Here is a 56,142-nt window from a genome sequence, read left to right as displayed (position 1 = left end):
TGTTTGAACCGCATTCTTTAAGGTCTATAGACCAGCCTATGGGGCTGACATAGCGCAGATAGCGCTCGCCAGCCGTTTTCGCTATGGTCCAGCGACCTGTCGCCAAGTGGAGTGAACCGATGACTGCAAGCCGCATTTCCGCCGATGGCGGCATGGAAACCTCCTATGGTTTCCGCCAGGTCGACGAGCAGGAAAAGCAGGGCCTCGTCAACGATGTCTTCCACAAGGTTGCCAAGCGCTACGACATCATGAACGACGTGATGTCAGCCGGGCTGCACCGGGTGTGGAAAGACGCGATGATCGCAGCACTCAATCCACGCAAGAACCCCGACTACAAGGTACTCGATGTTGCAGGCGGCACGGGCGATATCGCATTTCGCATCGTCGAAGCGTCCAAGCGACTGGCACAGGCCACCGTGCTCGACATCAATGGCTCGATGCTCGGCGTCGGCGCGGAACGGGCGCAGAAAAAGGGATTGACCGACAATCTCACCTTTGTCGAGGCCAATGCCGAAAGCCTGCCTTTCGAGGACAACACATTCGACGCCTATACGATCGCCTTCGGCATTCGCAACGTGCCGCGCATCGATGTGGCGCTGTCGGAAGCGTTTCGCGTGCTGAAACGCGGCGGACGGTTGCTGGTTTTGGAGTTTTCCGAGGTCGATCTGCCGCTGCTCGACCGCGTCTATGATGCCTGGTCGTTCAACGCCATTCCAAAATTCGGCAAGATGATCACCGGCGACGCGGAACCCTATCAATATCTCGTCGAATCCATCCGCAAGTTCCCGAACCAGGCCGATTTCGCCCGGATGGTCAGCACCGCCGGCTTCTCGAACGTCAAGTTCACCAACTATACCGGCGGTATCGCCGCTCTGCATTCCGGCTGGAAAATCTGACATTCATGAGCACGATCGGCGCATATTTCCGCCTTGCGCGGGTTGGCTGGGTGCTTGTGCGAGAGGGCGTCGTTGCTGCCCTTCCGTCTGATGGCCTCCCGCCCCTCGTTGGTTTCGGCAAGGCGGTCGTCGGGCCGCTAGCACGGCGTCGCGCAAAGCAGGCGGAACGCTCCGACCGGCTCGCCCAGGCCGTCGCACGGCTCGGCCCATCCTATGTGAAGATCGGACAGTTCCTGGCGACCCGACCGGACGTGGTGGGCGCCGACTTCGCAGACGATCTTGCCGGTCTTCAGGACAGGATGGATTTCTTCCCGACCGAGGACGCAAAATCAACCATCCGGGATTCGCTCGGCCGCACGATCGAAGACCTCTACCTAAGCTTCGACGCGCCGATCGCGGCCGCCTCGATCGCACAGGTGCATCCGGCTGAGGTCATGACCTCGGATGGTCCGCGCAAGGTCGCCGTCAAGGTCATACGGCCTGGCGTGCGCAAGCGGTTCGCCGCCGATCTCGAGGCGATGTATCTCGTGTCGCACCTGCAGGAACGGTTCCTGCCGCATACGCGGCGCCTGCGCCCCGTCGAAGTCACCCGCACGCTCGAGCAGACCACCAAGGTGGAAATGGACCTTAGGCTTGAAGCGGCAGCACTGTCGGAGATTGCCGACAATACTAAAAAAGACCCCGGCTTCCGGGTGCCCAAGGTCGACTGGGAGCGCACCGGCCGCGACGTGGTCACCATGGAGTGGATCGACGGCATCAAGATGTCGGACGTGGCGGCATTGCAGGCGTCGGGGCTCGATCTCAACCTGCTGGCCGATACGCTGATCCAGTCCTTCCTGCGCCATACGCTGCGCGACGGTTTCTTCCACGCCGACATGCATCCCGGCAATTTGTTCATCGATGAAAGCGGCATGATCGTCGCCGTCGACATGGGCATCGCCGGACGCCTCGGCAAGAAGGAACGTCGGTTCCTTGCCGAGATCCTCTACGGCTTCATCACCCGCGACTATCTGCGCGTTGCAGAAGTCCATTTCGAGGCGGGCTACGTGCCCTCCCATCACAATGTCGCAAGCTTCGCTCAGGCGATCCGAGCGATCGGCGAGCCGATCCACGGGCAGCCGGCCGAAACCATTTCGATGGGCAAGCTATTGACCCTGCTGTTCGAGATCACCGAGATCTTCGACATGGAAACCCGCCCGGAACTGGTGATGCTGCAGAAGACCATGGTGGTGGTCGAAGGCGTGGCGCGCATCCTCAACCCGCAGTTCAACATGTGGAAGGCGGCCGACCCGGTCGTCTCGCAATGGATCCGCGACAATCTCGGCCCCAAGCGCATTGCCACCGATCTCAAGGACGGCGCCAAGGCTGCCATGCGGCTTGCCGAGGCATTGCCGGAGATTGCCGCGAAGACCGAAAAATTCCATACCGACATCATGCGCATGAGCGAGCAGGGCCTGCGCTTTGATCCCGAGACTGCCGAGGCAATCGGCAAATCGGAGGCAAGGCATACGCGCCATGGACGCCTGGCCTTGTGGGTGATTGCTGTGTCGCTCGTTGCGATTGCAGTGCAGCTTGCCTGAACATTTATAAATCCATCACGGTTTTTCGTTTAGTCGATGGAACAAGCGGCGTGCCGGCGCGTTACAACCATACTTAAGCATAGTTGTTCCCTCAGGAGTTTCATGTCCGCCACCCAATCCAGCTTCGTCCGGTCAACCATTCTCTTCATGTTGATCGGAACCGGTATCCTGCTTGGCATCGTCGTTGCAACGTTTGGACTGGTTGAGAAAACCAGTGCGACTTTCGACTACATTATCGTGGAGCGGGACATCCGTCGAACTGCAGCGGATCTGATTCAGAACCTGACCGATGCGGAAACCGGTCAGCGCGGCTATATCCTGACGCAAGACGAGAGTTTTCTCGCGCCCTACGACAAAGCCTTAAGCTCGATGAACAGCAATCTCGAATTGTTGTCGCAACGGGTTCGCGGGCGCCCAATCAAACAAGAGCGAATGCCGGAACTGCAAAGTCTGGTCCAGAGCAAGCTCAGCGAAATGGCTCGGACTATCGACCTCGTCAAGTCGGGCCAGCGCGATGAAGCCGTCAGGCTGGTGCAGACCGAAGTCGGACGCGAGGTGATGGACCAGATCCGGGCGGTCATGGACGACTTCAAGCAGAGGTCCGACAGCAATGTCGACCGAGGCGTGAGCGAACAGGTCGAGGCGACACAACATCTGCAGTGGATTACCGTGGGTAGTGGCATCGCCATCCTGGTGGTCATGAGTGGCGCGATGCTGATCGTCTACCAGCATGTGCGCGAACTCCTGAAAGCCCGCACGGAAGTGGAGCATCTGAATGCCGGGCTGGAGGCTCGGGTTGCCGAACGCACCGAAGATCTGATGCAGGCAAACCAGGAAATCCAGCGTTTTGCCTATATCGTCACGCATGATCTCAGGGCGCCGCTGGTCAACATCATGGGTTTTACGGCCGAACTCGATACATCGCTTAAATCGCTGCAGGCCTATGTGCTTGCCGATGGCACGTCGGTGTCGGAAGAGATGATCCGGGAGGCGCGGCTTGCGGCATCGGAGGACCTGCCGGAAGCCATCGGCTTCATTCGCTCATCGACGAAGAAAATGGACGGTTTGATCAACGCGATCCTGAAGATCTCGCGCGATGGCCGGAGGCAGCTGAAGCCGGAACCGGTCGAGCTCACACCCCTGCTGGAAAACATCGCGGCCAGCCTTCACCATCAGATCAGCGAGAGCGACGGGCAGACGTCGCTCGACACCAAAGCGACCAGGCTGGTCACCGACCGGCTTTCGCTCGAACAGATTCTCGGTAACCTTTTCGACAACGCCATCAAGTATAAGCATCCGGATAGGCCGCTTGAACTGGCGGTCCGCACCGCGCCGGAAGGCCGGCACATGGTGCGGATCGAAGTTCAGGACAACGGCCGTGGTATCGCGGAGCAGGATCAGGAACGCGTTTTCGAACTTTTTCGTCGCGCGGGCCAGCAAGACAAGACCGGCGAAGGCATCGGTCTTGCGCATGTGCGATCTCTGGCACGGAACCTTGGCGGGGAAATCAGTGTTTCCTCCCGTTTGGGTGAAGGCTCGACATTTGTTCTGCGGCTGCCATCCGATCTGTCACGCTTAGTACGGAGTTAATGATGAAAGCTGTCGGCAAAGAAGTCACCATTGTGATGGTTGAAGACGATGAGGGGCACGCCCGTCTGATCGAAAAGAATGTGCGCCGTGCCGGCGTCAACAACGAAATCGTGCCATTTACGAACGGCACGGATGCGCTCGACTTCATTCTCGGAAAGGACCGCAGCGGCCAAGTTTCGCAAGACCGCTACCTGCTGATCCTGCTCGATCTGAACCTGCCTGACATGTCGGGCACCGACATCTTGGAAAAAGTGAAATCCAACCCGCATACGCGACGGTTGCCGGTCGTCATCCTGACCACGACGGATGACGAACGCGAAATACAGCGGTGCTACGACCTTGGGGCCAATGTCTATATCACCAAACCTGTCGACTACGACAACTTCGCCAACGCTATCCGCCAACTCGGACTGTTCTTCTCCGTCATGCAGATCCCCTGAAAGCGGATTGGTGACGATGAGCTTCCGCGTCCTCTATATCGACGACGACGCCGCCATCGTCCGGCTGGTGCAGAAATCGCTTGGCCGCATGGGACACGAGGTCGCGCATGCGGAAACCACGCATGACGCCTTGTCATTACTGCAGGGCGGCAATTTCGACGTCGTCGTCCTCGATCACTACCTGCGCCAAACCACCGGTCACGAAGTGATGGCGAACCTGCGCGAGCAGGGTTTCCATATGCCGGTCGTCTATGTCACCGGCTCCAACGAGGCCCAGATCGCCATCGAGGCCATCAAGGCAGGCGCCGCCGACTATGTGATCAAATCGGTCAGCGACGATTTTCTTCCGCTTCTTGCCAGCGCCATCGAGCAGTCAGTGTCGAATGCCCAGTTACGTGCCGCCAAGGAGCGGGCGGACGAGGAAATCCGTCTGGGCAAGGAGCGCGCGGAAGCGCTGCTTGCCGAAGTCAACCATCGGGTAGCAAACTCCCTGGCCCTTGTCGCGAGCCTGCTCAGGCTGCAGATCTCCAGCGCAAAGAGCGACGAGGTCAAGGCGGAACTGGCCGAGACCCAGGCGCGCATCTCGGCGATCGCCGGCATGCACCGCAGTCTCTACACATCCGAGGATGTCAGCCGGGTGGAACTGGACCGGTATCTCGGCCGCCTAACGGCCGAACTGTTCAATTCGTTGCACAGCGCCGAAAGACCGGTTCGGCTTCTGCTTGATGCCGACCCCATCTCGCTGACGGCCGACAAGGCCGTTTCGGTCGGGATGATCGTCACGGAACTCGTGACCAATGCCTTCAAATACGCCTATCCCAATCTCGGCGGCGGCGGTGATATTCGGGTGAAGCTGAAACGACTGTCCGATACAGAGGCTCTGCTGCGGGTCGAGGATGACGGCATCGGCATTGACACCGGCAAGGCTCCGACGGGCACGGGCCTCGGCAGCCGGATCGTCAAATCCATGGCATCGACGCTTGGAGCCGGGCTGCACTATCTGGAAGATGTCAGCGGTACCGTTGCCGAGGTTCCGCTTCAACTGACCCCAGCAAACTGAGCCCTTTCCGCACGTTTACCACAACAACCTCCCGACATTGCCTCTTGCCCGAATTGCGATAGGGTCGCGCTGACAGAAAGGGCCTTATCCATGACCTTGGGCGGCAAGCGCATTCTCCTGATCGTTGCAGGCGGCATTGCCGCCTACAAGAGCCTCGACCTGATCCGTCGGCTGCGCGAACGCGGCGCAGTGGTGCGGCCGATCATGACGAGGGCGGCACAGGAATTCATCACACCGCTGGCTGTCGGTGCGCTTTCTGCCGGCCATGTCTATACCGACCTGTTTTCCCGCGAGGACGAGCAGGATGTCGGCCATATCCGGCTGGCGCGGGAATGCGATCTTGTTGTCGTTGCTCCGGCCACCGCAGACCTGATGGCCAAGATGGCGCATGGCCTGGCCGATGATCTTGCGTCCGCCGTGCTGCTTGCCAGCGATCGCCCGATAATGGTTGCGCCGGCGATGAACCCGAAAATGTGGGCTGCATCAGCGACACAGCGCAATCTGGCGACCCTCAAAAAGGACGGCGTGCATGTCGTTGGGCCGTTGGAGGGCGAGATGGCGGAAAGCGGCGAGCGAGGCCTTGGCCGCATGGTCGAACCGCTCGATATCGTCGCCGCCGTCGAAAACCTTCTGTCGGGACCAAAGCCGCTGGCGGGCCTGAAAGCCATTGTGACATCCGGTCCGACTCATGAGCCGATCGACCCGGTGCGCTACATTGCCAACCGCTCTTCCGGAAAACAGGGGCACGCGATCGCGGCCGCCCTTGCGCGGCTCGGTGCGCAAGTGACGCTGGTCTCCGGGCCTGTGACGATCGCCGATCCCGCCGGCGTCAACACACAGCATGTCGAGCGGGCGGAAGAGATGCGCGACGCGGTGCTTGCAGCACTGCCTGCCGATATCGCCGTCATGGTCGCCGCCGTCGCCGACTGGCGTGTTGCGAGTTCCTCGGGCCAGAAAATCAAGAAACAGCCGGGAGAGGCGCCCCCTCCCCTGCAGCTTGCCGAAAACCCGGATATCCTAAAGACGATCGGCCATCATTCGCAAAGACCGCAACTGGTGGTCGGCTTTGCCGCCGAGACCCAGAACATAGAGGAAAACGGTCGCGCCAAGCTGGAGCGCAAGGGTGCCGATCTGATTGTCGCCAACGATGTCTCGCCGGAAACCGGTATCATGGGTGGAGATCGTAACCGCGTGCGGATGATCTCGAAGACCGGCGTCGAGGCCTGGCCGGACCTGTCGAAGGACGAGGTCGCGGAGCGGCTTGCACTGTGGATCGCGACGCAGGTCGGAGGAGCAAAGCCATGAGCCTTTTCAGCCGCACAGGGTTCCAACAATTTGTCGAGGCGCTGCCTGGCACCTCCATGGCTGATCAATGGGAATCATCGGTCGCCAAGGTTGGAGACAAGGTGTTCGGCCTGATCACCGATGCGGAAAACCGGCTGACGTTCAAGGTGAGCGAGGAGAGCTTCGAGATCCTGACCGCGCTGGAAGGAATCGAGCAGGCCCCCTACTTCGCCAAGCGCAAATGGGTCTCTGTTTCACCCGTATCAGCTTTGACCGCAGAGGAGGCCGCAGAATATCTGCGTCGGTCCTATGGTCTGGTCAGTGCGGGCCTGACACGCAAGCTGCGCATCGAGCTGGGTATTCCCCTTTAAACGGCGATCAACTGGCGATCTGGTTGCCGAGGCGCGATCAGAGCGCCATTGCCGGCACCCGTGCCGGTTCAGGCAAACGCGCGTCGTCGGCGGACGGGCGGAACTCGACCGCATCGAGACCTTTCTCGCTGAGGATCACCGCGCTGCTGGCGGGGATCTCGACCCATTTGTCGGTCTCATCAGTGAGCGGCTCGGAGACCAGACAGTAACCGCCCTTGTCGCCCATCGGGGCCGCGTAGAGCGTCGGCGCGAAAGCATCGGTCGAATAGCGCACGGCATAGAGCGTGCGACCGTCGGAGAAGGCCGCCGTAAAGCGTACGCGCGCTTCGCCGGTCATGTGCATGCTCATGCGCTCGACAAAGCCCACGGCCTCGCTCATCGCGGCAATGGGCCTTTCTTTCAGGCCGAACTGCAGGGCAAGCAGAAAAAGCAGTTCGGAATCGGTGGTGCCGACGCGCGCATGAAAATGATCGTCGTCGAGCATCGTCTCCATCGGCCGACGGATGCGGTCGAAATGATCGATCTGGCCGTTATGCATGAAGGACCAGTTGCCGTTGACGAAAGGATGACAGTTGTCGCGGCGGGTCGTGCCGTGGGTAGCTGCGCGCACATGCGCAAGAAACAGCGGCGAGCGGATCTGACTGGCAAGACTTTTCAGATTGCAATCGGACCAGGCGGGAAGCACATCGCGGAAACGGCCAGGTTCCGGGCGGTCGCCGTACCAGGCGATGCCGAAGCCATCCGCATTGGTGGCTGTCTTTGCACGGGTGGCGCAGTGGGATTGCTCTATCAGCGAATGCGCCGGCGAGGTGACCAGTTCTTCAAGATAGATCGCTTCGCCGCGATAGGCTGCCCAACGACACATGCGTTTTCACAACTCCTGCAAGCTGCCGATCCGGTGTCGGCGCGCTTTCCGTCAGTGTTCAACCGATTGGCTAATGATTTGTAAACGTCACGTCATTGATGACAGAATTTTGACGATTGTCGCAATCACTTTCTGCACTGCACAATCGAGTTTTGTGACTGGCAGCCTGTTCTTTTCGAACCTCGGCGAATTTTGTGAACACTGCGTTCCCGGTGCCCGCCTTCGGCTTTGGCGAAGTTCGGCTATATTGGCGCCAACCGCGTACGCGCTCAAAGGAGCAACCGATGTCGATCCGACCCGTCAAGCATGAAAGCCGCGCCACGCCCACCATGGAAGGTGCCGGCGTGAAATTGCACCGTGTCTTCGGCTTTGGCGATCCGTCGATGACCGATCCCTTTTTGATGATGGACGATTTCCGCAACGATAGCCCGTCCGACTACATTCGCGGCTTCCCCTGGCACCCGCATCGCGGCATCGAGACCATTACCTATGTGCTGGCCGGCACGGTCGAACATGGTGATAGCCTCGGCAATCGCGGCCTGCTCGGTGCGGGCGATCTGCAGTGGATGACCGCCGGTAGCGGCATCATGCACCAGGAAATGCCCAAGGGCGATTTCGCCGGCCGCATGCACGGCTTCCAGCTCTGGGCCAACCTGCCCTCGTCGCTGAAGATGACCGCGCCACGCTATCAGGACATCAAGTCCGGCGACATTCCCGTCGTGGTCGATGATGACGGCACAGCGGTTAGGGTGATTTCCGGCGAATTCTGGGGGAAAGCCGGCCCCGTCGACGGGATTGCAGCCGAGCCGGTCTATCTCGACATTTCCGTGCCGCCCGGCAAACGCAAGACCATTCCGGTCGATACCTATCGCTCCGCTTTTGCCTATATTTTTGCAGGCTCCGGCAGCTTCCGCGACGCATCCACTCCGTTCGGCGTAAAGGTCGAGAAGGAATACAGGGGCGAGGAGCTGAATATCCGCGACCTCTCCGGCAACAGGACACTGGTCGTCTTCGATACCGGCGACGAGATCACCGTACAGGCCGGCGAGCAGGGTATCCGTTTCCTGCTGGTCACCGGCAAGCCGATCAAGGAACCAGTCGCCTGGCACGGCCCGATCGTGATGAACACACGCGAGGAACTGATGCAGGCGATGAATGAATTGCAGAATGGAACTTTTATCAAGGTCGATCATTAATCCCACAGCCGCAAGGCTTTGACAGTCAAGTTCCCTCTTGCCCGGCGGCCCCCTCCGCCGGGTTTTCTTTTCTTGGGAGACTGAGCATGCATATCTCCGGCAGCTGCCATTGCGGCGCTATCCGCTTCGAAGCCGAGGTCGACCCGCAGGAGGTCGGCATTTGCCATTGCACCGATTGCCAGCGGCTGACCGGTTGTGCGTACCGGGTCAGCGTCGGTGTGGAACCAGGCGATTTCCGCATCCTGGCCGGCACGGCGCGTCGATACCGCAAGATCGGCAACAGCGGCAGGCCAAGCGACCAGTTCTTCTGCGACACCTGCGGCTCCCCTCTCTGGCGGGTCGATGCCACCGGCGCCAGCATCGCCATCCGCCTTGGAACGATCGATCAGCGACAGGCATTCGTGCCACGTCATCAGAGCTGGACCGGTTCGGCGCTCAGATGGGTGAACGACATCCGGGACATTCCCGCATCGGTCGGCGAATAGACCAGGGGCTTTATTTCCAAAGGCCGTGGAAATGATGCACGGGCCCATGTCCCGAGCCCACCGTCAACGTCCCAGACGTCGCGACTGCACCGGCCAGCCAGTCCTTGGCGGTCGCAACGGCGTCAACGATAGCCAGCCCCTTTGCAAGTTCGGCGGCAATCGCGCTCGACAGCGCGCAACCCGTACCGTGCGTATTTTTCGTGACGATCCGCGGCGCCTCGAACCAGTGAAAGCGCTCGCCAGACACCAGTATGTCCGGGCTCTCGGTGGCGGTCAGATGCCCGCCCTTCAACAACACAGCCCCTGGGCCTTGCATTATCAGACGGGCGGCCTGTGATTCCATAATTTCGCGGCTGAGCGCCTCGGGCTCGTCGAGCAAGGCGGCGGCCTCGGGCAGATTGGGGGTGAGAACGGTTGCCAGAGGCAGGAGTTGATCGCGGAGCACGGCAACCGCTTCAGGCTCCAGCAGTGCCGCGCCGCCCTTGGCGATCATCACCGGATCGAGCACGATCGGGATGGTGGAATGCGGCCTGAGCGCGCCGGCGACTGCGCGGGCAATGCCGGCATTGGCAATCATCCCGATCTTCACGGCATCGACGCGCACATCGGCAAAAATCATCCGGATCTGCTCTGCGACGAATTCAGGGTCGACGGCCTGCACGGCGGAGACCCCTTGGGTATTCTGTGCCGTCAGCGCAGTGATTGCCGCCATGCCGTAGCAGCCGCGCGCGGAGAACGTCTTCAGATCGGCCTGGATACCGGCACCGCCGGACGGATCGGATCCGGCGATCGACAGGACATTGGCAACGATAGTGGAGGTGGATTTCACGGGCGCCCCTTTTCGGGCGGGGCAGTCAACGGGAAGACCCACGAGACGTGTGCGGAAGCTTCCCGAGCGACTCCCTCCGCCAGCATTATCTGGTTCAGGTTCGAAGGGTGCTTCTCAGTCCATCTTCCGATGAACGCCCCTGTCTCTCAATGGAACTGTTTTAGACCAGAGTAGCGCGACTGTCATGCAAAATGCCGTAGGTCCCGCACCGAAGCATTTGCGACAAAAGTCAAAAATGGCTAGGTCCGTAGTCACCCTGTTTTCGTAGCTCAAGGATTTAGCGATTGCCCTTTGCCCCGAACCCCGTCTTCGACAAGCGTTACAATGGCTTTCTGTTCGACATGGACGGCACACTTCTCAACTCCATCGCCGCCGCCGAACGGGTCTGGGGGAAATGGGCCGCGCGCCACGGGCTCGATGTCGCGGCCTTCCTGCCGACAATGCATGGCAAGCGTGGCATCGACACGATCAGCGGGCTCGGGCTACCGGGTGTGGACGTGCAAGCGGAAGCCCTGGAAATCGAGCGCGGTGAAATCGAAGACGTAGACGGTGTCGTCGCCATTCCCGGTGCGATTGACTTTCTCAACGGTCTGCCGTCGGCGCGTTGGGCCATCGTCACATCGGCCCCCGCACTCCTGGCAAGGGCACGCATCGAGGCCGCCGGCCTGCCGCAGCCGCCGAAGATCATCACGGCCGAGGATGTAAAGATCGGAAAGCCCAACCCGGCAGGCTATCTGCTCGGCGCACGCCATCTCGGTGCCGATCCGGCCCGCTGCCTGGTGTTCGAAGACGTCATGGCCGGCGTCTTGGCCGGCGAAGCTGCGGGATCGGATGTCATGGTGGTCACGGCCACCCACAGCCATGCGCTGGACACGCGGCATCCGAAGATTGCAAGCTACGAGGGGCTGCAGGTGCATGTCGATGGTGACGGCGGCATGCAGATCGTCCGGACGGGCTGATCTTTTCCGAGGTCACGGATACGGATATGGCAGCCCGTGCCTCAGGTGCGCGGACTTGCCGATGCCTCGCAGAGAACGATCACGCCGCCTTGGCGACGTGATATTCCTTGATCGCCACCATCTTGATCGCGGGAAAACGCTCCGACTCGTAGCGCAGCGAAAACGCGTCCTGCGCCATGAACACCGGATCTCCGTCCAGATCCCGGCAGATATCGCCACGGCGCTGGGTCATGAACTTGTCGAGTTCGGCGGGCTGATCGGAGGAAATCCAGCGGCAGACCGAAAAACGCGACATTTCGAACGAGACCGGCAGTGTATATTCGCCCGCCAAACGCTCCTTCAGAACGTCGAGCTGCAGAGCGCCAACCACGCCGACGATCGCCGGAGATCCGTCTTCCGGAGAAAATAGCTGCACGACGCCTTCTTCAGCCATCTGCTGCAGGGCTTCCTTGAGCTTCTTCGCCTTCATCGCATCTTCAAGACGCACGCGACGCAGGATTTCCGGCGAGAAGTTCGGCACGCCCTGGAAGACAAGGTTTTCACCCTCGGTCAGCGTGTCGCCGATGCGCAAGGTCCCATGGTTCGGGATGCCAACCACGTCACCGGCATAAGCGGTATCGGCGAGCTGGCGCTGCGAGGCGAAGAAGAACTGCGGTGCCGTCAGGCCCATCTGCTTGCCGGTGCGGGCCAGACGCGCCTTCATGCCACGCTCGAGCTTGCCGGAGCAGATGCGGGCAAAAGCGATGCGGTCGCGGTGGTTGGGGTCCATGTTGGCCTGGATCTTGAAGACGAAGGCCGTCATCTTGTCTTCCGCGGCGTGGACCTTGCGGATATCGGCCACCTGGTCGCGCGGCGGAGGGGCAAAATCTCCCAGAGCATTGATCAGGTCGCGCACGCCGAAGTTCTTCAGCGCCGAGCCGAAGAAAACCGGTGTCATGTGGCCCTCGAGGAAAGCCTGCTTGTCGAACGGGCGGCACGCTTCGCGCGCCAGTTCCAGCTCTTCGATGAAGGCCGCGCGCTCGTTTTCCGGAAGCTGCTCTGCAACATTTGCCGGGCTGTTGACCGGCAGGCCGTCAACCTGCTTGTCGGATCCACGAAATGTGTTTTCCGCGAGATTGTAGGATCCGCTGAATGTCTTCGAGCGGCCGACCGGCCAGGTGATCGGCGCGGTGTCGAGCGCCAGCTTTTCCTCGACTTCATCGAGGATTTCGAAGGGATCGCGGCTTTCGCGGTCCATCTTGTTGATGAATGTGATGATCGGAATGTCGCGCATGCGGCAGACTTCGAACAGCTTCAGCGTTCGCGGCTCGATGCCCTTTGCTGCATCGATGACCATGACCGCGGCGTCGACGGCCGTCAGCGTGCGGTAGGTATCGTCGGCAAAGTCTTCGTGACCCGGCGTGTCGAGGATGTTGAAAACCTTGTCATTGTATTCGAAGGTCATCACCGAGGTCACGACCGAAATGCCGCGCTCGCGCTCGATCTTCATCCAGTCCGAACGGGTCTGGATACGATCCTTCTTCGCCTTGACCTCGCCGGCGAGCTGGATCGCGCCGCCGAACAGCAGCAGCTTTTCGGTGAGCGTCGTCTTGCCGGCGTCCGGGTGAGCGATAATAGCGAAGGTGCGGCGGCGGGAGACTGCCTCTGCGAGCGTTTCGGCCATGTCGTGAATCCTGTGGAATTGCGGGCTATCTAGCGATTAAAGGCCGGCATTGCAATTGACCTTGGCCAAGTGAGGGCAAAGTAATGGCTGATGACCATCCACACAGACATCACACCGACCCTGAACCTGGTCCGGCTGCCGCATGGGCGCGGCCTTGATCTGCCCGCGTACGAGACATCCGGTGCGGCCGGCATGGATCTGCGCGCCGCCGTCGATGCCGGGCAGCCGCTGGTGCTTGCCCCCGGCAAACGGGCTCTCGTGCCGACAGGCTTCATCTTCGAGATCCCGCAAGGGTTCGAAGCACAGATTCGTCCGCGTTCCGGGCTCGCATTCAAGAACGGCATCACCTGCCTCAACACACCAGGCACGATCGACAGCGACTATCGCGGCGAGGTGAAGGTCCTGCTGGTCAATCTTGGCGACGAAGACTTTGTCATCACCCGTGACATGCGCATTGCCCAGATGGTGATTGCTCCGGTCACGCAGGCGCGGGTTGCCGAAGTCACCGAGACATCCCAAACAGCGCGCGGTTCCGGCGGCTTCGGTTCGACGGGCGTCTGAAGACTGCCCGAATCGGGTGGCCTGACGCTTATCCGACGATCGGCGGCAGACGGCGCTTCAGCGGTGTCGACTTGACCATGGACGTATTGGTCTGGGCCTTTTCGATGATGCGGTCATGAACGCGGTCGAGATCGGCCATGCTGCGCACCGCGACCCGACAGATGAAGCAGTCGTCGCCCGTGACCTTGTCACATTCGATGATTTCCGGCGTCTCCAGAATGATCTTCTCGACGATATGCAGCATACCCGGCAGCGGACGGACGCGCACGATCGCCTGCAACGGATAGCCCAGCGCCTCCAGCGCAACCTCGGCCGCATAGCCCTGTAGAACCCCACGATCCTCGAGACGGCGCAACCGCTCCGAACATGCCGGCGATGAAAGGCCGGCCCTGGCGGCAAGTTCCTTCAACGACAGGCGCGCATCGGCGGCCAAAGCCTCGACAATGCTGCGGTCGACGTTATCGAGCACCTGAACAAGATGCATGTTCATCGCCATTTTTCCTCATATTATTTTGACCATCCGATCATACGCCTAATTTCCAGAAAGCAAATCGCCAAACAAGACGGATAGAATCCGCGCATCACCGGAGGCGACCATGAACCCCACCATCAAGCGCGGCATCATCGACATGACCATTGCCATGGTCACATCCGGCACAATCGGCTGGTTCGTCATGCAATCAGGCCAGACACCCTATAACGTCGTGTTCTTCCGCTGCCTGATCGGCGCTCCCGTGCTGGCCCTTCTCTGCCTCCGGTTCGGCACCTTTTCGGATCCCGCCTTCAATCTGAAGCGGTTTGCCATGGCGGTCGCGGGCGGCATTGCGCTGGTCCTGAACTGGCTCGCCTTGTTTTCTGCCTATCCGCTCGCTTCGATCTCGGTCACGACCATTGTCTACAATGTCCAGCCTTTCATGCTGGTTGGCCTTGGCATGATTTTCCTCGGAGAGCGCGTCAGCGGCGCCAAACTCGGCTGGATGGGACTGGCGTTTGCCGGCATGCTGGCCATGACGCTGGCAGGAGAGCCCGTCGGCGGCAGCACGCCGGATGGCTATCTGGCCGGCATCCTGCTCTCGCTTCTTGCCGCGTTCTGCTATGCAATCGCGGCCTTCGTCACCAAACACCTGAAGGGGACGTCGCCTTATCTGATCGCCCTTGTCCAGGTCGTCACGGGTATCGTCATGCTGTTGCCGCTCGCCGATTTCGACCGGCTACCGGCCTCACCGCAGAGCCTTGCCATGGTCGCGATCATCGGTGTCGTGCATACGGGCGCCATGTATGCCTTTCTCTACTCCGCGATCCAGAAGCTGCCGGTGGTCCTGACGGGGACCCTGTCCTTTCTCTATCCCGTCGTCGCGATCGCAGTGGACATGCTGGCCTATGGCCACGTGCTGACGCCCGGACAGGCCGCAGGTGGTGCGGCAATCCTGCTTGCCGCCGTCGCAACGACGCTGAACCTGTCACCCACGACATTCGTCCCGTTCAAAAGAAAGGCCTGAACTCCATGATAACCTGCACGCTGCGCTACGTGATCGATCCCTACAAGCTGGCCGAGTTCGAACACTATGCCGCGCTCTGGATCCCGCTGGTTAACCGGCTGGGAGGCACCCATCACGGCTATTTCCTGCCGCATGAAGGGGCGAACAACATCGCGCTCGCGCTGTTCAGCTTCCCGTCGCTCGCCGACTACGAGGTATACCGCCAGCAGATGGCGGCAGATGCCGAGTGCCAGACGGCATTTGCCTATGCGGAGGACGCGCGCTGCATCATAAGCTATGAACGCAGCTTCATGCGGCCGATGTTCTGAGCGTCAACGCTGCGCTTCAGTCGCCATCCTGATCGCAAGTCCGGCCAGCACCGTGCCCATCAGCCAGCGCTGGACGACCATCCAGAACGGCCGGCCAGCGAGGAAAAGCGCAATAGAGCCGGCCATCAACGCGATCATCGCATTGACCGAAACGCTGATGACGATCTGGGTCGCGCCCAAGGCGACCGACTGGAAAAAGACGCTGCCACGAGCCGGATCGAGAAATTGCGGCAGCAGGGACAAATACAGCACCGCGACCTTCGGATTGAGCAGGCTGGTGACGAGACCCATGGCAAACAGTTTGCGTGGTCCATCCTTCGGCAGGTCGCGCACCTGGAAGGGCGAGCGGCCACCTGGACGCACGGCCTGCCAGGCCATCCAGACCAGATAGGCGGCGCCTGCGAGTTTCAGCGCGTCATAGGCAAAGGGAATGGCCATCAGCAGGACGGTGATACCGAGCGCCGACATCAGCATGTAGAACAGGAAGCCGAGGGCCACGCCGCCGAGGGAGACAAGGCCGGCTGCCGGCCCCTGGCAGATCGAGCGCGAGACCAGATAGATCATGTTCGGGCCTGGGGTCAGCACCATGCCGAGGCAAATCAGTGCGAAGGCAAGAAGTGTCGGAAATGTAGGCATCAAGCGGCTCCGAAATGGTCTCTCATTGCCATAGGCTCAGTCGCCGACTGACGGCAACGGCGCATCGTGTCACCGTTGCAAGTCCGGCATTGCGGGTCTACAGCATTGCCTGCTCATCCTTGCGTTCAAATATCGAATGCGTTCGCATGGGACGCACCGAAATCCGGAGGACTGCCAATGACTCTGACGACAGTGCTTGCCTATTGCGGCGCACTTTTCATTGCTGCGGCCATTCCGGGGCCCGGCATGACGGCGATTGTCGCACGTGCGCTCGGCTCGGGCTTCCGCCCGACATTTTTCATGGGACTTGGCCTGATCCTCGGCGATCTCGTCTATCTGACCGCCGTGATCCTCGGCCTCGCCTTGGTCGCTAAGACCTTTGCCACGGCGTTTCTGGTGATCAAATTCGTCGGCGCAATGTATCTGATCTATATCGCGTGGAAGCTCTGGACTGCCGGGCTCTTGCCACAGTCGATCGAGGCGCAACGCTCGACACATGCCGGTCTTTCCTTCCTCTCCGGGCTTCTGGTGACGCTCGGCAACCCAAAAACCATGCTGTTCTACATTGCTCTTGTGCCGACGCTGCTGCCGCTCGAAGCAATCGACATGGCGGACTATGCGCTGCTGGTCGGGCTGACGTTCATCGTTCTGATGGCAGTTCTCATTCCGTACATCCTTCTGGCGTCACAGGCCCGCACGCTGCTGAAGCGACCATCGGCGCTGAAAGCGCTCAATCGCTCGGCGGCAGGCATCCTTGCCGGGACGGCGGCCTATATCGCCACACGCAGCGCCTGACACAGAGATGTCGCGAAGACCGCGAATGCGCATGCTTTTTGCTCTGGACGGACCGTGACTTAGACTGGAGGTTCTGGCGGTGCGCAACGTTTGGGCCTATCCTTCCTGTCAACAAAAACCTACCGCAGGGAGAGATAGATGACGAATGACAGGAAACCGGGCCGCGGCCGCGTCTACAACTCGATTACCGACACGATCGGCGACACACCGATCGTTCGCCTCGACAAGCTGGCCCGGGAAAAGGGCGTGAAGGCCAATCTTCTGGCCAAGCTCGAATTCTTCAACCCGATCGCCTCGGTCAAGGACCGCATCGGCGTCGCGATGATCGAAAGCCTGGAAGCGCAGGGCAAGATTGTCCCCGGCAAGACAACCCTGATCGAACCGACCTCCGGCAATACCGGCATTGCGCTGGCCTTTGCCGCCGCTGCCAAGGGCTACCGGCTGATCCTGACCATGCCCGAGACCATGTCGATCGAACGCCGCAAGATGCTGGCGCTGCTCGGCGCCGAACTCGTACTGACCGAAGGCCCGAAGGGCATGAAGGGCGCCATCGCCAAGGCGCAGGAACTGGCGGAAGCCACACCCGATTCGGTCATTCCGCAGCAGTTTGAAAATCCGGCCAATCCGGAGATCCACCGCAAGACCACAGCCGAGGAGATCTGGAACGACACCGATGGCGCCGTCGACATCCTCGTGTCCGGCATCGGTACCGGCGGCACGATTACCGGCGCCGGCCAAGTGCTGAAGGCAAAGAAGCCCGGCGTGAAGGTCGTCGCGGTCGAACCGGCCGACAGCCCGGTGCTGTCCGGCGGCGCGCCCGGCCCGCACAAGATCCAGGGCATCGGGGCCGGTTTTGCACCCGCCATCCTCGATACCACGATCTATGATGAAATCATCACCGTCAGCAATGAAGAAGCCTTCGAAACTGCCCGTCTTGTCGCCCGCCTGGAAGGCGTACCGGTCGGCATCTCGTCAGGCGCCGCATTGGCCGCTGCGATCAAGGTCGGCAGCCGCGATGAAAATGCCGGCAAGACGATCGTGGTGATCATTCCCTCCTTTGCCGAACGTTATCTCTCCACCGCGCTATTTGCCGGCCTCGGCGAGTGATGGCGATCTGATGTCCCGGCGCCTCCGGCAGGCGCCGGGACGAACCCCCGCGGACCGCAGCCGCCCGTCTACGCCGCCGCCGACGACGCCAGTCTCTCAGACGCGATGCGATAGGAAATCGCCTCGGCGAGATGAATGCGGCCGAGCATCGTTGCGCCATCGAGGTCGGCCAGTGTGCGCGCCACTTTCAAAACCCGGTGATAGCCGCGGGCCGAAAAGCGAAACTTGTCGGCGGCATCCCGCAGCAATTGCAGGCCAGCCGCATCCGGTTCGGCCAGCATTTCGATCAGGGCTGTCGAGCAACGGGCATTGGTGCAGGTCGGCAGGCCGAGATCACCGAAGCGCTGCCGCTGGCGATCCCTTGCCGCGGCCACGCGTTTTGCGACATCGGCGCTGTTTTCGGCCGGACGCGGGCGGATGAGATCGGCGGCAACCACGGCCGGCACATCGATGCGGATATCGATGCGATCCATCAGCGGACCGGAGATCCGCCCCTGATAATCACTCTGGCAGCGAGGACCTCGGGCGCAACTGTGTCCGGGTTCGCCCGCCATGCCACAGCGGCATGGGTTCATCGCCGCAACCAGCTGGAAATCCGACGGGTAGGTCACCCGGTGATTGGCGCGCGCGATGATGCATTCGCCGGTTTCAAGCGGCTGGCGCAGGGCATCGAGGACCGGCGGGGTAAACTCCGGCAACTCGTCCAGAAAGAGCACGCCATGATGGGCAAGCGAGGCTTCGCCCGGACGGGCACGCATCCCGCCGCCGACCAGTGCCGCCATGGTGGCGGAATGATGCGGTGTGCGGAACGGACGGCGATCCGACAGCTTGCCACCCGAAAGCTGGCCGGCAATCGAATGGATCATCGAGACCTCAAGCAGTTCTGCAGCCGACAGCGGTGGTAGGATTGAGGGAAGACGCGCCGCCAGCATCGACTTTCCCGACCCTGGCGGACCAACCATCAGAAGGTTGTGGCCTCCGGCAGCTGCCACTTCCAGCGCTCGCTTGGCGCTTTCCTGGCCCTTGATATCGGCGAGGTCCGGCAGATTGGCGGGCAGGCTGCGGATCGCAGGTTCCGGCCGGGTCAGGATCTGGTTGCCGCGAAAATGATTGGCAAGCGCGATCAAGCTGCGCGGCGCCAGGATATCGATTTCGCTGCCGGCCCAGGCGGCCTCTCCGCCGCTTTCGGACGGGCAGATCAATCCCTTTCCAAGTGCATTGGCGCTGATCGCCGCCGGCAAGGCGCCGGCAATCGGGGCAATCGTGCCGTCGAGGTTGAGTTCACCGATGACGAGATAACCCGAAAGAGCATCGCCCGGGATCGCCCCCAGCGCCGCCATCAGGCCGAGCGCAATGGGCAGGTCGAAATGCGAGCCCTCCTTGGGCAGATCGGCGGGCGCCAGATTGACCGTCACCTTCTTCGGCGGCAGCGCGAGGCCGGAGGCATGCAGTGCCGCCTGAACCCGCTCGCGGCTTTCGGCAACAGCCTTGTCTGGCAGGCCGACAATCTGCATGCCCATCTTTCCAGGCGCCACCATCACCTGAACATCGACGGGCACACCTTCTATGCCATGAAATGCAACCGTACTGACACGCGCCACCATTGCCCGCCCTCGCCGTTCCGATTTATCCCGGCCCGCACAACCACAACTTCATATTGCGTGTACCGACGGGAACAATCTCGCATAAGGGGTAGCAAAACACAAGAACATTTGCAGAACATTGGCGCGCATAGGTAGGCGCCCGGTTGCAGCCGGTTGAGTGACGAGAACGAATTGTGAACTACTGGCGCGATTCCAGAGGCTTAGGTGCGCTTCTTCTCGATCGCATCCCATAGCAACGCTGCGATATCGGCACCGCCGAAACGCTTGACCTCGCGAATGCCGGTCGGCGACGTGACGTTGATTTCGGTCATATAGTCACCGATCACATCGATGCCGACCAGAAGGAAGCCGCGTTCGCGCAGGGCTGGACCGATGCGTGCGCAGATTTCCCGTTCGCGGGCCGTCAGCTCCGTCGGCTCGGGCTTGCCGCCGGCATGCATGTTGGAACGGGCATCGTGTTCGGCCGGAACACGATTGATCGCGCCGACGGGTTCCCCATCGACGAGGATAATGCGCTTGTCGCCCTTGCGCACCGCCGGCAGGTAGCCCTGGGCGATGAAGGGCTCGCGGAACATCTGGCCGAACATTTCCATCAGCGAGGAGAAATTGCGGTCGTCGCGGGTCGAGTGGAAAACGCCGGCGCCGCCATTGCCATAGAGCGGCTTCAGGATGATATCGCCCATCTCGGCACGGAAGCGGGCAATCTCTTCCGGGTCGCGGGTGATCAGGGTTGGCGGCATCAGGTCGGCGAATTCGGTGACGAAGATCTTTTCCGGCGAATTGCGCACCCAGGCCGGGTCGTTGACGACCAGCGTCTTCGGATGGATGCGCTCGAGCAGGTGTGTCGCGGTGATATAGGCCATGTCGAAGGGCGGATCCTGGCGCAGCAGCACCACGTCCATGCTCGACAGATCGACGCGCTCGGGTGCGCCGAGGGTGTAGTGATCGCCCTTCACGTCGCGCAGTTCCATCGGCTCGACGGTGGCGAAGATCTTGCCGTCGCGCATGCTGAGGCGATCTGGCGTGTAGTGAAAGAGCTTGTAGCCGCGGGCCTGCGCCTCGAGGCTCATGGCAAAGGTCGAGTCGCCCGCGATCCCGATCCCGGAAACATGGTCCATCTGGACCGCGACATTGGTGATTTTTGCCATGACTGCATCCCCGTTGAAAAGCATGGCAGATTTAGGCTGCGCCGGGCACGATGGCAACGGCGCAACGCTTGAATTCTGCTCAACGTCGGATCAGCTCACAGAGCCCAGTATTTGCCGGAACGCAGCGCATTGCGCATCCGGTACAGGATTGCCAGCGGCTCGGGGAAAGGCTTGCGTAGGAAGGCGATCTTGCGCACATAGCTGTCGACGCGCCAGGTCGCCCAGGTGCCACCGCGGAAATAAGCGATGTCGCCGGCCTTCAGGATGCGGGTCGATCCGTCTGCGCCGGTGACATGCACCTCGCCTTCCTGGATCACCACCGTCTCGTCCCAGCTGAAAAACCAGCGAAATGCGCCGGCGGTGCAGTCCCAGACAGCGGTCGAGCTTGCCTCGTCGGCGCTGGTCGAATGCTGGCCGACACGCGCTACCGGAGCCCCATCGATAATCCAGTCCGGATTGATTGGCGACAGGTTCAGCTCGACCTGGTCGCCACTTGCGGCCACGACCGGCGGCGCCTCGTCCGACTGACGGCGCGGTGCGGCGAGCATGACGGCGGCCATTCCGGCGACCATGAGCTTTAAAGGCATTGTAATCCCCCAACAAATTCGAGGGGACCTTAGTGCAGGCGTCTCAAAGATTGGGTTCGCCGGATCGCTAAACTTTTAGCGATCCGGCGAATTTCAGGTCAGGCCAGGGCCGGTTCTGCGACAGAACGATCGGCATGCTGTTCGGTAACACCGGTACCAGCAGCCAGGCGCTTGCCGTTTTCAGCTGAGAAGAAATGCAGCTTGGACGGCGCTATCTTCAATGGCAGGCGGTCGGTCATCAGCGCATGCGAGGCGACGACTGCGGTCAGCGGCTGCCCACCCACCAGGCCATGCACAAGCCTTTGCGCGCCCAGTTCCTCCACATAGTCGACGACGAGCGTCAGCGTGGCGTCGCCGTCGCCTGCTTCGGTCAGATCTTCCGCGCGCATGCCGATCCGGACCGGCCCATCGGCGATCCCTTGTGGCTCGGTCGGCAACTCCACGTCACCGATGCGCAAACGTCCGCCTTCGATCACGCCGTCGACGAGGTTCATCGCGGGGGAGCCGATGAAGCTGGCGACAAAGGTCGAAGCCGGGCGATTGTAGACCTCCAGCGGCGTGCCGATCTGCTCGATCATACCGCCATTCAGCACGACGAGACGGTCGGCCAGGGTCATCGCTTCGAGCTGGTCATGCGTGACGTAGATCGCCGTGGTCTTCAGCCGGCGCTGCAGCTTGCGGATTTCGCCGCGCATCGAGACGCGCAGCTTGGCGTCAAGATTGGAAAGCGGCTCGTCGAAGAGGAAGACCGCCGGCTTGCGGACAATGGCCCGGCCCATGGCCACACGCTGGCGCTGGCCACCGGACAGTGCACGCGGCTTGCGGGTCAGATAGGGTTCGATCTCCAGCATGCGGGCGGCTTCCGCCACACGGTCGGCGATCTCCGTCTTCGGCGTGCCGCGGTTCTTCAGGCCATAGGCGAGATTGTCGTAGACGGTCATATGCGGATAAAGCGCATAGTTCTGGAAGACCATGGCGATGTCGCGGTCAGCCGGCTCGATCTGGTTGACGACGCGGTCACCGATCGAGACCGTTCCTTCCGAGATCTCCTCGAGGCCGGCGACCATGCGCAAAAGCGTGGACTTGCCGCAGCCAGACGGTCCGACGAGCACGATGAATTCACCGTCCTCGATCTGGATGTCGACGCCGTTCACGGCCTTGGCGCCGCCGTCGTAGATTTTCGAGACCTGGTTGATATCGATGGAAGCCATTGGGGCAATCCTCTCTTACTTGTCTGTTTCGGTGAGACCCTTGATGAACCAGCTCTGGAACACCACCACCACGAACACAGGCGGCAGCATGGCGAGCACGGCCATGGCAAAGGCTTCGTTGTAATCGGGGATCTGCGAGCCGACCCAGACCTGCAGGATCTGCTTGATGCCGCGCATCAGGGTGTAGAAGCCCTCGTCGGTGGTCATCAGCATCGGCCAGAGATATTGGTTCCAGCCATAGACGAACATGATGATGAAGACGGCGGCGATCATGGTGCGCGACAGCGGCACCAGAACGTCGATGAAGAATTTCACCGGTCCGGCGCCGTCGATGCGGGCGGCCTCCAGCAGTTCATCGGGCACAGACTTGAAGAACTGGCGGAAGAAGAACGTGCCGGTGGCCGACGCCAGAAGCGGCAGGATCAGGCCCTGATAGCTGTTGAGCAGGCCAAGATCGCTCATCACCTTGTAGGACGGCATGATGCGCACTTCGAGCGGCAGAAGCAGCGTGGTGAAAATCAGCCAGAAGGCAATGGTCGCAAACCGGAAGCGGAAATAGACGATGGCATAGGCTGCCAGCATCGACAGCACGATCTTGCCGATGGCAAAGCCGAGACCGAGGATCAGCGAGTTCATCGCCATGGTCAGGCCCGTCACCTGGCCGGTGAAACCGCCGCTCTTGAAGAGCACCTTGTCATAGGTCGTGGTGAAATCATCGCCGATGTTCAGCATCAGGCCGTTGGTATGGATCTCGGCGGCCGAATGGGTCGAGGTGGTGAAGGCAACGACCAGCGGCCCGAGCATGAAGATCACGCCGCAGATAAGAATGAGATGATCGAAGAACCTAGTGCGATACATGATGTGATCCTCAACCGTAGTGAACGCGACGTTCGATGAAGCGGAACTGGATCAGCGTCAGCACAAGGACTATGACCATCAGGATGACCGACTGGGCCGAGGAAGAGCCGAGGTCGTTGCCGCGGAAGCCATCGAGATAGACCTTGTAGACCAGGGTGATCGGATTGTTGGCCGGCTTGTCCTTCACGATGACATCGATGATACCGAAGGTGTCGAACAGCGAATAGGTCATGTTGATGACCAGCAGGAAGAAGGCCGTCGGCGTCAGCAGCGGCAGGATGACCGTCCAGAAGCGGCGCGTGCCCGACTTGCAGTCGATGGCAGCCGCCTCGCGGATCGAGGCCGGGATGCCCTGCAGGCCGGAGAGGAAAAAGATGAAATTGTAGGGGATCTGGTTCCAGACGGCGACCATGATCATGGCAAACGCGGTGTCGTAATAATTGATGCCGACCTTCATGTCCCAGCCGAATAAGGCAACCAAATGCACGAACGGGCCAATGTGCTGGTCGAACATCATCATGCCGATCAGGCCGGCAACCGGCGGGGCGATCGCATAGACTGCAATCAGAAGCGTCTTGTAGGACGACTGGCCGCGGATGACGGCATCGGCCTTCAGCGCCAGAAGCATGCCGAAGGACAGGGCGAGAAACGTGACGATCAGGCTGTAGGCAACAGTAAAGCGGGCGATCTTCTGGTACTCGGGCGAGCCCAGCGCATCGGTATAGTTCGACAGGCCGACAAAGCTCGATCCGAAGCCGAAGGGATCCTCGATATAAAAGGACGAGGTGATTGCCTGGGCGGACGGCCAGTAGAAGAAGATGGTAATGATCACGAACTGCGGCAGCAGCAGCAGATACGGAAGATAGCGGGAGTTAAACTGGACGCGCTTCATCGGAGCCCTTTCAACGCAAGTCCCGGGGGCTCATCACCCCCGGGCTCATTCATGCGACAGTGATGATCAGCCGGCGGTCTTGGCGAAGCGGGCGAGCAATTCGTCGGCTTCCTTCTTGATGGTCTCCATCGCGTCCTTCGGCGTGGTTTCGCCAGCGAAGATGCGGTTGTATTCGCGCTCCATCACCGAGCGGATCTGCGGGTAGAAGCCGAGGCGGTAGCCCTTGTCCCACTCGGCGCCCGGCAGCGACAGCTGCTGGATACCAACTTCGGCAGCCGGCTTTTCCTTGTAGTAACCTTCAGACTTGGCCAGCTCGTAGGCTGCCTTGGTGATGGCAACGTAGCCGGTCGCCTGGTGATAGAACTTCTGGACATCGGTCGACGTCAGGAAGTTGAAGAACGAAGCCGTGCACTTGTTCTCGGCATCGGACTTGCCGGCCATTGCGAACAGGGCAGCACCACCGATGAAGGAGTGAACGCCGGCACCCTTGATCGAACCCCAGTATGGCAGGAAAGTTGCCGAGAACGGCATGGTTGCGGTCTTCTGGAGGCCGCCGAAGGAGCCGGACGAACCGATCCAGAGAGCGGCCTTGCCTTCTTCAAAGACCTTCTGGTTGTCGTTCCAGGCAGCACCGTAATAGCCGAACAGGCCCTGATCGTACCAGGCCTTCAGCTTCTCATACATCATGACGTGGTTTTCATCGGTGACGTTGATCGTCGTGTCGACGACGCTGTCATAACCGTTGTTGTTCGAGGCGAACTGAATGTTGTTGCGCGAGAAGAAGTTCTCGGTGAACTGCCAGGTCAGCTGCGACTGAACGAGCGGCAGGTAGCCGGCTTCCTTCAGCTTCGGCGCGATGGCTTCGAATTCTTCCCAGGTCTTCGGGGCTTCGACACCGGCCTTCTTCAGGGCTTCGTCATTGATATACATGATCGGCGCCGAGGAGTTGAACGGCATGCCGACGAACTTGCCGTCCGAGTCGGCGTAGAAGTAGCGGACGCCCTCGATAAAGGCTTCGCGGTCGAAGGCAAAGCCGTTATCCTTCAGGAGGTCTTCAGCCGGAATGGTCGCACCCTTGGCGTTGATGATGGTCGCAGCACCGGCATCAAAGACCTGCAGGATGTTCGGCTGTTCGCCCGAACGGAAAGCGGCGATGCCGGATGCCAGGGCTTCTTCGTAGCTACCCTTCGAAACCGGAGTGATGGCGCATTCGGCCTGGGCCGCGTTGAATTTCTGGGCGAGTTCGTTGATGACTTCGCCGTTGCGGCCACCCATACCGTGCCACCAGGTGATGTCGGTTGCGGCAAGCGTCGTCGACGCGGACATGGATACGGCCAGTGCGGCCAGGCAAATCTTCTTGATCATGGGTCAGATCCTCTCCACCGGTTGATTGGGGTGAGGCCTGCATTAGGCGCGCTCCGTGACACGCCCTTGAAGCTTTCGTGACAGAGCTGTCACAATCGACGGGTTTCGCTCTTCTCATGTCGAAAGCAAAACGAAGCTAAAACGAATCCGGGAAATGGCGCGGCCAGTGCCATGGCCGAACCACGACGATATCATATCGATATGACAGGCGTGCCGCGTCGGGCTGGCGCCGCAGCCATTGATCACCGGCAGCGCGAATGCGCTTCTGGCTGGCAAATCCGACCGCATCGACACCGGCCATCAGGTCGCGGCGTGCCTTCACTTCGACAAAGGCGACGAGGTCGCCCCGCCTTGCGACGATATCGATTTCACCGACCTTGGTGCGGTAACGGAACGCCATCAGCCGGTAGCCGCGGGTCAGCAGAAAAAGGGCGGCGAGATATTCGGAGAAACGGCCATGCCGTTCGGCGCGGATCCGGCTGGCGTCTCCGCGACCGGATTTCACGCAGCTCCCCGAAGCTCGAGCAGGCGCTGGTACAGTTCCTTGCGTGGCAGGCCGGTCAGCTTTGCGGCCTCGGTTGCTGCCTTGGCGGTCGGCATGGTGCTCGAAAGCTCCGCCAGCAGGCTGTCCACGTCGGCGGCATCGGGCGCCGCATCGGGTGCCGGCGGACCAATCACCAGAACGATCTCGCCCTTGACCGTACGGTCGGCAAATTGCTTTGCAAGTTCACCAAGCGGGGCGCGGCGGAATTCCTCGAAAGTCTTGGTCAGCTCGCGGCAGACGGAGGCCGGTCGCGCCTCACCCAGTTCTTCAGCTGCCGCCACCAGGGTGTCTGCGATGCGATGGGGAGATTCGAAGAAGATCAGCGTTGCCGGGATCTTGGCCAGCGCGTTCAGCCGGTCGCGACGTGCCTTGTCCTTGGTCGGCAGGAAACCGGCAAAAAGGAAGGCATCATTGGGAAGACCAGATCCGACCAATGCAGCCAGCGGTGCGGATGCGCCGGGGATCGGCACGACCCGGTGACCGGCCTCAATGGCCAACTGACCTAGGCGATAACCGGGATCGGAGACCAGCGGCGTGCCGGCATCTGAAACCAGCGCCACGGATTTTCCGGCTTCAAGTGCCGCCAGAAGACGCGCCCCTGCCTCGTCGGCATTATACTCATGATAGGCATAGGGCCGATTTTCGATGCCGTAGCGATCAAGCAGAACACGTGTGACCCGCGTATCCTCGCAGGCGAGCACATCTGCACCGGCGAGCGTTTCCAGTGCCCTCAGGGTAATGTCACTCAGGTTTCCGATCGGCGTTGCGACTAGGTAAAGTGCGGGCTCAAGCGGCCGCGCATTCACCAGCGTATCATTGACGCGGTAACGCTTTGCGGCTGCAATCGGGGCGGTGGAATTGTCATGGCTTGTCATTGCGCCTTTATCCTCCAGCCACGCTTTGCGAGCAAGGGCGGTGGCGGGCGCGGCGGCAATAAACCATTCCAGCATTTCGTTTGCCCTTGCCCAAGTGGAAAACTGCCAAGCCTCTTGCTTTTGTGGTTCTTTTCCTGCCATTTTGCCCGTCCACATCGCCCGGCCCGGGGTCAGGCCGGCCTCAATTCGATCCGGGCAACCGGATGACGACATGTCGAAAGCGGTAGCGTCCATGCGTATTACACTTGAACGGTCCAATCTCCTGAAATCGCTGAACCATGTGCATCGCGTGGTCGAGCGTCGCAATACGATCCCGATCCTGTCGAACGTGCTCTTGAAGGCCGAGGGTGCTGCCCTCGACATGAAAGCGACCGACCTTGATCTGGAGATCACCGAAGGCACACCGGCGATGGTCGAGCAGGCTGGAGCGACCACGGTGCCGGCCCACCTGCTCTACGACATCGTCCGCAAGCTGCCGGATGGTTCCGAGGTCCTTTTGGCGACCAATCCGGATGGCTCGACCATGACGGTTGCCTCCGGTCGCTCGAAATTCTCGCTGCAGTGCCTGCCGCAATCGGATTTCCCGGATCTGACCGCCGGCAGCTTCAGCCATTCCTTCAAGATCAAGGCATCGGACTTCAAGATGCTGATCGACCGGACCCAGTTTGCGATCTCGACCGAAGAGACGCGCTATTACCTGAACGGCATATTCCTGCACACGATCGAAGCGGGCGGTGCCTTGAAGCTGCGCGCGGTTGCGACCGACGGCCACCGCCTGGCGCGTGCCGATGTCGATGCGCCATCCGGTTCCGAAGGCATGCCCGGCATCATCATTCCGCGCAAGACTGTCGGCGAACTGCAGAAGCTGATGGACAATCCCGACCTGATCATCGCGATCGAGATTTCGGATTCGAAAATTCGCCTGACGATCGGCTCCATCGTTCTGACCTCCAAGCTGATCGATGGCACCTTCCCCGACTACCAGCGCGTCATCCCGACGGCAAACGACAAGGAAATGCGCATCGATTGCCAGAGCTTTGCCCAGGCCGTCGACCGTGTCTCGACGATTTCGTCGGAGCGCGGCCGTGCCGTGAAGCTTGCATTGTCGGATGGCCAGCTTCTGTTGACCGTCAACAACCCGGATTCCGGCAGCGCGACCGAAGAAGTGGCCGTCGGCTATGACAATGATGCGATGGAGATCGGCTTCAATGCCAAGTATCTTCTCGATATCACTGCGCAATTGTCGGGCGATGACGCCATCTTCCTGCTGGCGGATGCCGGCTCTCCGACGCTGATCCGCGACACGGCCGGCGTCGATGCGCTGTATGTGCTCATGCCGATGCGCGTTTAGCCTAACCTCGGGAAAATTGCCCGAGGGCGGCATCTGGCCTTGTATTTGCGACAGTTTGCTCCGAAATTGCTTCTCAGCGATTTGCATGACGTAAATTGAAAACAGGGATACGGCGATGGCTTTGCGTTTGAAGCAGCGGTTCGAGAAGAAATTCAACGAAGAGATTCGTTTCTTCAAAGGCATGATGCAGGGTCCAAAGCAGGTTGGCGCCATCGTGCCAACCTCATCCATCACCGCCCGGAAGATGGCCAGCGTCGTCAATCCGCATTCCGGCCTGCCAGTTCTGGAGCTTGGCCCCGGGACCGGAGTAATCACCAAAGCGATCCTTGCACGCGGTGTCCCGCCAGAAAAACTTGTTTCCGTCGAATATTCCGAAGATTTCTTCCATCATCTGGTTCAGGGCTATCCGGGGGTGCATTTCGTCCAGGGCGACGCCTTTGACCTGAAAACAACGCTCGGCGAACTCGCCGACCAGACATTCGACAGCGTCGTTTCTGCCGTGCCGCTGTTGAATTTCCCGATGGAAACACGCATTCGTCTGCTGGAAGACCTGCTCGATCGTGTCCCGGCGGGGCGGCCGGTCGTGCAGATCTCCTACGGCCCGATGTCTCCCATCGTTGCCAAGCCGCACAGCTATCACATCCAGCATTTCGATTTCATCGTGCGCAATATCCCGCCCGCACAGCTCTGGATCTACCGCCGGGGCTGAGCCCCATGTTCGGCCTTTACATCACCCATCCGCAGGTGAAGATCGATCCTCTAGTCCCCGTTCCACAATGGGGACTAGAGGATCTCGGTCGCCAGAGAGCCGAGCAAACAGCGCAACGCCCTTGGGTTCGCGCATTGAAGCGCATCGTTTCCAGCAATGAATTGAAGGCGGTCGAGACGGCCGAGATTCTGGCCGCCGCGGCGGGCATCAGCGTCGAACGCGTCGAGGCCATGCACGAAAACGACCGATCGGCGACGGGCTTTCTGGAACCGACCGCGTTTGAAGCGGCGGCCGACTGGTTCTTTGCCCATCCCGAGGAGAGCTTTCGCGGCTGGGAGCGTGCGATCGCTGCACAGCGGCGGATCGTCGACGCGGTCTCCGTGATCCTTTCCAATCACGACCCGCGCCTGCCAATTGCATTTGTCGGCCATGGCGGCGTCGGAACTCTGCTGAAATGTCATCTGTCAGGCGTGCCGATTGCCCGAACCTTCGACCAACCGGGCGGCGGCGGCAATCTCTTTGCCTTCACGCTTGATGATCGACGCCTCACCAGCAACTGGACCACCATGGAACACTGGCAGCCGTAGTCTGCTGGTGATCGCTCACTGCAACTTATTCGCAGAGATCGCGGAGTGCATGTCCGCGCCGGATCTCGACGGTGCGGGCATTGGGGAGATTGATGTAGCCTTCCTGGCGCAGCTTGGCGAAGGCTCTCGAAACGGTCTCGATCGTCATTCCCAGGTAGTCGGCGATGTCGATGCGCGACATTGGAAGCTCCGTATGTTCCAGATCGCCCTGACGGCTGGAGATGTCGAGAAGGAAGCTGATGATGCGCTCAAGCGCCGTCTGGCGGCCGACGACGAGGAGATGTTCCTGAGCGCGAACCATTTCATTGAGCGCCAGCGAAAGCAATTCGTGCGAGGTTTCTGCGCTGTCATGCTGACTGTAGGCGCGAAGTCCGCTCTCGGTAATCGATTCCGCGAAGAAACCGTGGGTCAGGCCTGGCTCGAAACCGAAGGTCTCGCCGGCGAGATGAAATGCGATGATCTGGCGCCGGCCGTCGGTCAGCAGGCGGTAGATGCGCACAGCGCCGTAAGCGACCTTGTAGAAGGTGCCGGCCTTGTCTCCCGGGCCATAGATCTCTTCGTCGGCGGTAAAGTTGATGACCAGTTGCGGCTTGGCAAAACCGGTCACGGCAGCGGGGAACCGGGAACCGAATTTCGGTGTCGAAGCAGCATGGGGTGCGGCGTTGAAACTGGCGTGCATGTCCGTTCTCCTCGGTTCGGTGAACGGACAATGCAACAGCGGCGACAGCCGGGAAATTCGGTTATGACACTACGGGTTTGTACCTAGGCATGAGCGGGGATCGACAGCGTGCGCACCACAGCGAGGATATCCGACCCCTGCGATGGCTTGTAGATCACCCGGGCGCCAGCAACGTCGACGTGGGAGCCAAGCCCATCCGCCAGCAGAATGATCGGCGCGGCAAGTCCGATCATCTCGATCGAGGTTACCGGCAGCGCCTGCTCATCGATGATGAAGCAGAGAAAGCGTTGATTGTCCTGCGCCGCGCGGTGCCAATCCTCGGCAGAAAATGTCTCCGACGCAAAACCTTCCGCGGCCAAGGCAAAAGCCAGCGATTGCCTCAGGGCATGGTCGGCAGCCAGGATGGCAATGGGTTTGGCGGCAGGCACGGTCGTCTCTCACGTCTCGACGGTCAATCCGCCATACTGCATGGCTAGACCACTTGCCGCCATTGTGCCTTGCGCCAGATCAAAGGTTTCGCAATCACCTTCCCGATCACTGCGGGCCGAAACCTGCAGACATCGCCATTCGCACCAGTTGCGGCAGACTTTTTGCCTTCATCTTGGTCATGACATTCGCCCGATGCACCTCCACCGTGCGCGGACTGATATCGAGATCATAGGCAATGCTCTTGTTGGGCAGGCCCGCGACCACGGCCGACAGCACCTGCCTTTCGCGCTCGCTCAGGGTGGCGACCCGGTCGCGGATCTCGTCGATCGTCTCGCCATCTTCCGCACTGCCGGCAAGCTGGATCGCCGCACGCCTGATCGCGTCGATGATGACGGTATCCTCGAACGGCTTTTCGATAAAATCCGAGGCACCGGCTTTCATCGCCTCGACGGCCATGGGGATGTCACCATGGCCTGTGATAACGATGGAGGGGACCTTCAGTTTCATCGCTGCAAGCCGGCGCACGAGATCGATGCCGCTCATTTCCGGCATTCTGAGATCGGTGATCAGAACCGCGTTGCGGGCATTAGGTGCAAACTCCGCAAAGGCTGCCGCCGTCTCATGAATGCGGACAGCGAAACCGTTCATGGTCAGCAGGAAAGCCAGCGACTTGCGCACAGGTTCTTCGTCGTCGACGATATGAACGGTGAAATCAGCGATCTGCATTGGCAATGCCCTCATTGAACGACGGGAGCGTGAAGCGGAAGCTTGCGCCCCCCGAAGCGTTTTTCGACACGGTCATCTCCCCCCCGTGCGCTTCGACGATACGTTTCGAAATCGACAGGCCAATGCCCATACCGCCGGACTTGGTGGTGACGAAGGGCTTGAACAGGTCCTGGGCGATCTCATCGGAAATTCCAGGCCCAGTGTCCTGTACTTCCACGGCGATTTCCCCTTCGCCTTCCAGGCGGGTTCGAACGGTCAATTCGCGGTAGGGGGAATCCTTCATCGCCTCGATCGCATTGCGCATCAGGTTGATCAGGATCTGCTGGATCTGGATGCGGTCGATCATCGCCATTTCGGCGCCGGGAGCAAAGTCGAAGACGGTTCGGACACCCTTCTCCTTCGAACCGGCCAGCGCCAGCGCACCGGATTCCTCGATGACCTGGCGGATGTTCTCCGGCGTCTTGTCCGTTTCGCCCTTGGTGACGAATTCACGCAGGTGCTTGATGATCTGTCCTGCCCGAAGCGACTGCTCGGCCGCCACCTCAAGAGCATCCCGGACCATCACCGTTTTCGGATCGTCGGCATCCTGCAGCAGTCGGACACAGCCGTGAACATAGTTGGCTATTGCCGACAGCGGCTGGTTGAGTTCGTGCGCGAGGGTCGATGCCATTTCGCCCATCTCGTTCATGCGGGCAAGGCGCGCCAGTTCACCCTGCGTTTCATGCAACCGCGCGGCCGTTTCTTCACGTTCCGTCAGGTCGCGGATGAAGCCGGTGAAAAAGGTCTGTCCGCCGGAATGCATTTCGCCGACGGCCAGCTTCATCGGGAAGGTCGAACCGTCCTTGCGCCGCCCGACAACCACACGGTCGACGCCGATGATCCGCTTTTCGCCGGTATGAAGATAGCGTTCGATATAGCCGTCATGTTCCCGCCGATAGGGCTCGGGCATCAGGATCCTCAGGTTCTGACCGACAACCTCGTCTTCCGAATAGCCAAATTGCCGGACGGCGGCGGCATTGAATGAGACGATCGTGCCATCGCGCGTGCTGACGACCGTCGCATCGAGGACCGTATCGAGGATCGAACGAAGATGCGCCTCGCGCGAGGCAAGCGTCGCTTCGGCCGTACGGATCACCCGGCGCACGGATTGCAGCATTTCGCCAACGACGCCGATGGCGATGCCGACAAAGGCGAAGATCGACAGCGGCACGAGGGCGGACATGCCCGCATGGCCGATGATCGAGGCCGCCGCCAGGGAAGACAGCACCAAGGCAAGCAGGGTCGGCTTGAGCCCACCCACGGCGGCGACCAGCAGGATCGGCGGAATGAAGATTATGAACGGCGCATTGTCGGAAAGCAGCCCCTCCAGCGCCAACCTTATGGCAAAGGCCAAGGCGACCGACAGTACAGCCAGGATATAAGGATAGGCCGTCGGCAGTCGGCGCTTGACCAGGGCATTGACGGTCCGCATCGAAACCATATCTGCAAACATGAACTGCATATCCAACTATGGAAATTGTTCGACATCTCTAGCACAGCGGACATGCACGTCGATGGCATCGCGAGCCCACGGCGCTTTGCTCTTGTGGATTGTCAATTCACTCTAGCAGGTGACGACCGATTTCCAAACCTGAAGTAGAAATCATACACCTGTGCCACCTCTCCCGCACAAAGCTCGGAAAGGGGATGTCATGCTGAGCGCGCTTTGAGATAGGTGCTGGGCGAACTGCCCAGCATGCGCCGAAACATGGTGGTAAACGCTGCGATATTCTCATATCCGGCATCAAGCGCCACATTCGTTACCGGTTCTCCTGCCGCCAGTTTCGGCAGGGAAGCGAACAGGCAGGCCTGCTGTCGCCACGTAACGAAGCTGACGCCCGTTTCGGATCTGAACAGGCGGGTGAAGGAGCGCCGGCTCATGCCCAGGTCGCGCGCCCAGTCATCGATGCCGGCATTGGCGGCGGGTGTCTTGAGAAAACGGCGGCAGAGGCTTGCCAGCCGCTCGTCCTCCGGAAATGGCAGACCCAACGGCCTCTCCGGCAGCAGGCTGATTTCATCCAGAAGCAGTTCCATGATCAGGCGCTGCCGGCGAACCGACAAAGGCCTTACATCGACCAGCACCAGTTCCTCCATCAGGCTTTTGCCGAGACCGGTGATCTCGACCACCTTCGGCCCGCTCGCGCCGGCAACGGACGGATCGACATAGATCGAATGCATTTCGACTTCGCTGATCATCTCGGTGGAATGCTCAAGTCCCGCAGGGATGATCAGGCCATGCCCCGGCGGGATCATCCACCGCCCATCGGTGGTGCTGACCAGCACCACGCCACGGCGCGCGCACCAGAGCTGGGTCTTGTTGTGCGAATGCAACGGAACACGGAAGCCGGAAGGATAGAGCCTGCCGAGCGCAACAACAGGTTCCGCGGCATCATTGATCCAGCTCAGGCTCTGCGCATGTTCGCTGTCCAACAGATTTTTGACACCGGTAAGATCGACAATACGCATTTGGCCCACTCTCGCAAGAACACGACCAGAGCACAAAAGCAGGCCAGCCGCAATCTCTGTAACACACGAGCCTGCCGCGCAGACTGCGTGGGGCGGACCTGGCGACCTGGAGAACTCGGAAATGGCAAGCGTAGCAGCAACCGGCGGGCATGACGTGCAACGAACCGCCTACTCCATCATTGTCGCTGCCAGTTTCTGCCACATGCTGAACGACATCATGCAGTCGCTGCTGACATCGCTCTACCCCCTTCTCAAGGCCAATTATGCGCTGGACTTCGTGCAAATCGGCTTGCTGACCTTCGCCTTCCAGGTGACGGCATCGCTGCTGCAGCCGGCCGTCGGCGTCGTCACCGATCGCTGGCCCATGCCGTTTTCGCTTCCTGCCGCCATGTTGTCGACCTGTGCCGGCCTGTTAACCCTCGCCTATGCGCATGAGTTCTACGTGCTGATCATCGGTGCGTGCCTGATCGGCATCGGCTCGGCGATCTTCCATCCCGAAGCCTCGCGCGTTGCGCGTCTCGCATCCGGCGGTCGGCATGGCTTTGCCCAGTCGCTGTTTCAGGTTGGCGGCAATACGGGCACGGCAATCGGACCTCTCTTGGCGGCCTTCATCGTCATCCCGCGCGGACAGACCAGCCTCAGCGCCTTTACCGTGATCGCACTCGTCGGCTTTGCGGTGCTGTCCTGGGTCAGCGTCTGGTATACGCGTCATCGCCGCAGCACGGCCGGCCGCGCGCCTGCCAGCCGCGCCCTGCCATTGCCACGCAACAAGGTCTTGATGACGCTTGTCGTCCTTGTCGTGCTGACGGCCACGAAAAACGCCTATCTGGCCAGCCTGTCGAGCTACTTCACCTTCTTCACCATCGAGAAGTTCGGCGTCTCCGTTCAGGATGCCCAGTTGCTGCTGTTCCTGTTCCTCGGCGCGTCGGCGGCCGGTGTCTTTCTCGGTGGTCCGATCGGCGACCGGTTCGGCGCGCGTATCGTGATCTGGTTCTCGATCCTCGGCGTCATCCCCTTCGCCTTGCTGCTGCCCTATGCCAACCTGTTCTGGACCTCGGTGCTGGTTGTGCTGATCGGCTTCATCTTCTCGTCCGCCTTCTCGGCCATCGTGGTCTTTGCCCAGGAACTGGTCCCCGGCCGTGTCGGCCTGATTGCCGGGATGTTCTTCGGTTTCGCCTTTGGTTTCGGCGGCATCGGGGCTGCCGTGCTCGGCGTCTTTGCCGATCGCGAGGGCATCGAATTCGTCTACCGGATCTGCTCCTACCTGCCGCTTCTGGGGCTGCTGACCATCCTGCTGCCGCGGCTGCCTGGCCACCGCTGATGGTCACGCTGGCCAGGCAGCCGCGGCTCTAGCATCCCGGCGAAATAGTGACGGAGGGACGCGCCCAGGCGCGTCCTTTCCAATTTGAAGGCGGATGTCCTCCGTGTGACGATTTCCATCCTTCCGCGGCCATGACAGGTTGCTGACAGCTTCATGTGGTGCATAGTGTTCACCATCATCCGTGGAGGCGGATGAGTGGAACGGTTCGGGAGGAACCCCTTTACACACGCACAGCCTTTGACAGCGATTGCTGCGTGTAGCCCCAGTCTCTCCCGATGAGTTTTAAACGCGTCAAAGACGCGACAACGGAGGACACCACCTTGAAGAAACTGTTTCTCGCATCGCTGATCGCCGGCGCCATGTCGCTGCCGGCGTTCGCTGCCGACTACACCATCATTGCACCGGCCAACCCGGGCGGCGGCTGGGACCAGACGGCCCGCTCCATCCAGACCGTCATGCAGCAGGAAGGCATTTCCGGCAACGTCCAGGTCCAGAACGTTCCTGGCGCCGGCGGCACGATCGGTCTTGCCCAGTTTGCCAGCCAGGCAGCCGGCAATCCGAATTCGCTGATCGTCGGCGGCTATGTCATGGTCGGCGCCATCCTGACCAACAAGTCGCCCGTCACCCTGAAGGACGTCACGCCGATCGCACGCCTGACCGGCGAATACGAAGCCATCGTCGTTCCGGCCTCTTCGCCCTTCCAGACCATGGGCGACCTGGTCGAAGCACTGAAGAAGGATCCGGGTTCGGTTTCCTGGGGCGGCGGTTCTGCCGGAGGCACGGACCACATCGCAGTCGGCCTGATTGCGAAAGCAGCCGGCGTTGATCCGACCAAGATCAACTACATCGCATTTTCCGGCGGCGGCGAAGCGCTTGCGGCCATTCTCGGCAGCCAGGTTTCGGCCGGCATTTCCGGTTACGGCGAATTCGAATCCCAGGTGAAGTCCGGCACCCTGCGCCTGCTCGCCATCTCCAGCGCCGAGCGCTTGGCGAATGTCGACGGTCCGACCCTGAAGGAATCCGGCCTCGACGTCGTGGTCGAAAACTGGCGCATGATTGCCGCAGCTCCAGGCCTGACGGAAGAACAGAAGGCAGCTGTCTCGGCCGACATCGAAAAGCTGGCCAAGTCGGCCGGCTGGCAGGAAACGCTGAAGACCAAGGGCTGGCAGGACACTTATCTGGCCGGCGCTGCCTTCGATGAACAGCTGGCCAAGGATGTTGCAGCGACGGAAGCCGTCCTGAAAGACATCGGATTGGTGAAATGAGCGGGAACAACCATCCCGAAACCTCGCCGCGCCGCCCCGATGGGGCGGCGCTTGGCGTGGCGGTCGTTCTCGCCGTGATCGCCGGCGTCATCCTTTGGGATGCAGCCCATCTGGCTGAGCTGACCGCCTATTCGCCGGTCGGACCGGCGACCGTTCCCTATGTCGTCGCCTTCGGCTTGCTCGGGCTTGCCGTCTGGACCGTCTTTGCCGCAATGCGTCGGGACTTTCCCGAACGGGAGCACCAGGAAATTGGTCCGGTCATCTGGATCATCGGCGGGTTGGCTGCGCAGATGCTGCTGCTCAAGACCGCTGGTTTCTCGATCGCCACGGGACTGCTGTTTGCCGCCACCGCCTATGCTTTCGGGCGGCGCAAGCTGTGGATTTCCATACCCGTCGGCATCGTACTGTCCTTTGTTGTCTGGCTGATTTTCGCCCGGCTGCTGCAGCTCTCGCTGCCGGCTGGACCGATCGAACGCCTGTTTATCTGAGGGTCGACTGCCATGAGCACCTTTGAATTCCTCCTGCAGGGACTGGTGATCGCGTTTCAGCCGATCAACCTGTTCTATGCCCTGATCGGCGTGACGCTCGGCACCGCGGTCGGCGTGCTTCCGGGCATCGGCCCTGCCCTGACCGTCGCGCTGCTGCTGCCGGTAACCTACAAGCTCGATCCGGCCGGCTCGCTGATCATGTTCGCCGGCATCTATTACGGCGGCATGTATGGCGGTTCGACAACCTCGATCCTCCTCAACACGCCCGGCGAAAGCGCCTCGATCGTGACGGCACTCGAGGGCAACAAGATGGCGCGCGCGGGGCGCGGGGGACCCGCGCTGGCGACAGCGGCCATAGGCTCTTTCGTCGCCGGCCTGATCGCCACCATCGGCCTCGCCTTCATCGCCCCCTATATCGTCAAGCTGGCACTTGTCTTCGGACCGCGCGAATATTTCGCGCTGATGGTACTCGCCTTCATCACCGTCTCGTCAGCCTTCGGCGACAGCACCTTGCGCGGTCTCACCTCGCTGTTCATCGGCTTTGCGCTGGCGATGATCGGCATCGACCAGTTGACCGGCCAAACGCGCCTCAGCTTCGGCGTTCCCGACCTTCTCGACGGCATCGAGGTGACGACACTGGCCGTGGCGATGTTTGCCATCGGCGAGACGCTGTTCATCGCAGCCCAGGGCAACCGCGGGCCGGAAACGATCGAGGCCGTCAAGGGCTCGCTCTGGATGACCAAGAAAGACTGGGCGCGCTCGTGGAAGCCGTGGCTTCGTGGCACCTTTATCGGCTTCCCGATCGGCGCGATGCCGGCCGGCGGCGCCGAGATCGGGACGTTCCTGTCCTATGCGGCCGAAAAGCGCCTGACCAAGCATCCGGAAGAGTTCGGCAACGGCGCCATTGAAGGTGTGGCCGGTCCCGAGGCCGCCAACAACGCATCGGCTGCCGGCACGCTGGTTCCGCTGCTGACGCTTGGCCTGCCGACCACGGCCACGGCCGCGATCATGCTCGCCGGCTTCCAGCAGTATGGCCTGCAGCCCGGCCCTCTGCTCTTCGTTACCAACCCTCAGCTGGTCTGGGGTCTGATCGCCAGCCTACTGATCGCCAACTTCATGCTGCTGGTGCTCAACCTGCCGCTGATCGGCCTCTGGGTTCGCCTGCTGACGATCCCCAAGCCCTGGCTCTATGCCGGCATCCTGCTGTTTGCCACGCTCGGCACGATCGGCGCCAACCCTTCGGTGTTCGAACTTGGCATGCTGCTGGCCTTCGGCGTCATGGGATATGTGATGCGTGTATTCGGCTATCCGATCGCGCCCGTCGTGGTCGGCCTTATCCTCGGTCCGTTGGCCGAGCAGCAATTGCGCCGGGCTCTCGCGATCAGCCAGGGAGACTGGACCGTGTTGCTCACCTCGCCGATTGCCGCCGTCCTGCTTGCGATTGCCGCCGCGGCCCTGATCGTACCGCTTGTGCTGCGCGCACGCGGACGCGGCCAGGTTCTGGCACAGCTGGCAGCGAACGAAGACTAAGCTGAAACCCATGCAAAATATTGACGACGAGAAGGCCGGACGCAAGTTCGGCCTTCTTCTTTTGCATAGCTGTCCTGATCTATTGTGCATTGCAAAACAGAGGGCGGAGGACCACTTTATGCCTGTCTAATGAACCAGAAAGAAAGTTACTCCCATGTCTATCCGCAATAGCAAGCATTCGAATTTCTTCGGTCGCGCTTTTGCCATCCTCGGCGCTGCTTCTGCCGCTGCCGCTGCCGTTGAAGGCCACCGTCGCCCGCATGACCGCGATCTGCGCACGCTCGGCATTGAGCCCGGCAATTTTCCCGGCACCTCGAAGCTCTAAGACCGACTGCGCCTGATCGCAGGCTTTCAAATGATGAAAACAGAGATGCCAAAAAATCGTTTGGCATCTGGGCGGGCGGCGGACGCCGCCTGACGCCAAAGGCCTCAATGGCCGATTGTCCGGATCGCATCCGGTGCTGCGGGTCTATTTCCGCGCGCACAAGCCTTTTCTCCCTGAACCAGTCCTGAACGAGTAATGCGGACCGCTCTGTGGTCCACATGGCATGATCAACGCGCGAGCGCGGATCTCACCAACCATGGTCATGCTCCTTGGGTCGCGCGCCTTGCCGGGGGCGCTCACTTCTTCTAGCTTCGTCGCAAATGACCGAAACAGACAGGGAGACACCCGTGGTGAAACTGGTTGGAATATCCGGCAGCCTTCGTCGAGGTTCGTTCAACACTGCGCTCCTGAATGCGGCGATTGCCAATCAGGGCGACGGCTACAGCCTGGTTGCGGGCAGCATTCGCGGCATTCCGCTCTATGACGGCGATCTGGAAGCCTCGGACGGTATTCCCGCAGCGGTCGAAGACTTGAAGACCCTGATCGCAGCGGCCGACGGTGTCATTCTGTTTACCCCGGAATACAACAACTCGATCCCCGGCGTGTTCAAGAATGCGATCGACTGGCTGTCGCGCCCCTCGACAGACATCGCCAAAGTGTTCGGCGGCAGGCCCTTCGCCATTGCCGGCGCCTCACCCGGCAATTTCGGCACCCAGCTCAGCCAGAATGCCTGGCTCACCGTGCTGCACACGCTCGGCGCGCGGACCTTTTCCGATAAACGCCTGATGGTGCCCAAGGCGGGCAGTGTGTTTGATGGAGACAGCCAGCTGATCGACGCGGCGATCGCCAAGCGGCTGTCGGATTTTGTCGCGGCATTTGCAGCCTTTGCTGGCGCCAACGCCTCCTCGAACTAGCAAGCGGCTGTGCGCCGCGCCACGGATCAGGCGCTGCGGCTGGCGATCAGGTCGATGATGAAGAAGACACCATGCCCGACGAGAACGGTGGACGGCATGGCATCGCCGAACAGCAGGCTCTCGCCGGTGCCAAGCGTCGCCGATCCGGCGCCCTCGCCGAGTCTGACCTGCCCCCTCAGACAGAAAACAATGACGGTATTTTCTCTGGCGGGCATCGCCACGCTGCCGTCGAGCAGAAGCCTTTCGACGCCGTGATCGAACCGGCCGCGCCGGGTCATGACATTGAGATCGGTGATCGCGCCATCGAGCAATGTCGCGCTGACCTGTTCGTCTGCCGGAAAAGCGTAGGGCGTGCTGTCGACCGTCAAGTCCTGCTTGGTGCCATCCGCACGGTGCAGTGTGAGCCCGTCGCCCGACAGAACCGACAGCGTGCGCTCGATGCCCGGAAACAGTGAGAACGGACCATCGCTTGCAACGGTCGCCATGCTGATCCGCCAGTCGAAATCGCCGATGCCGGCATCCGGCGGAAAAACGGCGATCTCGATCGTTTCACCCAGGCCGTTTTTCCATGGCATGCGGCGATAGTCGGACGGTTTCAGCAGGACAGGTGACGACGGCATTGCGATCCCTCTTAAACGGAACTGGCGCCGCAGTCGCGGCGCCACAATATGTTCAGTTGCCGAGAATGCCCGGCAGGCGCAGGCCCTTTTCCTTGGCACAATCAAGGGCGATCTCGTAGCCCGCGTCGGCATGGCGCATGACGCCGGTCGCCGGGTCGTTCCACAGAACGCGCTCTAGCCGCTTGGCGGCATCGTCGGAGCCGTCAGCGCAGATCACCACGCCTGAATGCTGGGAAAAGCCCATGCCGACACCGCCGCCGTGATGCAGCGACACCCAGGTGGCGCCCGAGGCGGTATTGAGCAGCGCGTTCAACAGCGGCCAGTCGGAGACGGCGTCCGAGCCGTCCTTCATCGCTTCGGTCTCGCGGTTGGGCGAGGCAACGGAGCCACTGTCCAGATGGTCGCGGCCGATGACAACAGGTGCGCTCAGCTCACCATTCTTGACCATCTCGTTGAAGGCCAGCGCCAGGCGATGGCGATCGCCGAGACCAACCCAGCAGATGCGCGCCGGCAGTCCCTGGAAGGCAATGCGCTCACGCGCCATGTCCAGCCAGTTGTGCAGATGCGTGTTGCCGGGTGTCAGTTCCTTCACCTTGGCATCGGTCTTGTAGATATCCTCCGGATCGCCGGACAGTGCCGCCCAGCGGAACGGGCCGATGCCACGGCAAAACAGCGGGCGGATATAGGCCGGCACGAAGCCCGGGAAAGCAAAGGCGTTTTCGAGGCCCTCTTCCTTGGCGACCTGGCGGATATTGTTGCCATAGTCGAGCGTCGGCACGCCAGCGTCCCAGAAGGCGACCATGGCTTCGACATGCAGCTTCATCGAGGCGCGGGCGGCAACTTCGACGGCCTTCGGATCGCTCTCGCGCTTGGCCTTGTGTTCGGCAACCGTCCAGCCGATCGGCAGGTAGCCGTTGAGCGGATCATGGGCAGAGGTCTGGTCGGTCACGATGTCGGGGCGCGGGCCGCCGGCCTGCATGCGCTTGACCAGTTCCGGGAAGATCTCTGCGGCATTGCCGAGCAGGCCAACGGACTTGGCTTCACCGGCCTTGGTCCACCGGTCGATCATCGCCAGCGCTTCGTCGAGCGTCTTTGCCTTTTCATCGACGTAACGGGTGCGCAGGCGGAAATCGATGCGGGTCTCGTCGCTTTCGACGGCGAGGCAGCAGGCGCCGGCCATGACGGCGGCGAGCGGCTGGGCGCCGCCCATGCCTCCGAGGCCACCGGTCAGGATCCATTTGCCCTTGAGGTTGCCGCCATAGTGCTGGCGACCGGCCTCGACGAAGGTTTCGTAGGTGCCCTGAACGATGCCCTGGGTGCCGATATAGATCCACGAACCGGCGGTCATCTGGCCGTACATGGCGAGACCCTTCTTATCCAGTTCGTTGAAATGGTCCCAGGTCGCCCAATGCGGCACGAGGTTGGAATTGGCGATCAGAACGCGGGGTGCATCCTTGTGGGTGCGGAACACGCCGACCGGCTTGCCGGACTGCACGATCAACGTTTCCTCCTCGGTCAGTGTCTTCAGCGTCGCGACGATGCGGTCGAAATCCTCCCAGGTGCGGGCGGCACGGCCGATGCCGCCATAGACCACCAGTTCATGCGGATTTTCCGCAACGTCAGGATCGAGGTTGTTCATCAGCATGCGCAGCGGCGCTTCGGTCATCCAGCTCTTGGCGTTGAGCTCGGTTCCGCGCGGCGAGCGCACGTCGCGGATGTTGTGGCGTGGGTTGGTCATCTCAGTTCCCCTTGGTCTTCAGTTGATCCGCAACGGCTTCGATGCGTGCCAGGATCTGGTTCAGGTGAATGCGCAGCTGCCCGGCCTTCTCGTCGTCATAGGCAAAGGGCGGCTCTTCGGTGGTCAGATGCGAAATCTGCGACAGTTCCATCTGGATGGCGTGAACGCCATTCTGTGGCTGTCCGTAGTGACGGGTGGTCCAGCCGCCCTTGAAACGGCCATTGACGATCGCCGTATAACCTTCGGCGGCGCGCGCCACATCGGCTGCGGCGGCCTCGATGCGCGGATCGCAGGTGCGGCCCATATCGGTGCCGATGTTGAAATCCGGCAGGCGGCCTTCAAACAGGAAGGGGATCAGCGAGCGGATCGAGTGGCAGTCGTAGAGAACAGCCACGCCATGGATCGCCTTCACCCGTTCGATCTCGGCCAGAATGGCTGCGTGATAAGGCGCATGAAAGGTCTTCAACCGATCGGCGATATCGGATTCCGACGGCTCTTCGCCTTCGGCCCAGATCGGCGCCCCATCGAAATCCGTCTCCGGCACCAAGCCGGTTGTGTTCTGGCCCGGATACAGGCTCGTTCCTGCCGGGTCACGATTGGCGTCGATGACATAACGATGGAAGGTGGCGCGCACCGTCGTCACATTGGGCAGGAGGCCTGCATAAAGCTGGTGGATATGCCAGTCGGTATCGGCGAGCAACCGGCCGTTGTCGTTGAGGCGCGCCCAGATTTCGGACGGGACTTCGGTGCCGGTATGTGGGAATGCGAGAATGATGGGCGAGGTGCCCTGAGTGGTTTCGAACGTCATTGGACCCAACCTCCGATGCGTCCGACAACACCCCCCTCTGTCCTGCCGGACATCTCCCCCACAAGGAGGGAGATCGGATGGGGCGCCAGCTCAGTTCTATCGCTGAAATTAGCTGAGAGAGGGAGAAGATCGTTGCCGCAAGCGTCCAGATTTATGGAAAGCAGCGGGATGTACAGCGAGTCGATCTCCCCCCGTGTGGGGGAGATGTCCGGCAGGACAGAGGGGGGTAAACCAAACACACCCATGCTCACCCCTCCAATCCCGGCAACAAGCCATCCGAAACGCTGGCAACCAGCGAGCCATTCGCCACCAGGGCGCTGGCTGCGGCCAGATCCGGCGCCATGAAGCGATCCTCATCCAGCGTAGCGACAACGGTGCGCAAGGTGGAAATTGCCTTCTGCAACTCGGGGCTGGTGGTCAAGGGTGCGCGGAAATCCACACCCTGTGCCGCCGTCAGCGCCTCGATGCCGATGATCGAAAACAGGTTTTCCGTCATCTGCAACAGGCGGCGAGCGCCATGGCAGGCCATCGAGACATGATCTTCCTGATTGGCCGATGTCGGGGTGGAATCCACCGAGGCCGGATGCGACATCTGTTTGTTTTCGCTCATGAGAGCCGCAGACGTGACTTCCGCGATCATCAGGCCGGAATTCAGCCCCGGCTTGCGGGCAAGAAACGCCGGCAGGCCATAGGAAAGCGCCGGATCAACCAGAAGCGCGATGCGGCGCTGGGCAATGGCGCCAATCTCGCAGACGGCAATGGCGATCTGGTCAGCAGCAAAGGCCACAGGTTCGGCGTGGAAATTACCGCCGGACACGACGCTGTCGTCGGAGAGTACAAGCGGATTGTCGGTGACGGCATTGGCTTCGATCTCAAGCGTGCGGCCGGCCATGCGCAGCAAGTCGAGGCATGCGCCGTCGACCTGCGGCTGGCAGCGAATGCAATAGGGATCCTGCACACGCTCGTCGCCCTGCAAATGGCTTTCGCGGATGACAGACCCGGCCAGCAGGCCGCGCAGCGAGGCTGCCGTGTCGATCTGGCCCTTATGTCCACGCAGCGTGTGGATGTCGGCGGTGAACGGCGCGGATGAGCCCATGGCCGCGTCGGTGGAGAGCGCACCGGTGATCAGGGCCGCCTGGGCCGCACGATGGGCGCGGAACAGGCCGGCCAGAGCCAGCGCCGTCGAGGCCTGCGTGCCGTTGATCAGCGCCAGTCCTTCCTTGGCGGCCAGCACGACCGGCTCCAGGCCCGCACGCTCCAGTGCCACGCCACCCGGCAGGCGTTCACCCTGATAAAAGGCTTCCGCCTCGCCCATCATCACGGCGGCCATATGCGCCAGCGGTGCCAGATCGCCCGACGCCCCGACTGAGCCCTTTTCCGGGATCAGCGGCGTGACGCCCTTGTCCAGCATGCCCTCGATCAGGCGCACCAGGTCGAGCCGGACACCGGAGGCGCCACGGCCGAGCGATACGAGCTTGAGCGCCATGATCAGGCGGACAATGTTGTCAGGCATCGGCTGGCCGACGCCGCAGCAATGCGACAGGATCAGATTGCGCTGCAGTGTCGCGGTGTCGGCCGCATCGATCCGGATCGAGGCGAGTTTGCCGAAACCGGTATTGATGCCATAGACCGCCTCGTTGCCAGCAGCGATGGCGGCGATGCGCGCGGCTGCGTGCTCGATGCCCGCGTCGAAGCTGCGGTCGAGCACGACGGTCTCGCCGTTCCAATAGATCTCTGCAAGTTCTGCGAGCGAAACGCGGCCGGGATGCAGTGTAATGGTCATGGGTGGTTTCCTCCCGTAATGTCCCCGTTCCAGATCCGCCGATGCAGCGGATTGAAACCGATGCGATAGACCAGCTCGGCCGGGCTCTCGATGTTCCAGATGGCGAGATCGGCCTGCTTGCCGGTCTCGATCGTGCCGATCGTATCCAGCCGTCCGAGCGCACGGGCGGCCTCGCGTGTCACGCCCGCCAGGCATTCCTCCACCGTCAGGTGAAACAGCGTCGCGCCCATGTTCATCGTCAAAAGCAGCGAAGTGAGCGGCGAGGTACCGGGATTGCAATCGGTGGCGAGCGCCATCTTCGTCGCATGCTTGCGGAAAAGATCGACCGGCGGCTTCTTCGTTTCGCGAATGAAGTAATAGGCGCCCGGCAGGAGAACGGCGACAGTACCGGCCTCCGTCATGGCCGCGGCCCCCTCGTCATCGGTATACTCGAGATGGTCGGCCGACAGCGCGCCATAACCTGCGGCAAGCGCTGCCCCATGCAGATTGGACAACTGGTCGGCATGCAGCTTGACCGGCAGGCCCAGCGCCTTGGCCGCATCGAAGACCACGCGCATTTCATCCGGCGAGAAGGCAATCCCCTCGCAAAAGCCGTCGACGGCATCCACAAGTCCTTCGGCATGGGCAGCGGCAAGTCCCGGCAGCACGACATCACGAATGAAGTCGCCGTTGCGGCCCTTGTAGTCCACCGGCGTCGCATGGGCGCCGAGATAGGTGGTCGTCAGGTTCACCGGACGTTGGTTGCCCACAGACCGCGCCGCCCGCAGCATCTTCAATTCATCCTCGACCGTCAGGCCATAGCCGGACTTTACCTCGACGGTTGTCACCCCTTCGGCGATCAGCGCATCGAGGCGCGGCAGCGTCTCGGCAACCAGATCGGCCTCGCTGGCATCCCGCACTTGTCGTACCGATGAGACGATGCCGCCACCGGCGCGGGCGATTTCCTCGTAGGAAGCGCCGGCAAGCCGCATCTCGAACTCGCGGGCCCGATTGCCGGCATGGACAAGATGCGTGTGGCAGTCGATCAGGCCAGGCGTGATCCAACGCCCCTCGCAATCCACTTCAGAGATAATGACGCCTGCCGGTGCGTCGGCCTCACGACCGACATAGGCAATACGCCCGTCTTCGATCAGGATGGCACCGTCCTCGATGGTGCCGAGGCCCGGCAGGTCGGGCGCCAGTGTTGCCAGTCTTGCATTGCGCAGCAGCGTTTTCATCGTGCTTCTCCGTCCATCGGTGCCGACTGGATACCGATCATCGTGCGAACCTTGGCGACTTCGGCGTTGAGCGGCCGGTCGTCGCGGTAGAAGGGCACGTTCTGGCGGACCCGCTGATAAAGCGCTGCAGTCCGAGACGCCTTGCCCGCCGAACCCGACTGCAGGTCGTAGGCCTGGCCCGCTGCCATGACTTCGATGGCAAGGACCGTCTGCAGGTTTTCGAGGATCGCCTGCGCCTTGTCGGCCGCCGGCGTCGCATGGGTCAGGATATCCTCCTGCAGTGCCGAGGTAATGCCGCCATCGAGGCTGGCAGGAGCGGCAAGACGCCGGTTCTCCGCAACCAGCGCGGCAGCGGTATACTGGATGATCATGAAACCGGAGGCGACGCCGCTCCCGGCTGCCAGAAATGCCGGCAGGCCGCTGACCAACGGATTGACCAGCCGGTCGATCCGGCGCTCAGAAATCGCTGCGAGCTCTGCTGCGGCCGTGGCGAGGCTGTCCAGCGCGAGGCCAAGTGCAGCCCCCACGGCATGGGCCTGCGAATGCACTTCCGGTGCCTCCGGCGAACCGGCAACGACCGGATTGTCGGTGACGCTGGCAAGTTCGCGATCGACGACCTCTGCGACATGCACGAGGGCATCGCGTACGGCACCATGGATCTGCGGTACGGCGCGCAGGCTCAAGGGATCCTGCGTGCGGCTACCGGCCGATTGCGCCAGAAGCGCGCTACCCGCAAGCCAGTGGCGCAGATTGCGGCCGACCTGCTGCAGGCCGGGCGACTGGCGAAGGGCAAGCGGCATTTCGGCAAAAGGATCGGACTGGGCGCCTAGGTTTTCATAGGTCATCGCCGCTGCGGCATCGGCCCAGTCTGCGAGATGCGACAGGCGCGCGACAGCAAGGGCACCGAGACCGGTGGCGCAGGGCGTGCCATTGACGAGGCTCAAGCCCTCCTTGGCCTGCAAGACCAGGGGCGCAAGTCCGAGACGGTTGAGCGCGATGCTCCCGGCAATCGTTTCGCCGGCATGGCGGCATTCGCCTTCACCGATCAGCACCAGGCCAATGGCGGCGGCATGCGTCAGATAGCCAACCGAGCCCTTGGATGGGATCACCGGTAGCATATCGCCGTTGAGGAGCGCCAGAAGCGTCTCGACCACAGGCCTGCTGACGCCGGAATAGCCGTGGGCGAAATTGGCGATCTGCGCTGCCATCACGGCGCGCGTCTCCACCTTGCCAAGCGGCTCACCGACGCCGCAGGCATGGCTGAGAATGATGTTGCGCGACAGGGTCTGCTGATCCGCGCGGCTGATGATCACGTCACAGAGTGCGCCGACGCCGGTATTGATGCCATAGCCGCGGATCTCACGCTCGACCAGCGCATCGACGATGGCCCGCGCCTTTGCGATCCGCGTCCATGCGGCTTCGGAAAGCGCAAGCTCCGCGCCTTTAGCAACCACCGCAATCTCTTTCCAGCTCAGCGGTGCATCAAGAACGATCCGTTCAGCCATGATGCGCCGCCTCCGCGCCGGCACGGCGCTGGACAAAGCGGGCGACATAGTCGTCCGCCGGCGTGTTGAGGATCTGGCTCGGCGTGCCGACCTGGACCAGGCGGCCGTCCTTGAGGATTGCGATCTCGGCCCCGATACGCAGCGCCTCATCGAGATCGTGGGTGATGAAGACGATCGTCTTCGACAGGTTCTTTTCCAGCTGCAGCAACTGGTCCTGCATGTCGCTGCGGATCAGCGGATCGAGCGCCGAAAAGGCCTCGTCCATCAGGATCACATCAGTGTCGGCCGCCAGCGCACGTGCCAGACCGACACGCTGCTTCATGCCGCCGGAGAGCTGATGCGGATACTTGTTCTCGTAGCCGAGCAGTCCGACCGTCTCGATCCATTTCATCCCGATCGGATAGGCCTCGGCCTTGCTCAGCCCGCGCACCCGCTGGCCATAGACAACGTTCTGCATCACGGTCCGATGCGGCATCAGGCCAAAGCTCTGGAATACCATGCTGACCCGGCGGGTGCGGAATTCGCGCAGGTCCTTTGCATTGAGGTCCAGCACGTTCCCGCCATCGACCAGGATCTGGCCACTGGTCGGCTCTATCAGTCGGTTGATATGGCGGACCAGCGTGGATTTGCCCGATCCGGACAGGCCCATGATGACGAAGATCCGCGATGCGCCGATCTTCAGGCTGATGTCGTTCAGACCGACGCTGCACCCGGTGCGCTCGAGAATTTCACCCTTCTCGGCTCCGCCGCGCGCCATGACCAACGCTTCCTGCGAATTGCGGCCGAAGATCTTGAAGACGTTGCGGATTTCAATCTCAGCCATTCTGGCCATCCTCCTGGCTCGAGCGGCCGAAGCCCTGGGTGATACGATCGAGCACGATGGCAAGGATGACGATGCCGAGACCGGCCTCAAGCCCCTTGCCGACGTCGAGCGTCTGGATGCCGTTCAAGACCTGCTCGCCGAGACCACGGGCGCCGATCATCGAGGCGACCACGACCATGGAAAGCGCCATCATGATCGTCTGGTTGAGGCCGGCCATGATCGTTGGCGTGGCCAGTGGAAGCTCGACCCCGAACAGGATCTGACGCGGGCTGCCGCCAAAAGCGGTTGCCGCCTCGACAACCTCGCTGTCGACCTGGCGAATGCCGAGATCGGTCAGGCGGATCAGCGGCGGGACGGCATAGACGATCGTGGCCAGAACCGCCGGCACCTTGCCGAGGCCGAACAGCATGATCGCGGGAATAAGATAGACGAAGCTTGGCATTGTCTGCATGACATCGAGAACTGGCAGCGTGATGCTGCGCATCAGGCGGCTCTTGGCCAGCCAGATGCCGACCGGCACACCGATCGCAACCGAAATCAGCGTCGCCATCAGCATCAGCGCCAGCGTCTGCATGGCGAGGTCCCAGAGGCCGAGCGCACCAATGGCAAAGAGCAGGACCGCGACGGTAGCGACCAGCAGGGGCTTGCGCGTCGCCTGCCATGTCAGTGCCATGAAGGCGATAATCATCAGCCACCATGGTAGGCCGCGCACGATCCATTCGATGAACAGAATGGCCTGCAGAATGGTCTGCGAAATGGCCTTGAAGACAAAGCCGTAATTGACCACCAGCGCCTGAACCGCGTCGTTGATCGGTCCGCGGATGGAGATATGCAAGCTTTCGGGAAACATGGCTCAAGTCCTTGAAGTGGCAAACCCGCCCTCGCCGCGCCGAAACTCTCGGCACTGACACGCATGAATGTGGCCGCGCGCCTGAACGCGCGGCCTGATGCGGCTTATTTCAGCGAGGCCTCGATCTTGGCCTTGGCATCGGCGGACACCCATGCGCCCCAGACGTCGCCCTTGGTCTTCAGGAACTCGTTTGCGGCAGCCACAGCATCAGCCTTCTGGTCGACCATGTAGGCGAGGCTGGCATTGACATCGTCCAGCGGGAAGGTTGCCTTGCCGAGAATTTCGATGATCTCCGGCGCTTCCTTGGCAAACGTGCTGTTGACCCCATAGGCGACCTCGACCGCCGGGAAGGCGCAGCCGGCTTCACGCTTGCCGGTGGCGCTTGTGAGTTCCTTCCAGCAAGCCTCATCGTAGGCCGGCTCTTCGAGCTGGACCAGCTTAAACTTGCCCATCACGGCCGTCGGGCTCCAGTAGTAGAAGAGCACCGGCTCGCCCTGCAGATAGGCCGAGCTGATCGCCGCATCCAACGCCGTGCCTGTGCCGGGACGGAAATTCACATAGGTGTCCGTCAGCTTGTAGGCCTCGAGCTTGGCAGTGTTGACGCCTTCGCAGGTCCAGCCGGACGGGCAATTGAGGAAGCGGCCCTTGGACGGCTCTTCCGGATCCTTGAACAGTTCGACGAACTTGGGATCGGAAAGCTGCGAAACGCTCTTCAGGTCCGGAGCTGCGGCCTTGATGCCGCGGGCTTCGTCGCCCTTGACGAGATATTCGGGCACGAACCAGCCTTCGGCTGCGCCGACGAAGGTCTTGCCGACCGACGTCACCTGACCGGCGGCTGCGGCATTGTTCCAGACGTCGGAACGGCCGATCCATTCCTCGGCAAAGATCTGCACGTCATTGTTGGCGGTTGCCTGCTCCAGGGTCACCGAATTGCCGGGGATCGAATCCACCTTGCAATCATAACCTTTCGACAGGATCGTCTTCATCACTTCCGTGATCAGGGCGCCGCTTTCCCAGTCGATGCCGGCAAAGGTGACGGTCTTGCCGTCGGCGCAATAGGATGCCGCATTGGCGCTCATGGCGGAACCGCCAAGCATCAAGGCGGTGGCAAGCAGTGTATATTTCAGTTTGGTCTTCAGCATGGAATTCCCCTTTTTAATTTGCTGACGAATGAAATTCGGCTCCAAGACTAAGCGAGCCGCAGAAGCACCTCGCGGAAATCGCGATCAATCGTTTCCTCGTTGTGATGTCGACCGTCGCGAACCACCCACCGGCCGCCCACCATCACATCGCGCACGGCGTCATTGCCGGTGGCAAACAGCCAGCGATCCAGAGCCTGATCGCCAGATGCCGTGCCGATGAACGGATTGTCGCCGTTGAGAACCACAAGATCGGCGCGGGCACCGACGCGGATGCCGCTGGTCCGCATTCCGGCGGCCTGTGCGCCACCGCTCAAGGCAGCATCGAACAGGGTTCGGCCGACGGATGCACCTGGGCCGCTGGCCAGACGGTTGCGGCGGCGGTCGCGCAGCCTTTGGCCATATTCGAGCAGGCGCAGTTCTTCGGCAACCGTCGTTGCAACATGGCTGTCGGTACCGATACCGAACGCTCCGCCATGGCCGACATAATCGGTTGCCGGGAAGATTCCGTCGCCGAGATTGGCCTCAGTCGCCGGGCAAAGGCCAGCAACTGCACCGGAACGCGCCAGCCGCGCCGTTTCATCCGGTGTCATATGCGTGGCATGAATGGCGCACCAGCGCTCGTCCACCGGCATTTCATCCAGCAGGTACTCAACCGGCCGACGGCCACTCCAGGCCAGGCAGTCCTCGACTTCCCGTTCCTGTTCGGCGACATGAATATGGATCGGGCCACCGGTCTTTTCGGCCGAAAGGACCGCGCGCATTTCATCAGGCGTGGCCGCCCGCAGCGAATGAATGGCCAAGCCAAGGGTGGCGCCCGCGGCATCGCATTCAGGCTTCAGCGCATCGAGCAGGCTCAGAAACTGGTCAACATCATGAATGAAGGGTCGCTGCCCCTCTCCCGGCTCCATTCCGCCGAAACCAGCATGCGCGTAGAAGACCGGCAGATGGGTCAGGCCGATGCCGGATGCTTGAGCCGCACGCAGGATCCGCAACGATGTCTCGGCCACGTTTGCGTAGCGACGCCCCCCGGCCGCATGATGGAAATAGTGGAACTCGACGATCCTGCCGAAACCACCTTTCAGTAGTTCACTATACAACTTAGTCGCAACAATCTCGACATCATCCGGCGACATTTGCCCGACGAGCCGATACATCGCGTCGCGCCAGGTCCAGAAACTGTCGTCAGTAGACCCGGCCAGCTCGGCGAGACCGGCCATAGCCCGTTGAAATGCGTGAGAATGCAGGTTTTGCAGGGCCGGAACAACCGGACCACTGACGCTCTCCAGATCAGAAGCAGCGTCGGAAGCCGCCTCGATCGCTACAACGCTTCCATCGTCGCCAATGCTCAACACGACGTCAGATACCCAGCCCTGCGGCAGCAATATCTGTTTACAGAAGAGAGAACGAGACGCCGTCATTTGCGTGCCCTTAGCAAGTTGTATAGGGAAGATGGCAGAGTTTTTCGAATGCGGCAAGTGGCCCGCAAAAACTTTGTGCTTTATTTCCGATGCGTATTTTGTATGCACATGACGGAACGACGGGGAGAACCGAGCATGGCCGAAGGCGACCGGACGATCGAGGCTGCGGGCCAATCAGGCGACCAGCCTGGGACCGCGCGCGACATTCCGCTCTACGAACGCCTGAAGGCGGATATCAAGAAGCGGATAGAAACCGGTGAATGGCCACCCCATCATCGCGTTCCGTCTGAAAACGAGATTGCCGACACCCTGAATGTCAGCAGGATGACGGCCAATCGTGCCTTGCGGGAACTGGCGAGCGAAGGCGTAATCGTACGGGTGCAAGGCCGCGGATCCTTCGTCGCCACCAAGAAGCGCAGCGCACCTTTCATGGGTGTTCGCAACATTGCCGACGAGATCACCGAGCGCGGCGCGATCCATACGGCAGAGGTCATCCTTGCCCAGACCGAAGTCTGCGGCCACGAGCTTGCCGAGGCGATGAACATAGAGGTCGGACTATCGGCATTTCACTCGGTCATCCTGCATCACGAGGACGAGGTGCCGATCCAGCTTGAGGATCGTTTCGTCAATCCGGCCGTCGCGCCTGACTATCTCGGCCAGGATTTCCGGGCGACAACGCCCAATGCCTACCTCACCCGTATCGCGCCGATCTCGCATACCGAACAGTTCGTCGAGGCGGTGCTGCCGCAGCCGTGGGAATGCAAACATCTGTCGATCGCGCGCTCTGAGCCCTGCCTGTTGATCCGGCGGCGCACATGGTCGGCCGATCGGATCGTCACATCCGTCCGCCTTCTCTATCCCGGCAGCCGCTACCGGCTGGAAAGCAGTTCCTGAGCGGATGCGAACGGGCATCGCCCGGTAGGCCCGCCATCAGGCAGAGACGGAGCACGCCTTGCCGCGGACACTGTTCGGCTCGCGCCCGACGGCCTGGAGTTCCTTGGCGAGCCAGTCGACGAAGACTCGCACCTTGTTGCTCAGATGCCGGGTCTGCGGATAGACGACATAAAGCGGCAGCGGATCTCGCCGCCATTCGGTCAGGACGGGCACAAGTTCTCCCTTTTCCACCGCGCTTTTGACCATGAATTCCGGAACCTGAACCACGCCCATACCGGATATCGCAGCATTCAGGTATGAGCGGCTGTCATTGATCGAGACAATGTAATTGGGCGAAATCTCGAGCACCTCGCCGTCCCGGTCAAAGTCCATCGGCATGACGCGACCTGACTGGGCGTTCAGGTAACCGACGCAGAAATGCTCGGATTCAAGCTCTCTCGGATGTTGCGGCATACCGAACTTCTCGACGTAGAACGGTGCCGCATAGGTGTGCGTCTCCAGCTCTCCGACCTTGCGCGCCACCAGCGACTGGTCGGTCGGCGTGCCGGCCCTGAGCGCACAGTCAACATTCTCGGCGATGTAATCGACAAGACGGTCGCCGACGCCGATATCCAGACGGATATCGGGATATCGCATGTAGAAATCGCAGATTGCCGGCATGACGACGAGATCGGCGAAAACGCCCGCCATTTCAACGCGAAGACGTCCGGATGGCTGGGTCTGGGCGCTGGAAAAACTGCCGTCAAGCTCCTCGAGTTCACCAAGCAGCTGCGTCGCGCGCTCGTAGTAGAGCGCACCTTCCGTCGTCACCATCACCCGCCTCGTGGTGCGGTTCAGCAGGCGGGTCCGCAAATGCCCCTCAAGGCTCTGTATGAGATTGGTCACCGAGGTCTTCGGCATGCTGAGACTACTTGCCGCCCGGGTAAAATTGCCCGTCTCGACTACCCTGACGAAAACGCGCATCGCCGATAGCTGGTCCAAATGAGCCTCCTTGTGCGCCGCACCATTATTCCTAATTTTGGAATAGTATAATCACAATTCGCTGACTTGTGCAGTTTATTCGGGACAATCATATTTATTCCCAGACAAGCGTCGGCTTCGTCGTCCATTTATGGAGAGCCGCCATGGGTATTTCAATGACAGCGCAATGGGAAAACATCGCCTCGAACAGGCCATCGGCATCGCCATTGAGCGTGCGTGTTTACCAGGGTGAGGATCTGCCGAAAGCACCGCCGCTCGTGCTTTACCTGCGCGGTGGCGCGTTTCTCGGCTCCGAGCCCGGGGCCGATGAGCGGCCGGTGGCACGGGCGCTGGCGGATACCGGCGCGGTGGTGGTCGAGGCTGACTACAGCAGCCCGTCGCACAATGCCTTTCCAGAGGCGTTGGAACTGGCATTCAGCGCGTTGAGCTGTCTCAACAGCCGGCGCAAGACCTACGGAAGCGCGAAATCGCTGCTTCTGGTGGTGGGCGAAGAGGCAGGAGGCAATGTCGCTGCGGGGGTTGCGCTCAAGGCGCGCGATCTCATCCCGGGCGAATTGAGCGGGCAGATCCTGTTGTCGCCGATGATCGACCCGCGGATGGCGACGGTGTCGTTTCGCGAGGCCGACCGGATCGGCATGCGGCAGCGCTGGTCGGACGGCTGGGGCCGCTATCTTTCGATGGTGGGCAATTTTGCCCATCCCTATGCGGCCCTTTGCCAATGCACCCGGCTCTCCGGTCTGGCGCCGGCTTTGGTGCTGACGGCCGACAACGATCCGCTTCGTGACGAGGCAATGGCTTACGCGACCCGGCTGAAAAAAGCGGGCGTGCCGGTCACACAACACAGTTTCCCGGCCTCCTCCGGATGGACGGGCATCTACAGCGACGAAAGTGGCGATTGGCTGAATCCCCTTTGTAGCCAATTCAAAAGTTTCGTCGAAAACTTAAAACATTGAAATGAGCATTTAGACCAGAACCACCGGCTCGGTTTCGAGCCAAGGAGACCAAGATGACATCGAAGAAGCTACGCTGGGCCCTGTGGGGCGCCGGCATGAGTGTTGCTGCGTCCGTAACAGGTGCGGCGTTCTACTTCACCCCGCCGACCGCCGCCAATGCCGCGTCCACGGAAGCAACTGCTGCGGCCCCTGCCGTGCCGGTCACCGTGACCGCCGTCGAGCCGCGCAAGGTGACCATCTGGCAGGAGTTCTCCGGCCGGCTCGAAGCCGTCGACCGCGTTGAACTCCGGTCGCGGGTGGCCGGTGCCGTGCAGTCCGTTCACTTTCGCGAAGGCAGCATGGTCAAGGCCGGCGACCGCCTGATCACGATCGATCCAGCACCCTATGCCGCTCTGGTTTCCCAGGCCGAGGGCCAGGTTGCATCGGCCCAGGCACGCGTCGATCTGGCGCTGACCGAGCTTGAGCGTGGCAAGACCCTGTCGTCGCGCAACACCATTTCGCAGAGCGATCTGGCGCAGCGTGAAAGCACGCACAAGGAGGCACTGGCAGCCCTTCAGTCGGCCAATGCACAGCTGACCTCCGCACAACTCAATCTGGACTATACCGACATCCGCGCGCCGATCAGCGGCCGCGTCGGCAAGCTGGAAATCACACCCGGCAACCTGGTCGCCGAAGGCTCCGCCTCCACGCCTCTGACGACCCTTGTGTCGTCCGACCCGATCTATGCCAGCTTCGATGCGGGCGAAGAACTCGTCAGCCGGGCGCTGGCAAGCTTGCCGGTGGAAAACGGTCTTCCGGCCATCGAGCGGATCCCGGTTGAGATCGGCACGCTTGCCGATGACGGCACCCCAATCCACGGCAAGCTGCAGTTGATCGACAACGAGGTCAATGCCGCAAGCGGCACGATCCGCGTGCGGGCCGTCTTCGACAATCCCGATGGCAGGATGATCCCTGGCCAGTTTGTCCGTGTGCGCATGGGTCAGCCGGAAAGCGACAACCAGCTTCTCATCAGCGAAAAGGCCATCGGCACGGATCAGGACAAGAAATTCGTCTTCGTCGTCGATGCGAACAACACCGTTGCCTACCGGCAGGTCGTGCTTGGCCTCTCGGTCGATGGCATGCGGATTGTCGAAAAGGGGCTGACCGCCGGTGACCGCATTGTCGTCAACGGCCTGCAGCGCATCCGCCCCGGTGTCGTCGTCGATCCGCAGGCCGAAGCCAAGGTCGCCAACAACTGATTTCGCCCGGCAGCCCCGGCAGCCGGTCCATTCTGATCCACCGCCATGGCCGCCTGCAGCTATCCAGCTGCAGGACGGGCTGTTTTTCGCCTCTTGTTCATCCCCAGAGAGAGGGTTTTGACATGAATATCTCCA

General features: G+C 61.3%; 57 protein-coding genes and 1 riboswitch. Of the genes, 27 read left to right on the top strand and 30 right to left on the bottom strand.

Annotated elements, in window-relative coordinates:
• Positions 1–119: 119 nt before the first annotated feature.
• From ubiE to PDO_RS13325, 7 genes are all read left to right on the top strand, one after another.
• Complete coding sequence (gene ubiE, locus PDO_RS13355; RefSeq protein WP_007602425.1) at positions 120–896, top strand: bifunctional demethylmenaquinone methyltransferase/2-methoxy-6-polyprenyl-1,4-benzoquinol methylase UbiE; 777 nt, start codon at positions 120–122, stop codon at positions 894–896.
• Between the two features lie 5 nt (positions 897–901).
• A complete protein-coding gene (gene ubiB, locus PDO_RS13350) occupies positions 902–2,476 on the top strand; it encodes a 2-polyprenylphenol 6-hydroxylase (protein WP_007602424.1) in 1,575 nt (524 codons plus the stop codon).
• A 102-nt stretch (positions 2,477–2,578) separates the two neighbouring features.
• A complete protein-coding gene (locus tag PDO_RS13345; protein ID WP_007602423.1) occupies positions 2,579–4,066 on the top strand; it encodes a sensor histidine kinase in 1,488 nt (495 codons plus the stop codon).
• 2 nt (positions 4,067–4,068) lie between these two features.
• A complete protein-coding gene (locus PDO_RS13340; RefSeq protein ID WP_007602410.1) occupies positions 4,069–4,506 on the top strand; it encodes a response regulator in 438 nt (145 codons plus the stop codon).
• A 16-nt stretch (positions 4,507–4,522) separates the two neighbouring features.
• Positions 4,523–5,566 carry a histidine kinase dimerization/phosphoacceptor domain -containing protein gene (locus tag PDO_RS13335; RefSeq protein ID WP_007602408.1) on the top strand — a complete coding sequence of 348 codons (1,044 nt, stop codon included), beginning with the start codon at positions 4,523–4,525 and terminating at the stop codon, positions 5,564–5,566.
• Between the two features lie 90 nt (positions 5,567–5,656).
• On the top strand, positions 5,657–6,871 hold the full coding sequence (coaBC, locus tag PDO_RS13330) for a bifunctional phosphopantothenoylcysteine decarboxylase/phosphopantothenate--cysteine ligase CoaBC (protein ID WP_007602406.1): 1,215 nt from the start codon (positions 5,657–5,659) through the stop codon (positions 6,869–6,871).
• On the top strand, positions 6,868–7,221 hold the full coding sequence (locus PDO_RS13325; protein ID WP_007602404.1) for an MmcQ/YjbR family DNA-binding protein: 354 nt from the start codon (positions 6,868–6,870) through the stop codon (positions 7,219–7,221). The genes coaBC and PDO_RS13325 overlap by 4 nt, the downstream gene beginning before the upstream one ends.
• Before the next feature lie 37 nt (positions 7,222–7,258).
• Here the strand turns inward: PDO_RS13325 and PDO_RS13320 are convergent, their stop codons facing one another.
• Positions 7,259–8,086, bottom strand: coding sequence for a class II glutamine amidotransferase (locus PDO_RS13320; protein WP_007602403.1), 828 nt, complete (start codon positions 8,084–8,086; stop codon positions 7,259–7,261).
• Between the two features lie 284 nt (positions 8,087–8,370).
• Here PDO_RS13320 and PDO_RS13315 point away from each other — a divergent pair, with 284 nt between their 5' ends.
• Together PDO_RS13315 and PDO_RS13310 are read left to right on the top strand one after the other, a co-directional pair.
• Complete coding sequence (locus tag PDO_RS13315) at positions 8,371–9,282, top strand: pirin family protein (protein WP_007602402.1); 912 nt, start codon at positions 8,371–8,373, stop codon at positions 9,280–9,282.
• A gap of 86 nt (positions 9,283–9,368) precedes the next feature.
• On the top strand, positions 9,369–9,767 hold the full coding sequence (locus PDO_RS13310) for a GFA family protein (protein ID WP_007602401.1): 399 nt from the start codon (positions 9,369–9,371) through the stop codon (positions 9,765–9,767).
• 10 nt (positions 9,768–9,777) lie between these two features.
• Here the strand turns inward: PDO_RS13310 and thiD are convergent, their stop codons facing one another.
• The gene (gene thiD, locus PDO_RS13305; RefSeq protein WP_037073983.1) at positions 9,778–10,578 is read right to left on the bottom strand and encodes a bifunctional hydroxymethylpyrimidine kinase/phosphomethylpyrimidine kinase; all 801 of its coding nucleotides are present in this window, start codon (positions 10,576–10,578) and stop codon (positions 9,778–9,780) included.
• A gap of 72 nt (positions 10,579–10,650) precedes the next feature.
• Positions 10,651–10,747: riboswitch (TPP riboswitch) on the bottom strand.
• A 133-nt stretch (positions 10,748–10,880) separates the two neighbouring features.
• On the opposite strand from thiD, the gene PDO_RS13300 reads away from it, so the two are divergent.
• Positions 10,881–11,555 (top strand): HAD-IA family hydrolase, encoded by a 675-nt coding sequence (locus PDO_RS13300; RefSeq protein ID WP_007602399.1) that lies wholly within the window; start codon positions 10,881–10,883, stop codon positions 11,553–11,555.
• 79 nt (positions 11,556–11,634) lie between these two features.
• On the opposite strand, the gene PDO_RS13295 is transcribed toward PDO_RS13300, so the two are convergent.
• Entirely contained in the window at positions 11,635–13,218 is a 1,584-nt protein-coding gene (locus PDO_RS13295) for a peptide chain release factor 3 (protein WP_007602398.1), read from the bottom strand.
• Between the two features lie 90 nt (positions 13,219–13,308).
• Between PDO_RS13295 and dut the strand changes: the two genes are divergently transcribed.
• The gene (gene dut / locus PDO_RS13290; RefSeq protein ID WP_007602397.1) at positions 13,309–13,779 is read left to right on the top strand and encodes a dUTP diphosphatase; all 471 of its coding nucleotides are present in this window, start codon (positions 13,309–13,311) and stop codon (positions 13,777–13,779) included.
• Positions 13,780–13,807: 28 nt separating this feature from the next.
• Here dut and PDO_RS13285 read toward each other — a convergent pair whose 3' ends face one another.
• The gene (locus PDO_RS13285; RefSeq protein ID WP_007602396.1) at positions 13,808–14,269 is read right to left on the bottom strand and encodes an Lrp/AsnC family transcriptional regulator; all 462 of its coding nucleotides are present in this window, start codon (positions 14,267–14,269) and stop codon (positions 13,808–13,810) included.
• Between the two features lie 106 nt (positions 14,270–14,375).
• On the opposite strand from PDO_RS13285, the gene PDO_RS13280 reads away from it, so the two are divergent.
• Both PDO_RS13280 and PDO_RS13275 read left to right on the top strand, forming a co-directional pair.
• A complete protein-coding gene (locus tag PDO_RS13280; RefSeq protein WP_007602395.1) occupies positions 14,376–15,278 on the top strand; it encodes a DMT family transporter in 903 nt (300 codons plus the stop codon).
• Between the two features lie 5 nt (positions 15,279–15,283).
• Positions 15,284–15,586, top strand: coding sequence for an NIPSNAP family protein (locus tag PDO_RS13275; RefSeq protein WP_007602394.1), 303 nt, complete (start codon positions 15,284–15,286; stop codon positions 15,584–15,586).
• A 3-nt stretch (positions 15,587–15,589) separates the two neighbouring features.
• Here the strand turns inward: PDO_RS13275 and PDO_RS13270 are convergent, their stop codons facing one another.
• On the bottom strand, positions 15,590–16,222 hold the full coding sequence (locus PDO_RS13270) for a LysE family translocator (protein ID WP_007602392.1): 633 nt from the start codon (positions 16,220–16,222) through the stop codon (positions 15,590–15,592).
• A 177-nt stretch (positions 16,223–16,399) separates the two neighbouring features.
• Here PDO_RS13270 and PDO_RS13265 point away from each other — a divergent pair, with 177 nt between their 5' ends.
• Positions 16,400–17,017, top strand: a complete 618-nt coding sequence (locus tag PDO_RS13265; protein WP_007602389.1) for a LysE family translocator — start codon at positions 16,400–16,402, stop codon at positions 17,015–17,017.
• 138 nt (positions 17,018–17,155) lie between these two features.
• On the top strand, positions 17,156–18,124 hold the full coding sequence (gene cysK / locus PDO_RS13260; RefSeq protein WP_007602388.1) for a cysteine synthase A: 969 nt from the start codon (positions 17,156–17,158) through the stop codon (positions 18,122–18,124).
• 68 nt (positions 18,125–18,192) lie between these two features.
• On the opposite strand, the gene PDO_RS13255 is transcribed toward cysK, so the two are convergent.
• From PDO_RS13255 to rsmI, 9 genes are all read right to left on the bottom strand, one after another.
• The gene (locus tag PDO_RS13255; RefSeq protein ID WP_007602386.1) at positions 18,193–19,728 is read right to left on the bottom strand and encodes a YifB family Mg chelatase-like AAA ATPase; all 1,536 of its coding nucleotides are present in this window, start codon (positions 19,726–19,728) and stop codon (positions 18,193–18,195) included.
• Positions 19,729–19,928: 200 nt separating this feature from the next.
• The gene (gene gshB / locus PDO_RS13250; protein WP_007602384.1) at positions 19,929–20,876 is read right to left on the bottom strand and encodes a glutathione synthase; all 948 of its coding nucleotides are present in this window, start codon (positions 20,874–20,876) and stop codon (positions 19,929–19,931) included.
• Between the two features lie 95 nt (positions 20,877–20,971).
• On the bottom strand, positions 20,972–21,463 hold the full coding sequence (locus tag PDO_RS13245) for a cupin domain-containing protein (RefSeq protein WP_007602381.1): 492 nt from the start codon (positions 21,461–21,463) through the stop codon (positions 20,972–20,974).
• A 98-nt stretch (positions 21,464–21,561) separates the two neighbouring features.
• Entirely contained in the window at positions 21,562–22,674 is a 1,113-nt protein-coding gene (locus tag PDO_RS13240; RefSeq protein ID WP_007602378.1) for a sn-glycerol-3-phosphate import ATP-binding protein UgpC, read from the bottom strand.
• A 15-nt stretch (positions 22,675–22,689) separates the two neighbouring features.
• Entirely contained in the window at positions 22,690–23,532 is an 843-nt protein-coding gene (locus tag PDO_RS13235) for an ABC transporter permease subunit (protein WP_007602377.1), read from the bottom strand.
• A 10-nt stretch (positions 23,533–23,542) separates the two neighbouring features.
• The gene (locus PDO_RS13230; RefSeq protein WP_007602374.1) at positions 23,543–24,424 is read right to left on the bottom strand and encodes an ABC transporter permease subunit; all 882 of its coding nucleotides are present in this window, start codon (positions 24,422–24,424) and stop codon (positions 23,543–23,545) included.
• Positions 24,425–24,490: 66 nt separating this feature from the next.
• On the bottom strand, positions 24,491–25,789 hold the full coding sequence (locus PDO_RS13225; RefSeq protein ID WP_007602373.1) for an extracellular solute-binding protein: 1,299 nt from the start codon (positions 25,787–25,789) through the stop codon (positions 24,491–24,493).
• Between the two features lie 136 nt (positions 25,790–25,925).
• Positions 25,926–26,294, bottom strand: a complete 369-nt coding sequence (locus PDO_RS13220; protein WP_007602372.1) for a YraN family protein — start codon at positions 26,292–26,294, stop codon at positions 25,926–25,928.
• Entirely contained in the window at positions 26,291–27,208 is a 918-nt protein-coding gene (rsmI, locus tag PDO_RS13215) for a 16S rRNA (cytidine(1402)-2'-O)-methyltransferase (RefSeq protein WP_037073979.1), read from the bottom strand. Before rsmI ends, PDO_RS13220 begins: the two co-directional genes overlap by 4 nt.
• A gap of 232 nt (positions 27,209–27,440) precedes the next feature.
• Here rsmI and dnaN point away from each other — a divergent pair, with 232 nt between their 5' ends.
• From dnaN to PDO_RS13200, 3 genes are all read left to right on the top strand, one after another.
• The gene (gene dnaN, locus PDO_RS13210; protein ID WP_037073975.1) at positions 27,441–28,559 is read left to right on the top strand and encodes a DNA polymerase III subunit beta; all 1,119 of its coding nucleotides are present in this window, start codon (positions 27,441–27,443) and stop codon (positions 28,557–28,559) included.
• Between the two features lie 115 nt (positions 28,560–28,674).
• Positions 28,675–29,268 (top strand): phospholipid N-methyltransferase PmtA, encoded by a 594-nt coding sequence (pmtA, locus tag PDO_RS13205; protein WP_007602369.1) that lies wholly within the window; start codon positions 28,675–28,677, stop codon positions 29,266–29,268.
• Positions 29,269–29,273: 5 nt separating this feature from the next.
• Complete coding sequence (locus tag PDO_RS13200) at positions 29,274–29,855, top strand: histidine phosphatase family protein (protein WP_007602368.1); 582 nt, start codon at positions 29,274–29,276, stop codon at positions 29,853–29,855.
• Between the two features lie 25 nt (positions 29,856–29,880).
• Here the strand turns inward: PDO_RS13200 and PDO_RS13195 are convergent, their stop codons facing one another.
• The 5 genes from PDO_RS13195 to PDO_RS13175 all read right to left on the bottom strand — a co-directional run bounded on the left by PDO_RS13195 (position 29,881) and on the right by PDO_RS13175 (position 34,194).
• Positions 29,881–30,534 carry a helix-turn-helix domain-containing protein gene (locus PDO_RS13195; RefSeq protein WP_007602367.1) on the bottom strand — a complete coding sequence of 218 codons (654 nt, stop codon included), beginning with the start codon at positions 30,532–30,534 and terminating at the stop codon, positions 29,881–29,883.
• Positions 30,535–30,617: 83 nt separating this feature from the next.
• A complete protein-coding gene (locus tag PDO_RS13190; protein ID WP_007602366.1) occupies positions 30,618–30,962 on the bottom strand; it encodes a hypothetical protein in 345 nt (114 codons plus the stop codon).
• A 106-nt stretch (positions 30,963–31,068) separates the two neighbouring features.
• Entirely contained in the window at positions 31,069–31,683 is a 615-nt protein-coding gene (fixJ, locus tag PDO_RS13185) for a response regulator FixJ (RefSeq protein ID WP_037073968.1), read from the bottom strand.
• Positions 31,676–33,169 carry a PAS domain-containing sensor histidine kinase gene (locus tag PDO_RS13180; protein ID WP_244426445.1) on the bottom strand — a complete coding sequence of 498 codons (1,494 nt, stop codon included), beginning with the start codon at positions 33,167–33,169 and terminating at the stop codon, positions 31,676–31,678. The genes fixJ and PDO_RS13180 overlap by 8 nt, the downstream gene beginning before the upstream one ends.
• Positions 33,170–33,378: 209 nt before the next feature.
• Complete coding sequence (locus PDO_RS13175; RefSeq protein WP_007602362.1) at positions 33,379–34,194, bottom strand: AraC family transcriptional regulator; 816 nt, start codon at positions 34,192–34,194, stop codon at positions 33,379–33,381.
• 121 nt (positions 34,195–34,315) lie between these two features.
• Here PDO_RS13175 and PDO_RS13170 point away from each other — a divergent pair, with 121 nt between their 5' ends.
• From PDO_RS13170 to PDO_RS13150, 6 genes are all read left to right on the top strand, one after another.
• Positions 34,316–35,515 (top strand): MFS transporter, encoded by a 1,200-nt coding sequence (locus tag PDO_RS13170; RefSeq protein WP_007602361.1) that lies wholly within the window; start codon positions 34,316–34,318, stop codon positions 35,513–35,515.
• A gap of 320 nt (positions 35,516–35,835) precedes the next feature.
• A complete protein-coding gene (locus tag PDO_RS13165; RefSeq protein ID WP_007602360.1) occupies positions 35,836–36,780 on the top strand; it encodes a Bug family tripartite tricarboxylate transporter substrate binding protein in 945 nt (314 codons plus the stop codon).
• Positions 36,777–37,268: a tripartite tricarboxylate transporter TctB family protein gene (locus PDO_RS13160; RefSeq protein ID WP_007602358.1), complete on the top strand. Its 492-nt coding sequence runs from the start codon at positions 36,777–36,779 to the stop codon at positions 37,266–37,268. The genes PDO_RS13165 and PDO_RS13160 overlap by 4 nt, the downstream gene beginning before the upstream one ends.
• A 12-nt stretch (positions 37,269–37,280) precedes the next feature.
• A complete protein-coding gene (locus tag PDO_RS13155; protein ID WP_007602356.1) occupies positions 37,281–38,798 on the top strand; it encodes a tripartite tricarboxylate transporter permease in 1,518 nt (505 codons plus the stop codon).
• A gap of 154 nt (positions 38,799–38,952) precedes the next feature.
• Positions 38,953–39,123 (top strand): hypothetical protein, encoded by a 171-nt coding sequence (locus tag PDO_RS28635; RefSeq protein WP_085995804.1) that lies wholly within the window; start codon positions 38,953–38,955, stop codon positions 39,121–39,123.
• 347 nt (positions 39,124–39,470) lie between these two features.
• Complete coding sequence (locus PDO_RS13150) at positions 39,471–40,037, top strand: NADPH-dependent FMN reductase (RefSeq protein ID WP_007602354.1); 567 nt, start codon at positions 39,471–39,473, stop codon at positions 40,035–40,037.
• Positions 40,038–40,063: 26 nt separating this feature from the next.
• Here the strand turns inward: PDO_RS13150 and PDO_RS13145 are convergent, their stop codons facing one another.
• The 10 genes from PDO_RS13145 to hutF form a co-directional block, all read right to left on the bottom strand.
• On the bottom strand, positions 40,064–40,657 hold the full coding sequence (locus PDO_RS13145) for a HutD/Ves family protein (protein ID WP_007602352.1): 594 nt from the start codon (positions 40,655–40,657) through the stop codon (positions 40,064–40,066).
• A 52-nt stretch (positions 40,658–40,709) separates the two neighbouring features.
• Complete coding sequence (gene hutU / locus PDO_RS13140; RefSeq protein ID WP_007602350.1) at positions 40,710–42,395, bottom strand: urocanate hydratase; 1,686 nt, start codon at positions 42,393–42,395, stop codon at positions 40,710–40,712.
• A gap of 1 nt (position 42,396) precedes the next feature.
• The gene (gene hutG / locus PDO_RS13135; RefSeq protein WP_007602347.1) at positions 42,397–43,203 is read right to left on the bottom strand and encodes an N-formylglutamate deformylase; all 807 of its coding nucleotides are present in this window, start codon (positions 43,201–43,203) and stop codon (positions 42,397–42,399) included.
• A 247-nt stretch (positions 43,204–43,450) separates the two neighbouring features.
• Positions 43,451–44,986, bottom strand: a complete 1,536-nt coding sequence (gene hutH, locus PDO_RS13125; RefSeq protein ID WP_007602344.1) for a histidine ammonia-lyase — start codon at positions 44,984–44,986, stop codon at positions 43,451–43,453.
• Complete coding sequence (hutI, locus tag PDO_RS13120; RefSeq protein WP_007602343.1) at positions 44,983–46,203, bottom strand: imidazolonepropionase; 1,221 nt, start codon at positions 46,201–46,203, stop codon at positions 44,983–44,985. The genes hutH and hutI overlap by 4 nt, the downstream gene beginning before the upstream one ends.
• Positions 46,200–47,708: an HAL/PAL/TAL family ammonia-lyase gene (locus PDO_RS13115; RefSeq protein ID WP_007602342.1), complete on the bottom strand. Its 1,509-nt coding sequence runs from the start codon at positions 47,706–47,708 to the stop codon at positions 46,200–46,202. Before PDO_RS13115 ends, hutI begins: the two co-directional genes overlap by 4 nt.
• Positions 47,701–48,531, bottom strand: coding sequence for a quaternary amine ABC transporter ATP-binding protein (locus PDO_RS13110; RefSeq protein WP_007602340.1), 831 nt, complete (start codon positions 48,529–48,531; stop codon positions 47,701–47,703). The genes PDO_RS13115 and PDO_RS13110 overlap by 8 nt, the downstream gene beginning before the upstream one ends.
• Positions 48,524–49,381 (bottom strand): ABC transporter permease, encoded by an 858-nt coding sequence (locus PDO_RS13105; protein ID WP_007602338.1) that lies wholly within the window; start codon positions 49,379–49,381, stop codon positions 48,524–48,526. Before PDO_RS13105 ends, PDO_RS13110 begins: the two co-directional genes overlap by 8 nt.
• A gap of 104 nt (positions 49,382–49,485) precedes the next feature.
• Positions 49,486–50,523 carry an ABC transporter substrate-binding protein gene (locus PDO_RS13100; RefSeq protein WP_007602336.1) on the bottom strand — a complete coding sequence of 346 codons (1,038 nt, stop codon included), beginning with the start codon at positions 50,521–50,523 and terminating at the stop codon, positions 49,486–49,488.
• A 47-nt stretch (positions 50,524–50,570) separates the two neighbouring features.
• On the bottom strand, positions 50,571–51,941 hold the full coding sequence (hutF, locus tag PDO_RS13095) for a formimidoylglutamate deiminase (RefSeq protein WP_007602334.1): 1,371 nt from the start codon (positions 51,939–51,941) through the stop codon (positions 50,571–50,573).
• A 135-nt stretch (positions 51,942–52,076) separates the two neighbouring features.
• Between hutF and hutC the strand changes: the two genes are divergently transcribed.
• Positions 52,077–52,835, top strand: a complete 759-nt coding sequence (hutC, locus tag PDO_RS13090; RefSeq protein WP_007602332.1) for a histidine utilization repressor — start codon at positions 52,077–52,079, stop codon at positions 52,833–52,835.
• A 36-nt stretch (positions 52,836–52,871) separates the two neighbouring features.
• Here hutC and PDO_RS13085 read toward each other — a convergent pair whose 3' ends face one another.
• Positions 52,872–53,816 (bottom strand): LysR family transcriptional regulator, encoded by a 945-nt coding sequence (locus PDO_RS13085; RefSeq protein WP_007602330.1) that lies wholly within the window; start codon positions 53,814–53,816, stop codon positions 52,872–52,874.
• Positions 53,817–53,971: 155 nt separating this feature from the next.
• Between PDO_RS13085 and PDO_RS13080 the strand changes: the two genes are divergently transcribed.
• Together PDO_RS13080 and PDO_RS13075 are read left to right on the top strand one after the other, a co-directional pair.
• Positions 53,972–54,769, top strand: a complete 798-nt coding sequence (locus tag PDO_RS13080) for an alpha/beta hydrolase fold domain-containing protein (RefSeq protein WP_037073960.1) — start codon at positions 53,972–53,974, stop codon at positions 54,767–54,769.
• A 53-nt stretch (positions 54,770–54,822) separates the two neighbouring features.
• Positions 54,823–56,007 carry an efflux RND transporter periplasmic adaptor subunit gene (locus tag PDO_RS13075; protein WP_007602328.1) on the top strand — a complete coding sequence of 395 codons (1,185 nt, stop codon included), beginning with the start codon at positions 54,823–54,825 and terminating at the stop codon, positions 56,005–56,007.
• Positions 56,008–56,142: the final 135 nt, after the last annotated feature.

The sequence above is a fragment of the Rhizobium sp. PDO1-076 genome, from assembly GCF_000247475.1.
GTDB lineage: Bacteria > Pseudomonadota > Alphaproteobacteria > Rhizobiales > Rhizobiaceae > Allorhizobium.
This window is presented reverse-complemented; position numbering and strand designations above follow the sequence as displayed.

Excerpts from the sequence above, each read along its gene's own strand:
- PDO_RS13175 (WP_007602362.1), bottom strand. The coding sequence starts at position 34,194 with ATGCGTATTGTCGATCTTACCGGTGTCAAAAATCTGTTGGACAGCGAA.
- PDO_RS13105 (WP_007602338.1), bottom strand. The coding sequence starts at position 49,381 with ATGTTTCCCGAAAGCTTGCATATCTCCATCCGCGGACCGATCAACGAC.
- gshB (WP_007602384.1), bottom strand. The coding sequence starts at position 20,876 with ATGGCAAAAATCACCAATGTCGCGGTCCAGATGGACCATGTTTCCGGG.
- PDO_RS13075 (WP_007602328.1), top strand. The coding sequence starts at position 54,823 with ATGACATCGAAGAAGCTACGCTGGGCCCTGTGGGGCGCCGGCATGAGT.
- PDO_RS13265 (WP_007602389.1), top strand. The coding sequence starts at position 16,400 with ATGACTCTGACGACAGTGCTTGCCTATTGCGGCGCACTTTTCATTGCT.
- hutU (WP_007602350.1), bottom strand. The coding sequence starts at position 42,395 with ATGACCAACCCACGCCACAACATCCGCGACGTGCGCTCGCCGCGCGGA.
- PDO_RS13195 (WP_007602367.1), bottom strand. The coding sequence starts at position 30,534 with ATGCACGCCAGTTTCAACGCCGCACCCCATGCTGCTTCGACACCGAAA.
- PDO_RS13145 (WP_007602352.1), bottom strand. The coding sequence starts at position 40,657 with ATGCCGTCGTCACCTGTCCTGCTGAAACCGTCCGACTATCGCCGCATG.
- PDO_RS28635 (WP_085995804.1), top strand. The coding sequence starts at position 38,953 with ATGTCTATCCGCAATAGCAAGCATTCGAATTTCTTCGGTCGCGCTTTT.
- rsmI (WP_037073979.1), bottom strand. The coding sequence starts at position 27,208 with ATGACAAGCCATGACAATTCCACCGCCCCGATTGCAGCCGCAAAGCGT.
- PDO_RS13255 (WP_007602386.1), bottom strand. The coding sequence starts at position 19,728 with ATGGTGGCGCGTGTCAGTACGGTTGCATTTCATGGCATAGAAGGTGTG.
- hutI (WP_007602343.1), bottom strand. The coding sequence starts at position 46,203 with ATGAAAACGCTGCTGCGCAATGCAAGACTGGCAACACTGGCGCCCGAC.
- PDO_RS13295 (WP_007602398.1), bottom strand. The coding sequence starts at position 13,218 with ATGGCCGAAACGCTCGCAGAGGCAGTCTCCCGCCGCCGCACCTTCGCT.
- PDO_RS13345 (WP_007602423.1), top strand. The coding sequence starts at position 2,579 with ATGTCCGCCACCCAATCCAGCTTCGTCCGGTCAACCATTCTCTTCATG.
- PDO_RS13200 (WP_007602368.1), top strand. The coding sequence starts at position 29,274 with ATGTTCGGCCTTTACATCACCCATCCGCAGGTGAAGATCGATCCTCTA.
- PDO_RS13315 (WP_007602402.1), top strand. The coding sequence starts at position 8,371 with ATGTCGATCCGACCCGTCAAGCATGAAAGCCGCGCCACGCCCACCATG.
- hutG (WP_007602347.1), bottom strand. The coding sequence starts at position 43,203 with ATGACGTTCGAAACCACTCAGGGCACCTCGCCCATCATTCTCGCATTC.
- PDO_RS13160 (WP_007602358.1), top strand. The coding sequence starts at position 36,777 with ATGAGCGGGAACAACCATCCCGAAACCTCGCCGCGCCGCCCCGATGGG.
- PDO_RS13110 (WP_007602340.1), bottom strand. The coding sequence starts at position 48,531 with ATGGCTGAGATTGAAATCCGCAACGTCTTCAAGATCTTCGGCCGCAAT.
- PDO_RS13170 (WP_007602361.1), top strand. The coding sequence starts at position 34,316 with ATGGCAAGCGTAGCAGCAACCGGCGGGCATGACGTGCAACGAACCGCC.
- dut (WP_007602397.1), top strand. The coding sequence starts at position 13,309 with ATGACCATCCACACAGACATCACACCGACCCTGAACCTGGTCCGGCTG.
- PDO_RS13155 (WP_007602356.1), top strand. The coding sequence starts at position 37,281 with ATGAGCACCTTTGAATTCCTCCTGCAGGGACTGGTGATCGCGTTTCAG.
- PDO_RS13285 (WP_007602396.1), bottom strand. The coding sequence starts at position 14,269 with ATGAACATGCATCTTGTTCAGGTGCTCGATAACGTCGACCGCAGCATT.
- PDO_RS13310 (WP_007602401.1), top strand. The coding sequence starts at position 9,369 with ATGCATATCTCCGGCAGCTGCCATTGCGGCGCTATCCGCTTCGAAGCC.
- coaBC (WP_007602406.1), top strand. The coding sequence starts at position 5,657 with ATGACCTTGGGCGGCAAGCGCATTCTCCTGATCGTTGCAGGCGGCATT.
- PDO_RS13270 (WP_007602392.1), bottom strand. The coding sequence starts at position 16,222 with ATGCCTACATTTCCGACACTTCTTGCCTTCGCACTGATTTGCCTCGGC.
- PDO_RS13335 (WP_007602408.1), top strand. The coding sequence starts at position 4,523 with ATGAGCTTCCGCGTCCTCTATATCGACGACGACGCCGCCATCGTCCGG.
- PDO_RS13240 (WP_007602378.1), bottom strand. The coding sequence starts at position 22,674 with ATGGCTTCCATCGATATCAACCAGGTCTCGAAAATCTACGACGGCGGC.
- PDO_RS13275 (WP_007602394.1), top strand. The coding sequence starts at position 15,284 with ATGATAACCTGCACGCTGCGCTACGTGATCGATCCCTACAAGCTGGCC.
- PDO_RS13325 (WP_007602404.1), top strand. The coding sequence starts at position 6,868 with ATGAGCCTTTTCAGCCGCACAGGGTTCCAACAATTTGTCGAGGCGCTG.
- ubiB (WP_007602424.1), top strand. The coding sequence starts at position 902 with ATGAGCACGATCGGCGCATATTTCCGCCTTGCGCGGGTTGGCTGGGTG.
- PDO_RS13340 (WP_007602410.1), top strand. The coding sequence starts at position 4,069 with ATGAAAGCTGTCGGCAAAGAAGTCACCATTGTGATGGTTGAAGACGAT.
- PDO_RS13230 (WP_007602374.1), bottom strand. The coding sequence starts at position 24,424 with ATGAAGCGCGTCCAGTTTAACTCCCGCTATCTTCCGTATCTGCTGCTG.
- hutH (WP_007602344.1), bottom strand. The coding sequence starts at position 44,986 with ATGACCATTACACTGCATCCCGGCCGCGTTTCGCTCGCAGAACTTGCA.
- PDO_RS13115 (WP_007602342.1), bottom strand. The coding sequence starts at position 47,708 with ATGGCTGAACGGATCGTTCTTGATGCACCGCTGAGCTGGAAAGAGATT.
- PDO_RS13225 (WP_007602373.1), bottom strand. The coding sequence starts at position 25,789 with ATGATCAAGAAGATTTGCCTGGCCGCACTGGCCGTATCCATGTCCGCG.
- dnaN (WP_037073975.1), top strand. The coding sequence starts at position 27,441 with ATGCGTATTACACTTGAACGGTCCAATCTCCTGAAATCGCTGAACCAT.
- cysK (WP_007602388.1), top strand. The coding sequence starts at position 17,156 with ATGACGAATGACAGGAAACCGGGCCGCGGCCGCGTCTACAACTCGATT.
- PDO_RS13320 (WP_007602403.1), bottom strand. The coding sequence starts at position 8,086 with ATGTGTCGTTGGGCAGCCTATCGCGGCGAAGCGATCTATCTTGAAGAA.
- PDO_RS13180 (WP_244426445.1), bottom strand. The coding sequence starts at position 33,169 with ATGGTTTCGATGCGGACCGTCAATGCCCTGGTCAAGCGCCGACTGCCG.
- hutF (WP_007602334.1), bottom strand. The coding sequence starts at position 51,941 with ATGACGGCGTCTCGTTCTCTCTTCTGTAAACAGATATTGCTGCCGCAG.
- PDO_RS13080 (WP_037073960.1), top strand. The coding sequence starts at position 53,972 with ATGACAGCGCAATGGGAAAACATCGCCTCGAACAGGCCATCGGCATCG.
- PDO_RS13235 (WP_007602377.1), bottom strand. The coding sequence starts at position 23,532 with ATGTATCGCACTAGGTTCTTCGATCATCTCATTCTTATCTGCGGCGTG.
- hutC (WP_007602332.1), top strand. The coding sequence starts at position 52,077 with ATGGCCGAAGGCGACCGGACGATCGAGGCTGCGGGCCAATCAGGCGAC.
- PDO_RS13280 (WP_007602395.1), top strand. The coding sequence starts at position 14,376 with ATGAACCCCACCATCAAGCGCGGCATCATCGACATGACCATTGCCATG.
- PDO_RS13100 (WP_007602336.1), bottom strand. The coding sequence starts at position 50,523 with ATGCTGAAGACCAAACTGAAATATACACTGCTTGCCACCGCCTTGATG.
- pmtA (WP_007602369.1), top strand. The coding sequence starts at position 28,675 with ATGGCTTTGCGTTTGAAGCAGCGGTTCGAGAAGAAATTCAACGAAGAG.
- ubiE (WP_007602425.1), top strand. The coding sequence starts at position 120 with ATGACTGCAAGCCGCATTTCCGCCGATGGCGGCATGGAAACCTCCTAT.
- PDO_RS13245 (WP_007602381.1), bottom strand. The coding sequence starts at position 21,463 with ATGCCTTTAAAGCTCATGGTCGCCGGAATGGCCGCCGTCATGCTCGCC.